Here is a 56,057-nt window from a genome sequence, read left to right on the forward strand (position 1 = left end):
GTCTCAGCAACAGCCGGCAGACTCATGGAAGGAGCCCGAGTTTCCGGCTGGAAACAAGCCATTAACCAAATGGCCGTCGCCTACCCCGACCGCTTCGATAAGTACCTATAAACCTAACCTCACACACAAACAACTTGACACGCTCCGCCGGACTCGCCTAGGATTAGTAGGTTGTCGTCGGTGGGCGTGAAGTCGGCGCGATTGGAGTAGGTTCGTCCCTCCTCTTTTGGCTGTTGCTCGCCGCGTACCGTGTCGCCATGCTCTAAAAAGTGAGTCTGGCAGTAGCGCGGGTCGGTCGGATCCACCCACTTATACCCATATTTTCCTTGCTCAGTGGGGATTAGGGCTTGGTCTTTGTTGTACCACGTTAGCTCTAGACGCTGCTTCGTCATAGCCTGCGCACTCCTTTTGTGTACCGAGGATAGAACGGATCCAGTCTATCCAGTAGCCATGCTTTTCGGGGCCGCAGTGCCTCTGTTTTGGTGACACGTCCCCTTACTAACCTCAGCTACAGCCGTTCGATGTCTACCTTGCCGTCGAGAACCCTCGGCTCGATGTCCATGTGGATCCCGCGGTAGGGAAGTAGCGCGCGGATAATGTCGTGGGTGATGCCGATGCCTGGGGCTGGTTCGTCTCGCAGCAGGTGGTGCAGGCTAGGGCAGTAGTCCACGCCGGGAAACTCGTCTTTGGCTGCGGGAACGCACCCGTGCGGGTCAAAAGTGGTGCAACGAATGATCAGGTCGTCGTGGGCATCATTAGGCAGGTTGAGGGTAAGTCCTGGTGTGGTGGCGGACATGTCTGCAACCGTGGCCTCGTTGACAGACCGGGTAAGTGGGATGGGGCCGCGGGCAGTGTCACCGCCCCGGATTCGGGTGAGTCCCGCGCGGTGTCCACCAGCGTCGGCAAGGGAGACAAAGGTGCCCCGATCGCAGGGTGGCGGTGATAAGTGGCAGGCGTCAGCGGTGGCTTCGCGGATACGCAACCGCGCCCGACGGTGGTCACGCTAGACCGTTAAGGCCGCGTATGTGGCCCGCGAAGGTCGCGGCGAGGCTGCATAAGACCAACTGAGTTTGCTGTCCACAACGACTAAACCCACCGCGACGACGCGGTGGGTTTATCTGTCGGAGACGGTGTCACAAGTGATTGAAGCTAGACTCGCAAAACCGTCGCCGAATTTTGTCGGACTAACAGGATTTGAACCTGCGACCCCTACACCCCCAGTGTAGTGCGCTACCAAACTGCGCCATAGTCCGCCGTTGCTTGTTGCAACGTTGACTAAGGTTACAACAGTGTCATTGCGCTCGTCGAATCGCCTGCACATCCGGGGTGAGGGCGGGCGGGAGCTTTGGGGCTAAGGGCCTTGGGGTTTAAGCGCCGGTGGTGTAGATCCACCGGCCGTCGGTGCGGCTGAAACTGGAGCGCTCGCGCTGACTTCCGGTCGCCGCGCCTTTGTAGAAGGCCTCGAACTCAACGATGCCCTTGTCATCCAGGGGTCCCCCAGCCACGGTGTCGAGGATGTCGAGCCGATAGAAGCGGACGGAATCATCGGCGAGGTTAAGCTCGCTGGGCCGGGTGAAGGGATCCCAGGTCGCCAGCAGGTAGTCCTCGTTGCCCGTGACGAAGGCGCTAAACCGCGAGCGCATGAGGGTCTCCGCGGTCGGCGCCGGTTTGCCGGCGTGGTACTGGCCGCAGCATTCGCCGAAGGTCAACCCGGTGGCGCAGGGGCAGCGGGCATCATCGGCTAAGGGGCGGTGGGTGCTCACTTATCCTCATCCACCAATCGGGCGTTGCTGATGAGCTCGAGAATGTCGGCCTGGCGGGCCGCGGCGAGCAGGGCCTTTTCCTGGCCGGCGTCCAAATCTCCGAAGAGTTTGATGGAACGGGTGAAGTTGGCGCCCTCGCCCTGGGTGACGGTGACGTGGACATCGTCGAGCTTCATGCCGCGGGCGGCGGCCTTAATAGCCTGGGCCGTGCCGGCGGCAACCGCGGACATCAACAGGCCCTCCGGGGTAAAGCCCTGGCCCTTGCCGCCGTCGGCCTTGAGGCGATCGGAGGTCACGGAGCGCTCGTTGTGGCGCACGACCACGCCCATCTTGGTGCCGTAGGCCAGGTGGGCCTCGGCGGTATCCGCCGCCACCGCCGGCGGTTGGTTATCGGGGACGATAAACTGCTCGGCCCAGGCGCCGATGAGATCGGCGGCGCGCTGGGCGGCGCCCTGCTTGGTGATGAGGTGGTCGGCCTTGTCTAGGGCGACCAGCGACTTCGGGTAGCGGGTCACGCGGAAGATGTTCTGGGCGTTGTCAATGCCGACGGTCTGGTCGATGGGCGAGTGCAGCACCATCAGCGGCTTGCGCAGCTTGCTCAGGTAATCGACAGGGTTGGTCTCCGCGAGGTCCTCCAGGAAGCCGCGCGAAATAGTCAGCGTGCGCCCGCCCAGCACGACGTCGACGGCCCCGTTGGCATCAACCTCGCCGATCTTGTCGGCGTAGTGGAGAACGGAGTGGGCCGGGTCAAAGGGCGCGCCGATAGTGGCGACGGCGCGCAGGGACGGGATGCCGGTGGCGGCAGCCGCCAGGGAGGCCGCCCCGCCCAGGGAGTGACCCATGAGCAGCTGCGGGGCGTGGTAGTTGTCCGCCAGCCACTCCGCCGCGGCCTGGATATCGGCGACGTTGTGGTGGAAGGTGGTGTCCGCAAACGCGCCTTCCGACTGGCCCAGGCCGGGGAAATCGAAGCGCAGAGTGGCGATCCCGAAGTCGGTGAGCTTCTTCGAGGTACGGGATGCACCCGGGGTGTGGCGGGAGCCGGCGAAGCAATGGGCAAAGATGGCGAAGGCTTCCGGCGGGGTATCGGGGAAGTCTATGGTCCCGGCCATCTTCAGGCCGGTGGACGACGGTAAGGTGACGTTCACTGATTGCATGCCTATAAGGATAACGAGGCGGCTGCGCACGAGCTACTGCGGGTTTATTAGAGTTGAAGAGACCGATGTTCGAGGAGGATGCCACACAACCATGGGCGCATTTGATTGGTTCTGGAAAGCGATGGGCGCGCAGTCTGAGCGCAACGATAAAAAGTCGAAGGCGGTAGTAACGAGCGCGGAAGATTCCGTGGCCCAGCTCCGCGAGCTCGACGACGCGGCGGTGGCCCAGGCCGGCCACGACGCCATCCGAAACGGGGAGGTAGCCGACAAGCCGGCCTTCCTGGCCGCGCTCGCCGTGGCTGCGGAGCGCCGCCTAGACATGTCTCCCTTCAACGTCCAATCCCAAGCCGTGCTGCGTCTGCTGGAGGGCGACGTGATCCAGATGGCCACCGGCGAGGGCAAGACCCTGGTGGGAGCTATGGCCGCCACCGGCTTCGCCCTAACCGGCAAGCGTGTCCACGTGGTCACCGTCAACAACTACCTGGCCGGCCGCGACGCCGAGTGGATGCGCCCGCTCGTCGAGTTCTTCGGCCTGTCCGTCGCCCCGGTGACAGAGAAGATGACCTCCGCCGAGCGCCGCGCCGCCTACCGCAGCGACGTTATCTACGCCCCGGTCAACGAGCTGGGCTTCGACGTCCTACGGGACAACCAAATCACCGCCCGCGAGCAGACCGTGCAGGCCCGTCCCGACGTCGCTCTGGTAGATGAGGCGGACTCCGTGCTCGTCGATGAGGCCTTGGTCCCGCTGGTGCTGGCCGGCTCCGAGCCGGGGCAGGCGCCGACCGGGCAAATCACCGATGTGGTCGGGCACCTGACCGAGAACAAGGACTACATCGTCGCCGAGGACGGCCGCACGGTCTCCCTGACCGACGAGGGCGCCCAGCGCGTGGAGAAGGCGCTGGGGATCGACTCGCTGTACTCGGAAGACAACATCGGCACCATCCTGGTCAAAGTCAACCTGGCGCTGCACGCCAAGGCGCTGCTCATCCGCGACATCCACTACCTGGTGGCCGACGGGCAGCTGCAGCTTATCGATGCTTCCCGCGGCCGCGTCGCAGACCTCCAGCGGTGGCCCGACGGCCTGCAGGCCGCGGTCGAGGCGAAGGAGGGCCTCGAGGTCTCCGAGGGCGGGCGCATTCTCGACACCATCACGCTGCAGGAGCTGATGCGCCGGTACCCGACGGTCTGCGGCATGACCGGCACGGCGGTCGAGGCCACCGATCAGCTGCGGCAGTTCTACAACTTGCGGGTCTCGGTCATCGACCGGAACAAGCCTCTGGTCCGCGAGGATGAGCCCGATCGCATCTACTCGACCATCGCGGAAAAGAACCGGGCCATCGTCGGCGAGGTCCAGCGGTTGCACGCCGCCGGTCAGCCGATCTTGGTGGGCACGCACGACGTCGCCGAGTCGGAGGCACTTGCCGCCGCCCTCGAGGAGTTGGGCATTCAGGTCAACGTTCTCAACGCGAAAAACGACGCGGAGGAGGCCCGGATCATCGCCGAGGCCGGCGAACGTGGGCGCGTGACCGTGTCCACCCAGATGGCCGGCCGCGGCACGGACATCCGCCTGGGCGGGGCGGATGAGGCCGACCACGACGCGGTCAGTCAGCTGGGCGGCCTAGCCGTCATCGGCACCTCGCGGCACCGCAGCTCCCGGCTGGACAACCAGCTGCGCGGTCGCGCCGGCCGCCAGGGGGACCCGGGCCGCAGCGTCATCTTCGTCTCGCTGGAGGACGACGTGGTCCGCCAGGGAGGCGAGGACGAGCCCCTGTCGGTCCGGCCGGATGCGGACGGCCGGGTCGAATCCAAGCGCGTGCGCGATTTCGTGGCCCACTGCCAGCGCGTAACCGAGGCGCAGCTGCTGGAGATCCACGCCCAGACGTGGAAGTACAACCAGCTGCTGGCCGACCAGCGCGTTATTATCGACGAGCGCCGCGCCAAGCTGCTCGACACCCAGCAGGCGTGGGAGGAGCTCGCCGAGCGGGCACCGCAGCGGGCCACGGAGCTGACCGAGGCCGGCGTGAGCGAGGACGCGCGGGTGCGCGCTGCCCGGGAGATCATGCTCTACCACCTGGATTTGGGCTGGGCCGACCACCTAGAGCACCTCGACGACGTGCGCGAGTCGATCCACCTGCGGGCAATCGCCCGCGAAACTCCCATAGACGAGTACCACCGCATCGCCGTGCGCGAGTTCAAGGACCTGGCGCAGCGCGCGGTCGAGCAGGCGGCGGAGACATTCCGCACAGTGCCGATCGACGAGTCCGGGGCGCACCTGGCGGACGCCGGCCTGGCGCGCCCGAGCGCCACCTGGACATATATGGTCTCGGATAACCCTCTCGCGGGGGCAGGCAACTCCGCCTTGAGCAGCATAGGTAATCTGTTTAAGTAGATGGCCGCCCGCGCGTCGCGCGAAGTCGCTATTATTGGAATAGTTAATTGAGAGCCACCAACCGGAGGTAAAACAATGAGTGAGAACAACGGCACCTCGGAGCCGCAGGTCGAGACTACCTCGGTCTTCCGCGCTGACCTGCTGAAGGAAATGGAAAACGGCGCGGCGGCAACCTCGGAGTCCGGCGCCACCGGCGCGGACCAGCTGCCGGAGGGCCAGGCCTTGTTGGTGGTTAAGCGCGGCCCGAACGCTGGTGCCCGCTTCCTGCTGGACCAGGACACCACCACCGCCGGTCGCCACCCGGAGGCCGACATCTTCCTGGACGACGTGACGGTTTCCCGCAAGCACGCCGAGTTCCGCAAGCAGGACGGCCAGTTCGAGGTCGTCGACGTGGGATCGCTCAACGGCACCTACGTCAACCGTGAGCCGCGCAACAGCCAGGTTCTTGAGGTGGGCGACGAAATCCAGATCGGCAAGTTCCGTCTGGTATTCATTGCTAACCAGGACTAGGGTCCGTAGCACATTTAGGACTAAGTCCGCACCGCGCGGAAGTTTTGGATCCCGGGGTCCCGACCCCGGGGACATCCCGCAGCGCCGGCGCGTTGTGGCACGCAGGGTTTAGCTCTGTCTGCCCGGCGGGTTGCTGCGACCGCGCGTTAACAACCGTTCGTTTTAGGGAATTGGCGAGTAAGGCACAGTGAGCGCAGTACCAAAGAAGACCCAAGCAGCAGGGCAAGCTGCCAAGAAGGCGAAGACCATGTCCATCGGCGTGGTCCTGGGGAAGCTGAATCAGGAATTCCCCGAGGTCACCGTATCCAAGATTCGCTTCTTGGAGGCCGAGGGGCTTATCACGCCGCAGCGTACCGCCTCCGGCTACCGCCGCTTCACCAATGACGACGTGGAGCGCCTGCGCTACATCCTGACCACCCAGCGGGACAACTACACCCCGCTGAAGATCATCCGCCAGCAGCTCGAGGCCATGGACTCGGGCGAGGTGACCGCGATTGTCAGCGCGGGCCAGACCGAAACCCTGGTCAGCCCGGACAAGTTCCGTGCCCCGGTTGTAACCCGTCTGACCGACGGGGACATTGCCGAGCAGGCCAACTCCGACCAGAAGACGGTGGCTCACCTGGTCAAGCTGGGCCTGCTCGCGCCGGACGAATCCGGCTACTTCACGGCTGACGATGTCGCCGTGGTCCAGTCGGTTGAGGCGCTGCGCGCCTTCGGCTTGGACGACCGCCAGTTCAAGAGCCTGCGCAACAACGCTCGCCGGCAGGCGGATCTGATCTCCCAGGTCACCAGCCCGGTAGCAAACTCGAAGTCGGATACCGCTAAGCTGCGGGCGGAAGAAATGTCGCAGCAGATGACCGCGCTGGTGGTTTCCCTGCACGCCACCTTGGTCAAAACGGATCTGCGCAAAGAGTTTTAGTCGATTGGCGTCGCTTCAATGGCGGCGCGGAGACAAGGAGGTCGCGTGGCCCGGATAGCCCTAGAGTTTTTGGGCATTCACATGCTCGAGCCGGAGGAATTCCTCTGTGCGCTGTTCCGCTGGAATGCGGGGGAGCGGGTCGTGCCGGTGTGGATGTCGCCCATCGACGGTGCCCGCGTGGTTGCGCACCTGGGTGGCGCGCAGAGCCGCCGGCCGGACACCCATGAACTGCTCATCGACGTCCTGGCCGAGCAGGGCGGGCTGGAATCCGCGGTCGTGACCAGCTACCACGAGGGCGTTTTCATTCTCGAGCTGACCACCGGCGATGGCGCGGTCCTGGACGCGCGCATGTCGGACGCGCTAATCCTGGCCGATCACTTCGACGTCCCCATTGAGATCGAAGAGGAAGAACTCAACCAGGTAGCGGTCTTTGTGTCTCCGGAGGATCTGCACCACTACGTGGGGGTGGAAGGCGCTACCCCCGCCGGTGAAGCGGGCGAAGACCTCGGTGGCGCCGCAGAGCAGCCGGATTCGGCCTCCGGCGACGCCCAGGCCGACGCGGATTTTTCCGCGATGATGCAGGAGCTTGGGATGACGGAGGAGGATTTCCAGGCGCTGGACCCGGACGATTTCCGCGAGTCCGGGCGGGATTCCGCCGGTGAGCGGCCCGAAAACACTGAGGCTCCTGGTTCGGATGAGTCAGAAGACACTGATGTGACACCTGATGAAGATGGAGACGAGGGGACTGAAGGTTCCTAAGCAACAGGTGTGAACTGCGGTGCTCTCGAGTTGAGGGAAAGTCTAAAGTTAAACTCGAGGTTTAAGTTTCGGCGTGTTACGCCAGATAACGCTTGACTCTTGCCTAGGCTTGACTTTAAATAAAGCATTAGGGCTTCCCCCAAACTTCAATGGAGTAATTACGTGAGCATCGAAGAAGACATCTACGCACACGAGGACAACGGGACTTACGTTCAGGAGTCCCTGTTTGATCTCGGCCCGGACGAGCAGGTCGGCTACCGTGTTCCAATTGCCTGCCAGGTCGCCGGCATCACCTACCGTCAGCTGGACTACTGGGCGCGCACAAACCTGGTCAACCCGTCCATCCGCACCGCCCGCGGTTCCGGCTCCCAGCGCCTTTACTCCTTCCGCGACGTGCTGGTTCTCAAGATCGTCAAGCGCCTGCTGGACACTGGTATCTCGCTGCAGAACATCCGCCTGGCCGTGGATTCGCTGCGCGACCGTGGCGTCAACGACCTGGCTGAGCTGACCTTGGTCTCCGACGGCAAGACAGTCTACGAGTGCCGCTCTAACGACGAGGTCATCGACCTGCTCTCCGGTGGTCAGGGCGTGTTCGGTATCGCCGTCCCGGGCATCATGAAGGAGCTGTCCGGCACCATCTCCTCCTTCCCGTCCGAGCGCATCGACAACGATTCCAACGTCGTCGGCCTCGACGAGCTGGCCGCCCGCCGGCAGCGCAAGTCCTCCTAGCACGCTCGCTCAAGGCCCGAGACTCCCGGGCTAGTACACAGGCTCCCCAGCCGTCGCTCACGCGGCCGGGGGAGCCTTTTGCTGTGCCTTTTACGGGTGCGGCTGGCACCGCGCACTCCTAGCCGCGTATGACGAAACCGGGAGATCTGCCGTCGGCAACGTAAACGGCGGCTACCTAGACGAAAACCTCCGCCCGCCGCTTCGGAAGAGGGGGTTCTGAAGCCCGAAACCACTGGAGGAAACGAGGAAGTCGCAGTGGGAATAACTCCGGTGTATAGCGTTCTCTAGCTAACTACTTAACGCCGGCGGCAGTGCTAACGGCCTTGGTGACGGCGGCACCGTCGGCGGGACGGTCGACCTTGTCGAAGTAGTCCGCGGCGTCCTCCAGGGCCTTGTCCACCTCGCCGTCGCCCAGGTGAACGACGGAGATTTCCACGTTGCGGTCCTTGGCGTCGGCCAGCTGGGCGACGAAGTCGCCGTCAGACAGCGAGTCGTCGGTGCCGGTGGTCACCAACACGACGCGGGCGGGGGCGTTGGATTCGCGGGCATAGTCCGCAGCGTTGTTGGCCGCGGCGACGATGGCGGAGCGAGTCTGCGGGACGCCGCCGGTGCCGAAGTTGTTGACCACACCGGCGGTCTCGCCGCCGTCGGTGAAGCCGAGGTTCTGGCGGTAGCCGACGGTAGCCGTCGCGGAGATCGGGGAGGAGTAGTTCCACAGGGACACGGCTTTATCCTCGCCGCCGACCCCGTTAGCGGCCGCGGCCACCCCGCCGGCCGCCGCGTCGAAGTACGGCGCCATCTGGTCCGAGGTATCCAGCAGGAAGAGCGTGGACTCCGCAGCACCCGGGGTGGCAGCGCCGGCAGCCGCGGCGGTGGAGGAGGCCGCGCTTTCCGAAGCGGGGGCCGAGGACTCCGCGGAGCTCGGCGCTTGGCTGGCGTCCTTGTCCTCGCTGGCGACTGGCTCGTCGGTAGCGGTCTCTTCCGCCGCCTGGGTGGTTTCCTGGGCAGCCGTGTCCGCGCCGTCGTTGTCGTCGTTGCCAGTAAACAAGTAAAGAAGCAGGCCGAGCAGCACGAAGATGGCTATGACAATGACGGCGATGAGCCATCCGGCGATAGCGAAGTTGTTCTTGTCGTTGGCGTGGCGGGCCATATCGTCTTCCTCACTTGTGGTGCTTGCGGGGCCGGGACGCTCGGTAGGCAAGACCGAGCCTCCTTAGCTGCCCAGTCTAGTGGCTTGGGCCTGTTCAATGAGTTCGACAAGCCGCTGGCGGATGGGTTCGGCCCGCTGGGCCAGCGCGCGTTGCCGGTGCACGTACTCCGCCTTCCCCTGCGGCGTTTCGATAGCGACGACGCCAAAACCCCAGGCGCGGCAGTCATACGGGGAGGCTTCCATGTCCAGCACCCGGGCATCGACGGCCAGATCCAACGCGTCCAGGAAGAGCTCCCCGGGGACCAGGGGGCCAAGCTTCCACGCCCACTTGTAGAGGTCCATCGTCACGTGCACGCAGCCGGCCTGGTCATTGTTCGGCTGCTGTTGGCGGTTCAGAGGGCGGATATTGAGCGGCCGGGCCGGGGGAGTAAAGAAGCGGAAAGCGTCGTAATGGCTACATTTGAGCCGGTGCGACTCCACCACGGCGTTCGTGCCGTCGGCGCCTAGGCGCAGGGGCAGATCGTGGCGCGGGGTATCGGTGCGGTAGACCATCGCCCACTCGTGCAGGCCGAAGCAGTCGAAGTTAACCGGGTTGCGGGCGGACTGCGCGAGCAGTCGGTGGATATAGTCCACGGACTCGCCGCGGCGGGCCCAGAACGCCTCCAGATCGAGCCCGACTGTTCCGTCCTCGTTGCGATGGTAGTCCCGCCACTCGGCGTGCGGCGGGTCGCCGGCCAGGCGGGTGCCGATACCGGGGTGCCAGGCGCGCAGGTGGCTGGGGCGGACCGGATAGTACTGGAAGAGGAAGTCGTAGACTGGGTGGTAGCTGCCCGGGTGGCGGAATCGCGCCATCCTGTCGTCGGCCCGCGCCTCGTGGGCGGCGAGTAGTTCCCGCCACTGTTCCGGGGCAAGGACTGTGGACATGGTCTACTTCCTCCTTGGGTTCTTCCTATCGGCGCCCGCGCGCTTGTTCGTCCGGTTCGATCCGGTGGCCTTCTTCCGGCCCCGGTTACCGCCATTATTACTGCCACCGTGTTTGCTACCGCCGCGGCGTTGGCGGGGCTTCTTGGCTCCGGGCTGGCGCTCGGAGCTTGCCTTGCGGGACTTGGCCGAACCGGCCGGCGGCTGCCGTCCTGGAGCAGGGAGGGGAATGCCCGGCGGGGCGGTGGCGCCGGTGACCTTGATGAGGCGCGGGTCGTGGGCCGGATCCGCGGAGTCGGAGAGTTCGACGACCGTGGCATCCACCCCGGCCTTGCGGAGCAGCTGGGTGATTTCGTCGCGCTGCTGCTCCATGCCCAGGGTGACCACGGTGCCGGACTCGCCGCCGCGGGCGGTGCGCCCGGCCCGGTGGAGGTAGGCCTTGTGCTCGGTCGGCGGGTCGACGTGGACGACCAAGGACACACCGCTGATGTCGATACCGCGGGCGGCGATGTCGGTAGCCACCAGCACCGGTACACTGCCGTCGCGGAAGCCCTCGATGGCGCGCGTGCGCGCGCCCTGGCCCTTGTCGCCGTGCAGCGGCAGGGCGTTGATCCCATTGCGTCGCAGCTTCTTGGTCTGCCGGTCCACGCCGTGCTTGGTGCGCATGAACATGATGGTCTTGCCGGCCCGCGCTGCGATGGTCAGCACCACGTCGTTGCGCTGCGGGCGCTCGCCCACGTTGAACACGTAGTGCTCCATGGTCTCTACGGCGGCCTCCACCGGTGCAGTGGAGTGCTCGACCGGGGAGTGCAGGTAGGCGTTCACGACCTCCTCGACGGCGGCATCCAGGGTGGCCGAAAACAGCAGGCGCTGCCCGCGGGCCGGGGTGAGCGCGAGGAGCTTTTTCACCTGCGGCAAAAAGCCCATATCGGCCATCTGGTCGGCCTCGTCCAGCGTGGTGATTTCCACCTGGGACAGATCCAGGTAGCCCTGGTTGATCAGATCCTGGGCGCGGCCCGGGGTGGCGACCAGGATGTCGACCGGGCGGGCCAGCTGCCGGATGTGATTGTTGATGTTGACGCCGCCGACCACTGTGAGGGTGCGCAGGTTGAGGCTAGCGGCCAGGTCGTCGAGGCGCTCCTGGATCTGGGTGGCCAGTTCGCGGGTGGGCGCCAAGATGAGACCGCGGGGCTTGCCCGGCCGCGAGACGCCCTTATCGCCCAGGCGGGCGAGCATCGGCAGCCCGAAGCCCAAGGTCTTGCCGGAGCCGGTCGGGGCGCGGCCCAGCAGGTCCTTGCCCGCGAGTACGTCGGGGATGGTGGCCGACTGGATGGGGAAGGGGCTGTCCATTCCCTGCTGAGCCAGGGTGTCGACGAGGGCGCGGGGTAAGCCGAGATCGGCGAAAGTAGTCATAAGGTGCTTTAGTCTAGCACCGCAGGACTACCAGACGACTAGTCCCACTGGCTCAGGCTGCGATCACCGGACCACTCGAGGTGGTAGGTGCCCTCCTTGTCGGTGCGCCGGAAGGTGTGGGCACCGAAGAAGTCGCGCTGACCCTGGATCAGCGCGGCCGGAAGGCGCTCGGCCCGCAGGGAGTCGTAGTAAGACAGGGAGGAGGCGAAGACCGGCACCGGCAGCCCCAGCTGGGTAGCGGCGACCACCACGCGGCGCCAGGCGGAGATGAGCTTGCCCAGCTCGCCCTGGAAATACGGCGCCAGGATAAGGGCCGGCAGCTGCGGGTCGGCGTCGTAGGCCTCGCGGATGCGGTCCAGGAACTTCGCCCGGATGATGCAGCCGCCGCGCCAGATGGTGGCCAGGTCCCGCGGGTCGACGTCCCAATTGTGCTCGGCGGAGCCGGCCTTGATCTCGTCGAAGCCCTGGGAGTAGGCGATGAGTTTCGAGGCATAGAGCGCGCGGCGCACGTCCTCGATGAACTCGGCGCGGTCAAGGCCCAGCGACTCGAAGGTGGTCTCGGTCCCGGCCGGCAGGCCCGCCTGTTGTGCGGCGGCGCGCTGCGCGGTGGAGGAGGACAGTGCGCGGGCGAAGACGGCCTCGGCGATGCCGGTGATCGGCACACCCAGCTCCAAGCCGTTGATGGCGGTCCAGCGGCCCGTGCCCTTTTGGCCGGCGGCGTCCACGATGACGTCGACCAGGGGCTTGCCGGTTTCCGGATCGTCCTGGGCCAGGACCTCGGCGGTGATCTCAATCAGGTAGGAGTCCAGGTCGCCGGAGTTCCACTCGCGGAAAGTCTCGGCGATTTCGTGCGGGTTCAGGCCGGCGCCGTAGCGCAGCAGCTGGTAGGCCTCGCCGATGACCTGCATGTCGGCGTACTCGATGCCGTTGTGCACCATCTTGACGAAGTGGCCGGCGCCGTCCGGACCAATGTGGGTCACGCACGGGGTGCCGTCGACGTTGGCGGCGATGGACTCCAGGATGGGGCCCAAGGTCTCCCAGGACTCGGCCGGGCCGCCCGGCATGATGGACGGGCCGTTGAGGGCGCCTTCCTCGCCGCCGGAGATGCCGGCGCCGACGAAGTGTCGGCCGCGGGCAGCTACCTCCTGCTCGCGGCGGATGGTGTCGGTGTAGTTGGCGTTGCCGCCATCGATGATGATGTCGCCGTCGTCCATGGCGCTGGCCAGCTGGTCGATGACGGCGTCGGTAGCGGCGCCGGCCTTGACCATGATGATGGCCTTGCGGGGGCGCTCCAAGGAGGCCACGAAGTCTTCGATGGTCTCGGAGGCGATGAAGCTGCCCTCACCCGCGTGCTCGTCCATGAAGGCGCGAGTCTTTTCCGGGCTGCGGTTGTACACGGCCACGGTGTTGCCATTGTGGGCGAAGTTGCGGGCGAGGTTAGACCCCATCACGGCGAGGCCAACGACACCAATCTGGGCGAGATCCTTAGGTTCAGTCATGCCGCCTAGATTACCGCATAGGCCATCGGCACAGCCGAAAGACTAGATTGGGAAAGCATGAGTGCTAGCGGAGAACCCCTAAACCCGACCCACGAGCTAGAACAGTTGCTCTATTCGGCCCACGAGACCGCCCTGGACGGCGTCCAGCTTGCGACCATCAACCAGCAGCTGACCGGCCTCGACGCCACCCTGGGGATCACCTACACGGCCATCAGGAACGGCGAAGTGCGCGCCAGGATGTCCATCGACGCCCGCCACCACCAGCCGTGGGGCGTGGCCAACGGGGGCGTGTACGCCTGCCTGACCGAGTCGGTCGCCTCCGTTGCCGGCGTGGTCGCCGCGCGTCGGCCCGTCGTCGGCGTCAACAACAACACCGACTTCCTTCGCCCGGCCAGTTCCGGCGCGCTTGATGCCACGGCCACCCCGCTGCACCTGGGCCGGCGGACCCAGCTGTGGGGCGTGGACATCCGCGACGAGCAGGGTCGGCTGATGGCCCGCTCCCAGCTGCGGACCATGCCGCTGGGCGGCTAGAGCCAGTTATTGCGGCGGAACCACCAGAACATTAGCGCCACGATGCCGACCATGACCAGCAGCGCGATGGGGTAGCCGTACTCGGTGTGCAGCTCCGGCATGTGGTCGAAGTTCATGCCGTAGATACCGGCGACCATCGTGGGGGCGGCGGCCATGCCGACCACGGCGGAGATGGTGCGCATGTCGGAGTTCTGCTGCATGGAAACCTTCGCCACCGAGGCATCGATTAGCGAAGTAAGGCGCTCATCGAAGGAGGCAACCTCGTCGCGGACCACCAGCTCGTGGTCGTTGACGTCGCGCAGGTAGGAACGGATCTTTTTGGGGATCAGATCCTTGTGGTCGTTGACCATGGCCTGCAGCGCCGTGGACAGGGGCGCCACGGCGTGCTTCATCTCCAGAATCTCACGCTTGAACATGTAGATGCGGTCGATGTTGAACTGCGCGCCCGGGGTGAAGACCTCTTCCTCGACCTCGTCGACCTCGGTCTCCAGGAGGGTGGTGATCTCCTTGTAGCGGTCCACCATCATATCCAGGACTTTCCAGGCCAGCGCGATGGGGCCGAGCTCGACCAGGTCCTGCTCGTCATTGATGCAGTGGGCCAGGTTCGGCAGCTTGGCGCTGTGGCGGACAGTGATGAGGAAGTCGTAGGCCACGATCATCTGGATCTCGCCGGTGGTAATGATCTGGCGCTTGTCCTTGACCTCATCGTGGTCGCGGTAGTTGACCGAGCGGGCCACCACGAAGAGCTGATCGTCGTAGCGCTCCAGCTTGGGGCGCTGGTGGGCCTGGACCGTGTCCTCCACGATCAGTTCGTGGATGTTGAACTCGCTGGCCACCTGGGTCATCTGGCTCTCGTACGGTTCGTGCATGCCGACCCAGATGAAGCCGCGACCGTATTCGCGGAGGGCCTCCTGCGCGGTCCGCGGGGTGTATTCGCCGGGCAGGGCCTCGCCATCGACGAAGACGCGACAATGCTCGATTGCCTCTTCCACGGGAACCTTGAACTGGGTGACCTCAGGTTGCGTGAGCTTCTTCTTGCGGGGCCGAAGCGGGTTGGGCACATTTGCCATGGCGGCCTCCTCTTCGTGGTCGGGCAGTGGTAGCCGCAGAGTGCGGCGGATAAAGTGTAGCGCGAAACCGCGCCCTATAATGAAACCTATGCCTACGTGGAAAGAACTGACGACAGCCAACCCCGCCCACTCCCACAATTACGCGCGGCGTTGGAAGCTCATGCAGGCCCAGGGCAAGGACATCAACGGCGAGGCACGCCTCATTGATGCCATGGCCGAGCGCGAGTCCCACATCCTGGACGCCGGCTGCGGCACCGGGCGCGTCGGCAGCGAACTGGTCCGCCGCGGCCACGACGTCCTGGGGGTCGACGTTGACCCCGTGCTCATCGAGCACGCCGAGCACGATTTCCCGGAGGGGCGCTGGGTGGTAGGGGATCTCTCCGCCGAGGAGATTCCCGAGACCGGCTTCGACCTGGCCGTCTCCGCGGGCAACGTGATGGGTTTTCTGGCGCCGGAGGGCCGCGAGCCGGCCCTGCGCCACATCTTCGAGGCCCTGCGCCCCGGCGGCCGCCTGGTGACCGGCTTCGGCGCCGGCCGCGGCTGGGAATTCGCCGATTTCATCGCCCAAGCCGAACAGGTCGGCTACCGCGTGGACAACCAGTTCAGCTCCTGGGACCTTAAGCCTTTCGGCCCGAACTCCGCCTTCCTGGTTGCCGTCCTGACCCGGCCGGGCGCCGACCTCATCCAGTAGCGGATATCAAGCGACTGTCGACGGCCGGCTAGAAGCGGCGATCCGCCTGGTCGAAGAAGGCCAGCTCGGCCAGGCTGGCGCGGTAGAAGGCGTCGAAGGCGCGCTGGCGCTGGGTATCGGTGGCTTCCTCCAGCGCGTCCTCAACCATCTGAAGAGCCCGCTGGGTCCCTTCCACGAAGTCGGGGCCCGAGTACATCTGCAGCCACGCGTGGAACGGGTGGTCCTCGCGGTCCTGGGCGAGCAGGTGCCGGCCGACCTCGGCATAGAGCCAGTAGCACGGCAGCACGGCCGCGGCGGCTACCGCGTAATCCTCGGTATAGGCCGTGGCCACCAGGAAGTCCGTATACGCGCTGGTGACCTGGGAGGGCCGCGCTGCGGTCTCGCCGCCCAGCCAGTCGCGGTGCAGGTCGGATTCGGCAACTAGGACCTCGGCCGCGCCGGCGGCCCAAAACTGGCGGTCCTGTGGATCGCGGGCCAGCGCGCCGAGGCGCCCCAGCGCGGTGGAATAGTGGCGCAGGTAAATCGCGTCCTGGGCCACGTAGAAGCTGAAATCGTCCGCGTTCAGGGTGCCGTCGCCCAGGCGGCCTATGAACGGCAGGGCGAGCAGATCCTTCCACAGCCCCAGGGTTGCCGCCCACAGCGCCGCGGTGTGCGGCCCGGCTGCCGGGATAGCTGGTTGCGGGGCAGGCTGGGACTGGGCCGCGGTATAGGCGGTGGCAACGTCCACGGCAAGCACCGGCTCAGCGCTGGCCGCCCGTGCCAGGCGGCGCTGCCGGTGCCCGTGGTCCACCGGCCCGTGCCCACGGCCGACGGCGAGGGCGTCCGCGTTGGCAATCGCCTCGTGCAGCCAGCGGGTCGACCATTCCAGGGCCGCGGCAAGGCCTTCGCCTTGACCCAGGCGCGTTGCCAGCGCCGAGGACAGCGAGCAGCCGGTACCGTGCGTGTTCTTGGTCGCCACCCGCGGGCAGGCAACGCGGTGGATAAGCCCGGTCCCGTCGACCACGGCGTTATCCGCCCAGTCGTCGCGCAGGTGGCCGCCCTTGACAATCACGGTGTTCCCGGTCTGCTTGGCCCAGTCCTGTGCCATGGCCACGGCCTGATCCACGTTGGTGGCTTCCTCCTTGGGGCTGAGCCCGCAGAGGACCGCCAGTTCCTTCAGGTTGGGCGTGACGCAATCGACCCGGCCTGCCAGCTCCAGGATGGCGGACTCGGCGTCCTTGTCCAAAAGGCGATCCCCGGAGGTAGCCACCATGACGGGATCCAGCACCACCGGCGTCGCGTCTAGCGTGGCGATGAATTCGCGCACGATATCGATGGTCTTCGGGTTGCCGAGCATGCCAATCTTCACCGCGTCGATGTCCACGTCCTCGGCCACGGAGGCCAGCTGGTCGCGCAGCACGTGTGCCGGCGGGGTGAAGATGGAGTCCACGCCCCGGGTGTTCTGCGAGACGATCGCGGTGGTCACAGCCATGCCATAGCCACCGGCGGCGCTGATGGCCTTGAGATCGGCGTGCAGGCCCGCACCGCCGGTCGGGTCGGTCCCGGCGATGGACAAGACACGGGCGACGGGCAGCGGCTGGGCAGGCTTAGTTCCAAGAGGGTAGACGTGAGTCATAGTGACATTCCTTTCGAGCATAGAATTGGCGCACCGTCGAGCGCGGGGTCGTGCTGCAACCCGTGCGCAGGGAGGTAGAGGGCGGAAAGACTAACCGCGGAAGGCGGCAAGGAGCTCGGCCGCGGTAGTGGCGGGGTCCTCGGCAGCCATGATGGCGGAGACCACGCAAACGCCGGCAAAGTCGCTGCCTTTCAGTTCACCGACGTTGTGGGTCTTCAGGCCTCCGATGGCCACGGCGGGCATGCCGGCTTCGGCGGCGCGGCTGGCCAGGGTTGCAGCGGCCTCGACCCCGATGCCTTCCGGAGCGTTGGCCTTGGTGGCGGTGCTGAAAACGGGCCCGATGCCGATGACGTCCGGCCGGGCAGCCCCAGTAGCATTCAGCGCGGCGTCGAGCTCCTCCTCGGAGCCGACGGACAGGCCCACCAGTGCACCTTCGGCCAAGCGCGGGCGGGCCTCGGCGACGCTGAGATCGTCCTGACCGACATGCAGGTGGCAGCCGAGTTCGGCGGCGAGCTCAACCCGGTCGTTGATAAACAGCGGGATCTGACCCAACTGTTCCTTTAGGCTGCGGGCGTAGGGGAGGAGCTCGGCACTGGTTGCGTCCTTGTCGCGCAGCTGCACCACGGTGGCGCCGCCACGGCAGGCCGCCACGGCGATCTCGGCGACGCGCTCCCGCCCGCCGGCCAGATCCGGATCGGTGACCAGGTAGAGGCTCCAGTCGGTCGCGGTCATGCCAGCTCCACCGGCTGGAGGGCGCTGTAGGTGATCAGATCGTCGGTACCGAGCTCGTAGAGCGCGTCGATCCAGGCTACGGCGAAGCTGCCGGGCGACTGGGCGTGCTTGTAGGCCAGGGAACCGGCCACGGAGACGTGGGCGTGGGCGGCGATGACCGCGGCGAGCGGCGGCTGTCCGGTGCCCAGGTAGGCAGCCGTGATAGCGCCCAGGCTGCAGCCGGTGCCGATGACCCGCTGGAGCAGCGGCACGCCGCCGGCCAGCTCCCAGGCGGAGTCCTGGGTGACGAAGATGTCCTTCTCGCCGGAGATAGCCACCACGCCCCCGGTGCGCTGCGCCAGCGCCTGGGCGGCGGGCAGGGCGGCGCTTGCCGTGTCGGTGGCATCGACGCCGCGGCCGCCCTCGCCGAGCTGCGCCAGGGCGATGATTTCGGAGGCGTTACCGCGGATGGCCGCGGGCTTTGAGTCGACCACTGAGCGGGCGAATTCCGTGCGGGGGGACAGCCCGCCGGCGGCGACCGGGTCGAGCACCCACGGGTTGCCGGCCTCGTTGGCACCGGCGATTGCCTCGCGCATGCCCTCGTACTGGGCCGCGGACGGGGTGCCGATGTTGATGAGGACGCCGTTGGCCACGCGCGCGAACTCGCGGGATTCCTCCGGGGTATCGCACATGGCAGGGCTGGCGCCGATAGCCAGCAGGGCGTTGGCGGTCACGTTCGTGACGACGGTATTGGTCAGGCACTGGACCAGGGGATTGCGCTCGCGCACGGCGGCGAGAGCAGCGCATACTGCTTCTTTCACAACACTTTCCTTCGCTAGTTCTAACTAAGAGCAGGTTCCATGGGTATGTTCTCAGCCGGAAGCTCTACGTCCGGCACCCCAATGTTGTGCCGTCCACCCTAACAGAGCCGAGCTCGCAAGTTGCCCGGTTTGAAAGAAAACACCCCCAACGGGCAACGCGACAAACACCAGTGCCAGCCCCAAAGACACGGCTAGGATCCGCTAGGGACAAAAAGAATCCCGCCGTGGGGCGCGCGGGTTCTAAACCGGCGCGCCCCACGGCGGGGAAGAGGTGCGGGTGCTCGGCGGCACCGCGCGGGGCTGTCTAGCCCCCTCTCGGGTCTCTTAGGCCTCGGAATCCTTCGACTTCTTGGCCAGCGCGTTGCGGGCAGTGCGCATCTGCTCGGTGATGGCGAGGTTACCGCGGTCGCGGGTGAACGCGTTGGAAATCCAGTTGATGAAGGTGACGAAACGGTTGCGCATGCCGACCAGGTAGGTCGCGTGCAGCGCCAGCCAGCCCAACCAGGCGAAGATGCCGGTGAATTCGACCTTGCCCATCTTCACCACAGCGTTGAAGCGGGAGATGATCGCCATGGAGCCCTTGTCGAAGTAGTCGAAGGGTTCCTTCTCGTTGGCGGTGGACTCCTCGTCGACCTTGGCGTCGATGAGGCGGCCGACGTGGGTACCGCCCTGCATAGCGACCTGAGCCAGGCCCGGCAGCTTGTTCAGGTTGATCATGTCGCCAATGACGTAGACGTTGGAGTACTCGCCTACGGTCAGGTCCTCGTTGACGGAGACGCGACCGGCGCGGTCGGTCTCGACACCGGCCTGGTCGGCGACCATCTTGCCCAACGGGGAGGCGGATACACCCGCAGACCAAATTTTAGTCGCACCGGTCAGGGTGGTCTCGGAGTCATCCTTGGTGTTCTTGTAGGTGACGGTGTCCTGGTCAACGTTGGTGACCATGGCGTTCAGCCGGACATCGACGCCCAGCTTTTCCAGGGTGCGCTGCGCCTTGCGGCCCAGACGCTTGCCGAACGGCGGCAGGACCTGGGGAGCGCCGTCCAGCAGGTAAATCTTGGCCGCGGACGGGCCGTAGGTGGAAAAGGCGTCGGTGAAGGTACGGTTAGCCAGCTCAGCGATCTGGCCGGTCAGCTCCACACCGGTCGGGCCAGCGCCGACGATGATGAAGGTCAGCAGGCGCTCGCGCTCAGCCGGATCCTCGGTGAGCTCGGCCTGCTCGAACGCGGAGACGATCCGGGAGCGCAGCTCCAGAGCGTCATCGATGGTCTTCATGCCCGGGGCGAACTCGGCGAAGTGATCGTTGCCGAAGTAGGACTGGCTGGAACCAGCTGCAACCACCAGGGAGTCGAAACCGTAGGTGCGGTGGAAATTATCGTTTTCCGCGGTTACTGTCTGGTCTTCCAGGTTGATGTCGGTGACGGTGGCGTTGACAAAGTTCGCGTTCTGCTGACCGCGCAGCATCTGGCGGGTCGACGGGGCGATCTCGGAAGCGGAGATCATGCCGGTAGCCACCTGGTAGAGCATCGGCTGGAACAGGTGGTGGTTCTTCTTGTCGATGATGGTGATATCGACTTCCGTGCCTTTAAGCTGCTTTACGGCGTTGATGCCGCCGAATCCAGCACCAATAACGACGACGTGGTGGCGTCCTCCATTGGGGCGGTATGGGGTTGCTGACATGTAGATGACTACCTTCCTAAATGCTTGAACTAAGTACCTACCGTTTAGCCATTGTAAACGCTACTCCCCGGAACAGATAGTTTCACCCCGATATAAACCAGGCCCCTCGGCATGGCACCCGGGTTGCGGACTTAATCGGCATTAGTCTAGGAACGATTGGACTAAAACGCGAGGCCGCCGACACAGCGTTTTCCTTTTCGGACTAGGTGTAAAGCCCCTGGCCGGGCCGGCTAATCCACGGTAGGGATAGGTGCTGTGCGGGCGGCGTCAGGATGGGACTTTTGAAGGAAATGGCCTTGGAGCATACTGCGGCTATCGATGCCGAGCAATGGCCAGGCGTTGCCCGCGTGCCCAGCGGCCGCCTGCTGGGCTTGCGGGCACGCCACGCGGAAGCTGACTTCGCCCGAGCCTGCGACCGCGCGGGCCTGGTCCTCGACGCCGAGGATCCGGAAGACCTGGACCTCAAGGTCGAATACGACTCCTTGTTCGCGCGCATCGCGAGCTCCGGCTGGCTGGGTGTGGCCGAGTCTTACCTGGCCGGGGAGTGGACCACGCCGAGCACGGACAAGCTGGTCCACGTGCTCACCCGGCTGGTGCAGTGCGGTTATTCCCCGAAAACGCCCACCGCGCCGGTTGCCGCGTATGAGGGGGGAGAGATCCCCCAAGAGCTGCTGGCGCTTTATGCCGGCGATAGCGTGAGCCACCAGGGCGGCATCTTTGCCACCGGGGTGCCGACGACGACTAGGCAGACCATCGACCGTCAGGGCAGGCTCGTGGACACCGAGCAGCACAACCGCCGCGGGTTACCGGCCGGCGCCCACTTCGTTGACGTCACCACGATGACGGAGCCGCAGGCGGTCGACCGCGAGGATCTCAAGTCTGCCCAGACGCGGGCGGCGAACTGGCTGCTCGATGCCACCGGTGTTCGCGCCGGCTCGCATTGTCTAGTTTTTCCTTCCTCCGGCGCCCGCGCCGCGGTGGAGGCGGCCGGGCGGAAAGCGACCGTGGACTTGCTTTCTGCCGATCCGGCCAGCCTGCTGCCGCTGGAGGAGTTCTTCTTGCTAGAGGGCGCGGACGACTCCGTGCACTGCCAGCTCATCGATGCCCCGATCCCAGGTCCGCGTCAGTGGCGCGGGCGTTATGACTCGATTATCAGCGTGGAACTTTTCGAAGCGCTGACCCCGCGGCAGCGCGCCGACTACATCGACACCCTGGCCAGGTTGCTCATCAGTGGGGGAAAGGCGGCCATCCAATCGCTGGTGGCCACCGAACACATGACGCCGGCTGCCCGCTCGGCATGCCAGGTGCTGCGCGCCTATATCTGGCCGGGCCTCAAATGCCCGACGGTCGCCGACGTCCACAAGGCCTTTGAGAAGAACGGCCACCTACGGATCATCGGGGAGACCCACACCGGATCGCATTACCGCGAATCCATCGCGCAGCAGCGCTCGTTCTTCTCCGGGCGCCTGCGGGAGGCGGCCGCCGCCGGCTTCGACCCCGTCTACCGCCGGCTGTGGATGTTCCAGTTCGCCCTCCGGGAAGCCCTCCTGCAGGCCGGGATGCTGGACTCGGTCCAGTTCGTCGCCACGCACCGCAGCCGCGGCGGGCAGCGCTAGGCCACGGCCATCGATTGTTTACCCTTTAACGGGGTAGGCTTTTCGCAGCTAGTTGCGCGCCGGCATTGATGGGCAGCTAGGCTGAGATAAATGAGTCAAGAACCGGATTTTTACGACCCGACAGGGGAGTTCGAGGACGCCGAGGGCGGCCCGAAACTAGTGATTGAGCGGGAATTTCACCAGGGCGCGTCCGTCATCTGGGGCTACCTGACGGATACCAAAGATCTGGGTCGTTGGCACGGGGAGTGGTCGAAGGAGGCCGACAGCCCCGAAGGCCACCCGTGCTACCTGGTCGACCACGTCGGCCGAACCAAGGACGTCCACATCGAGGTGACCGAGAAGGTAAAGCCGGAATACCTGCGTTTTAAGGTCAGCTTTGCCAAACGCCCGGACGCCTTTATGGATCTGCGCTTGACGGACACCCCGGAAGGCTCCGAGCTCGAGCTCCGCCACGGCCTAGCCGGCCTCGAGGACTGCGCCGAATTCATCGGCCCGCTGTGGGAATTCCTCTTGGATCGCCTCATGGCCGCTGTCTCCGGCGACGACCCGGACATCCTGGATTGGGAAAGCTATTACCCAAACCAGGCCGAGTACTACACGCTAGAGAGCAACCAGTAAACCAACTGCTCGGGGAATGCCTGCCGCAATCCGCCGGCGCGCGTTCCCGCCGTTCCGCTAGAAATAGCGGGGAGCGACCTCGGATCTAAAATGACATAATGTACATTATCGGACATAAACGTATATCGGGCGATTACCAGGCTAGCCCGGTTCAGTTCTGCAGGCCGTCAAAGACGTTACTCCACGGCAAACACAGCTCAACACGCGCTGACTCACGCAATATCCCTGAGCGCCACTACGCCGAAGGCCTCTTCGTGCGGCTCGGTACCGCCGATGCTCCAGTGGTACACGCTGGCCCGGCTAAGCCGAGTACATCGCTCGAATTGCGACGCTGGGCTCTCGAGCACTCCTGTGCCAAACAGGCCCTAATCGGCATCTCCTTTAGCGCCTAGGCTCCTTAATCGACGATCTCGGTCCGGGTATGGGTTGCGCAGCAGATCCGCGGATCACGACCGCTTCGCCCCTAGGGGGGGGAAGTTTGCACTATTAACGTCACTGTGACTTTAATAGAAGGAAGTAGCCGGACTACTTTTCCTTCTTATTCTGGTAGGCCTGCTGAAGCTGCCAGCCCGTGAGCCCGGCCAGCGCGATGGCGATGACCATAACGAGCCACATCTTCTGCGTGGCCACGAAGATGGCGAAGCCGATGACCACGACGAGACGGAACCATAGCATCGGAATCATGCGTTCGGTCAACATCGTGGGTCCTCCCGTTCTCGTGTCGTGTTCGCGCCATGAGTGGCGAGACCTTGCTTCGGCCGTTTTCTTGGGTTTAGGTGGCCAAGGGTGGATTCTCCCCCTCCGCCACATTAGTTAGTTTGTAAAAGGAACTACTCCTGCTTCTCGAAGGAGATGAGGATGTTCACGTCGCCCTCCTCAGCCACCTTGGCGGCCAGGAACTCCGGGGTCTTCACGTTGTAGTCAAGGCGGTTGATCGGGATGGTCCCGCCGATGACTAGGCGCTCGCCGTCGCGGAGAACGTCGAAGTCCTGCTTAATCTCCTGGGTGGCGTCCTTGATGGTCAGCTCCCCTTCCATGGTGACCTTCCCCTTAGTGCCATCCTCCGGCAGGTCGGACAGGTCTACCGGCGCCGTCAGGTTAAAGAACGCCTCGGGGAACTTGTCGGTCTCGAAGAGCTTGGACTTCATGTTCTGGTCCCGCACCGTCTTGTCAGTAGTGAGATCCTCCATGAGAACCTTGATGGACCCCTCGGTAACCTCCTGGTCGGTGATCTCGATTTCGCCGTCCACGGCGGTGGTCGAGCCCGAGGTCAGGCGGCGTTCCGCCGGAAGCACCTCGTTGAAACTAAAGCCCACGGAGGTAAAGTTTGGGGCCGTACCATCGCCCACGCGCCACTGGCCGTTGACGTCGGTGCTCGCCTCCTTTGCCCGCGAGTCATCGAGCGGCTCAGTGGTCACCCCGGGGCCGGCGATCATCGAGTAGATCAGCGGGCCCAGCCCCACGACGGTCAGCGCGATGATGAGGACTACGAAGACGCTGATGACCAGAGTCCGGTTGTAGAAAAGCTTCTTTAGCATGGCGTTTTACCTTAACTCCTCTAGGTGGCGGGCCAAGGCCACCATTTCTTCGCATAGCTGGTTGATTTCGCTGGCTTCGGCGCCCTCATGGACGGCGGTCTGAATATCCTGCGCCCCGCAGCGTAACTCGAACAAGCCGTCCGCAAGCTCGGCCGCGCTCTTGGGCGACATGATAATCGCGTCCTCCGGGATTGTGGTCCCCGAGACCGCGTTACGCTGCTCGTATGCGCGCTGCTTGCAGGCCGCGCTACAAAACTTCCGGGGTCGCCCCCGCCCGTTTTGGACCATTTCCCTATTGCACCACTGACAGGTGATTTTTTCGCGGGAATGAGCCGAAGTACGCATCACGGTAAACTACCTTAGCCCATTAACCCCTACCTGGGAACAATCACACTGGGTTCTTCGTTATACTGTTAGGACTGGGCGCGGGAATAGTAATCGCCCCGCACCTTCATAGGTAAATTTAGTAAAGGATGATGTTGCATGGCAGATCGCGTACTCCGTGGCAGCCGAATGGGCGCCGTTAGCTACGAAACAGATCGCGACCACGACCTTGCGCCCCGCCAGATGGTGAAGTACCGCACCGAAGACGGCGATATCTACGAGGTGCCCTTTGCCGATGACGCAGAAATCCCCGAAGAGTGGATGTGCAAGAACGGCAAGGTAGGCATCTTGGTCGAGGGCGAAGGCGTGGAGTCCAAGCCGGCCAAGCCGCCGCGCACCCACTGGGACATGCTATGCGAACGCCGCTCCTTGGACGAGCTCGACGAGCTCCTCGAGGAGCGCATTCAGCAGCTGCGCAAGCGCCGTCGTTCCGCTGCCCGCCTGCTGCGCGAGCAGCAGGAAAAGAAGGATAAAAAATAAGTCTTTGCGCGGGGCACGTCTCCCCGAGCTATGAAACAACCGCCAGCACTTAGCGCTTACGGCTTAAGTGGCTGGCGGTTTTTCTTGCTACTGAACAGTTGCGGCGCTGTTGATGCGCTTTCCGGTAGTCACACTGAAGCAGTGCACGTGGTTGGGGTCCACAGTGGCCACGACCCGGCTGCCCTTGGCTGGCGCGGTCCGCGGCTTAGCGCGCATGACCAGTTCGTTGCCGGTAGGCGAGGCGGCTTCCTCCGTCGTCGCCCCTGAGCTGAGCTCGCTGCCGCCCGGGATCTGTCCGTAGAGGTAGGAGTCCGCGCCGAGCTCCTCGACCAGCTCCAGATCGAACGGGATAGAGGCGCTGCCGGAGGCCCGCTCCTCGCCCTCCGCGACCAACTGCAGGGCCTCGGGGCGCACGCCCAGGATGACCTGTTTCTCGCCGGCATCGGCTAGGGCCTGGACGGCATCGTCAGGCAGCTGGATCCAGGCTTCGCCGGAGGACGCGCGGCCTTGGTCGTCGACGGTGAACCGGCCCAGGTTCATGGCCGGAGAGCCAATAAACCCGGCCACGAAGGTGGTCTGCGGGGCTTCGTAGAGCTCACGCGGGGTGCCGACCTGCTCAAGCACGCCGCCGTTGAGGACCGCGATGCGGTCGCCCATGGTCAGCGCCTCCGTCTGATCGTGGGTCACGTACACTGTCGTCACGCCGAGGCGGCGCTGCAGGGCCGCGATCTGGGTGCGGGTCTGCACGCGCAGCTTGGCGTCCAGGTTGGACAGCGGCTCGTCCATGAGGAAGACCTGCGGATTGCGCACGATGGCGCGCCCCATGGCCACGCGCTGGCGCTGGCCGCCGGAGAGGGCCTTCGGCTTCCGGTCGAGCAGATCGACGAGGCCCAAGGTCTGGGCCGCCTCATCGACGCGCCGGTTGATCTCTTCCTTCGACTCCCCGGCCAGCTTCAGGGCGAAGCCCATATTCTCGCGCACGCTCATGTGCGGGTAGAGCGCATAGTTCTGGAAAACCATGGCGATATCCCGTTCGCGCGGGTCGAGGCTGGTGACGTCCTTGTCACCGATAAAAATGCTGCCCGAGGTGACCTCTTCGAGGCCCGCCAGCATTCGCAGCGTGGTCGATTTGCCGCAGCCCGACGGGCCGACCAAGACGAGGAACTCGCCGTCGGCAATCTCCAAGTCGAAGTCGTCGACGGACGGCGCTTGCGCCCCCGGGTAGGTCAAACTGGCGTGGTTAAAGCTCACGGTAGCCATGGTGTCTCCTCCATCGGCAGGTACGTGCCGAACGATCCGAGTGGAAAATAACTTCTCACTAGACTACCGCGCCCGCTAACTATTGCATGCTAGCCGCGCCGCATGGACTTCCACTGGTGCTTGGCCAGGTTGCCCAGCTCCTCGCCAAAGTCGCCGAGCCAGCGCAGCTTCTTGCCCGCCTTGTGCGGCAGGTCGTGGGCACCAATCTCCTTGAGGGTCTGCTGGGCAATGCGGCCCGTCTCATGCGCGACCTCGCTGGCCTGCTCGGCGCGGTGCTGCACGCCCCACTTGGTGACCTCGAACAGCGAGTCCTTGACAAACGAGCCATCGAGCTTGGACTCGCCGTACTCGCGCTCGGTGAAGGTGATCGGCACCTCGCGGACGTCGAAGCCCTTCTTGACGGCGCGAAAGGCGACGTCCACCTGGAAGATATAACCGGCATTCGACAGCTCGTCGAAGTCGAGTGCCTCCAGCAGCTCACGGCGGAAGGCACGGTAGCCGGCGGTCATGTCCGACAGGCCGGCGCCGAGGGCCACCGAGATGTAGATGTTGCCCAGGCGGGACAGGTACTCGCGGGAGGCCGGCCAGTTGACGGTCTCCCCGCCCGGGATGTAGCGGGAGCCGATCACCAGGTCGGCGCCGTCATCGATGGCTTCCAGCAGCAGGTGCAGCTGTTCCGGGGCGTGGGAGCCGTCCGCGTCCATCTCGCACAGGACGTGGTAGTCGCGCTCCAGGCCCCACTCGAAGCCGGCGAGGTAGGCGCCCAGCAAGCCGCCCTTGCCCTCTCGGTGCAGCACGTGGAGCTTCTCATCCTTCGCGGCCAGCTCATCGGCCAAGTCGCCGGTGCCGTCCGGGGAGTTATCGTCCACGACCAAGACGTGGACGTCCGGGGTGGCGGAGCGCACGCGGCCGGTAATGAGCGGGAGGTTTTCCAGCTCGTTGAAGGTGGGGATGATGACCAGCGTCGACGCTGAGTTAGCGGTCACGAGTGGGAGACTCCTTCTACTTCTTGGCCCGCGTGGAGCGGGTGTTCTTCTTCGCCCTTGCGGCCGTGGGGCTTGCGGCGGCCGACCGCCGGGATCCGGCAGAGATCAGGACAGCCAGCGTTAATACTCCACCAATAATAACCATGGCCAGTTCTAGGATCGAACCAAAGCGTACCGCAAGCGTCTCGCCGCTGCGCAGTGGCAGATCCTCAACCAGGTATTTGGCCTCGAAGATATTGGACTCCTGGCTGATCTTCCCGTCCGGGTGCACGATGGCGGAGACACCGGAGGTCGCCGGGACCACCACCGCACGGTCGGTTTCCAGCGCCCGCATGCGGCTCATGGCCAGCTGCTGGTAGGTCATGTCAGAAAAGCCGAAGGTGGCGTTGTTGGTCGGGGTGGTCAGGATCTGCGCGCCAGACTGCACCGCGGTGCGGAAAGCCTGGTCGAAGATGACCTCGTAGCAGGTGGCAACGCCAACCGCGACGCCGGCCATGTTCACCACGCCGTTGCCGTCGCCGGGTTTGAAGTCGCCGGCCAGCTCCACGTAGTCGGACAACTTGGCGAAAAAATCCCGCATGGGCATGGTCTCACCGAAAGGCTGCAGGTACTTCTTGTAGTGGCGATCGCCCGGGTGCCCGCCCAGCTCGAAGACCTGCATGGTGTTGCGCGCGCCGACCTCATCGTAAGTCAAGGTACCGACCAGGATCGGCACGCCGACGGCCTCGACGGCGCTCTCGATGGAGGCGCGGGCCTCCTCGTCCGTGAAGGGGTTGACGTCCGAGGAATTCTCCGGCCAGATGACCAGGTCCGGCTCGTGGCCGTCTTCCGCTAGCTGCTTGGTCACCCTCACGTGGTTGTTGAGGACCGCGCGGCGCTGGGCGTTGAAGTCCAGGCCCATGCGCGGGACGTTGCCCTGCACGGCTGCGACGGTCACCCGCCCGGTCTCGTGGCCGGTCATGCCGCGGATCCAGCCAGCGACGAAGCTGGCGGCAAAGACCGCCACGATAACGCCAATGGCCGTGAAGCGAACGACGTGGCGCCGCGACCAGACCGCCACCAGGCTCGTGCCCAGCAGGCTGGCCGCCACCGTCACCAGCGCGGGCCCGCCCCACTGGACCAGCTGTGCCAGGGGCCCGTTGACCTGGCCCCACGCCAGGCGCACCCAGGCGAAGCCGCCAAAAGGTACCGACGAGCGCACAAACTCGACGGCAAGATAGATAAGTGGGAAGGCGAGGAAGCCAAAGCGCCAGCGCGCTACCGCTGCCCCGCACAGCCCGGTCAGGATGGCGTAGAGGCTCAGCGCCACCGCCAGGGCCAGGTAGGGCGTGTTACCGACCAGCTCCCCGATCCATGGCAGCAACAGCGCGTAGGTAGCAAAACCGTGGACAAACCCCAGCCCCGCGCCCAGGCGCAGCGAGACGCGCTCCCCGCGCCATGGGGACAGGCTGAAATAGAACAGGGCGATGCCCACACACGCCATAGGCCACCAATTCAGCGGGGCGTAGCCGGTATAGACCACCGCCCCCGACCCGGCCGCCAGTAGCCACCGGGCAAGTAGTCGCCACACTAGCGCTTATCCCCCGGGGTCTCGCCGTCGTCGCCATCTCTATCGCCCGTGTCCGGCTCACCGAAGTCGGACGGGTTAGCGTTTTCGGACCAGCGGCGGATCTCTTCTTCCTCGAGCACGGTCGGCTCGTGCGCCGCGTCTGCGCCGCCAGCAGAACCGCTAAAGCTGCCGTAGCTGTCGTGCTGCTGCGACATCGGGCTGCGGTCGTAGAGGCGCACGCCGAAGTTTTCCACGGAACGTACCAGGCGGAAGGCGATGAAGCCGCGCAGCAGCGCCCGGGTCGGCGGGAAGAGAAAGAGCAGGCCCACCAGCGTGGTGAAAAATCCCGGCAGTGTGAGCAGGATGCCGCCGACCATGGTCAGGCCGACGTTACCGGCGGTCTTGCCCGGGGTATCGTCCTGCATAACGGCGGTGCCGTCTTCTTGGCGCACAACCTTGGAGCTCATGATCCGGCGCGCCTCCCAGCCGGCGATGGACATCCCGAAGAACATCGTGGCGAACAAGGCGACTAGCGCCCAGGCCACACCAATGAGGGAGACCACAGCCCAAAAAGTCAGGGTTTCCAGAACCAAGTAGGCAACAAACAGCAGAAACGGCATAATTCCCTAGCCTACCTGCCTGACTGGACAATGTGGAACAGGCGCGAAGGCGTCGGTGAGACTTGCACACGGCGACGGCAATTAGACTACTGCCCATGGCATTGCTGAATTTCTCTCACTCTGATTCCGCGCTGGCAGCTGATACCTTCATCCCCGGCGGGCTTACCCGCCCGGACGACTGGTTCGCGCTCGGGAAAACGGCCTACGACTATGCCGACGGCAAGGTTTATCTGGGTGCGTGGAGCCGAGTCGCCCTGCGCGGCATCCAGGACGAGGAGGCCGTAGCACACGGCCTGGGCCAGCTGTCGTGGCCGGGCAGCGGTCACCAGATTCTTGCCTCTCCCCTGTCTGCTACCGCCCGCGAATTCGCCCGCGGCCTCGCCGATCGCTTAGGCGACGAGGAGTCCGCCAGCCCGGCCGGCGCGCCCCGCGTGGCTATCAGCACCGAGGACGAGCAGCTGCGCGCGGTGCTCGCCCGAGTCCGAGTAGTCCTGGCCGAGTCCTCCTTTACTGTCTTCCGCGGGGCTGAGGAGCTGGCCCACCACCCCGAGCCGGAGGAGGCCTGGGAGCACGTCCGGGAGCTTCTCCAACAGGAAGCTGCCGACGCCGCCTATGGGGCTGGTGCGGCTGGCACGGGTGATCTCCCTGCGAACACCGGCTCGGTCGGGCCCATCGGGTGGCTGGCGGATCACTGCGACGACGGGCGCGTGGACCTGGGCACTGCCCTGCCCGACGGCGTCCTGCCGGCCGAATACGCCACGCTGCTGGGGCATTTGGGCGTGCCAATTACCGTCACGCCCTTCGGCGGGCTCGTCCTGCACGGCCTCGCCGAGGGCGACGCCGACGTCGTGCTGCGCGTGTTGGCACCCCGCGGCTTCATCTTCGACGCTAGCGCGGTGAGCCCGGAAGGCATGGTCAGCCCCATGGGCTAGCGCGGCATGTGCCGCCAGATGGGGCGCGGCACGAGCGCCATCACCCACGCTAGGAACCGGAGCGTGCCGGGGATCCACAGCGTGCGGCTGGCCAAGGCGCCGCCGGCAGCGGCCTTGTCCACTTCCCTACCGATGGCGTCGACGACGTAGCGTGCCACCACCTCAGGTGTCACGGACAGCGGCGCGGGCTTCATGCCCTCGGTCATGGAGCCGATGACGAAGCCGGGACGGGCCGTGATCAGCGCCAGGGGCCCGCCGTGCAGTCGGTCCGCCAGCCCCTGGCAGAAGGCGTCCAAACCGGCCTTCGTGGAACCGTAGACGTAGTTGGCGCGGCGGGCGCGCCACCCGGCGATGGAGGAAAACGCGACGATGTGCCCGCGCTCCATCTCATCGGCGAGCACGGTCAGCATGGAAACCTGCGCGGTGTAATCCAGCTGGGCTATATGCGCTGCGTGGGACTCGTCGGCCTCGGCGCGCTCCTGGTCGCCCAGGATCCCGAAGGCCACGACGGCCGTGGTGACCTCGCCGGCGAGCTCGCGGGCCCGACTCACCACGGCGCGGTGGTTGTCCATGTCCAGCGCGTCGAAGTCGAGGAAGTCGACCTCCCGCGCGCCAGCTGCCCGCAGTCGGGCGCGTTGGTCATCGATGCCTTCTTCGCCGCGGGCGGCGAGGACCACGCGCCGCCCGGGCGCGAGCAGCGCGGCGATCTCCGTGCCGATATCCGAGCGCCCGCCCAGCACCAGGACAGCGCCTGGGACCCGGGGCGCGGAGCCAGCGTGATCGGCGGTGGTGTTCTGCGCGCTCATCGCAGGTCGCGCTCGCCCTCGTTCAGGCTCTCGGCCACGCCGTCGCCGTTGATGGTGGCGATGTCTTCTAGGCGCATGCCCCACTCGCCTTCCTTGTAGATGCCGGGCTCGATGGAAAAAGTCATCGACTCGGCCAGCTCCAAGTCGTTGCCGGCGGCGATGAACGGCTCCTCATGCGTGGACAGACCGATACCGTGCCCGGTCCGGTGGGTGAAGTACTCGCCCCAGCCGGCGTCCGTGATGACCGTGCGGCAGGCATCGTCAACGCTGCCCGCGGTGGCCCCGCGGCGGGCCTGCTCCATGCCGGCGGCGTGGGCTTGGCGCAGCACCTCGTAGGCGGCCTGGAAGTCCTCCGGCGCACGGGAGGCGTCGCCGCCGACCACGTAGGTGCGGGTACAGTCCGAGTGGTAGCCGGCGCCGAAGGTGCCTCCGATGTCCACGACCACCGGATCTCCGTCGCTCAGGACGCGCTCGGAGAAGCTGTGGTGCGGGTTCGCACCGTTGGGGCCGGAGCCGACGATGACGAAGTCGACCGCGTCGTGCTCCTGCAGAATAAGCTCCTCAAGCTGGTCCGCCACCTGCTGCTCGGTCACGCCGGGCTGCAGCAGCGAGGGCACGCGGGCGTGGACGGCATCGATAGCCAGCGCGGCCGCGCGCAGCTGCGCGATCTCCTCGCCGTCCTTACGGGAGAACAACGCGCCGATGACCTGATCGGCGGCCACCCACTGCGCGGACGGGAACTGGGCCTGCAGGCCCAACAGGTGCGCGGCGTCCATCATGCCAGAGACCGCCAGGCGTGCGCCGTCTTCGGCCGCCGCGCCGTGGGCTTCGCGCAGCTTCTCCGCCGCCAGCGCGTGGGCGTTGGTGCCGTCCTGCCAGCCGTGGAAGGCCAGGTTGAGCTCCGCGACCGGAGCGGCGGCCAGCTCCGCACCATCGGTGGCCGGCGCTAGCAGGAAGGCCTCCCCCTCGGCCGGGATGGCCAGGGCGCTGAAACGCTCATGCGAGCTCATCCAGGAACCGGTGAAATAGGCGAACTCGGCGCCCGGGCTAATCACCAGCGCGGCCACGTCGTTGGTGCGCGCTTGCTGCTGCGCCGCGGCGATCCGGTTTCGATAGACTTCGGAAGGGAAAGCAGAAGAATTTTCACTCATAGGACAACAGTGTAACCGCCCATGGATGACTCCTTCGACCATTTGGAAGAAATTGCCAGCTCCACCACCGTGCGCCTCAACGAGCGCAACCGGGTCTGCTCCGGCGTTCTCATCGCCGAGCCGCACAGCGGCACCGGCCATGCTGCCGAGGGCCCACGAAGCACCCGCCTGGTGCTTACCTGCGCCCACTTCTTCCGCACCGCGGGGCGGTGCGGCTACCAAGTCACCGGGTTTACCGGCGGCAAGAAGTGGCGCCGCCGGATCCTGGCGGTGCGCACCATCGACGGCACCGACTGCGCCCTCGCCCTCCTACACCACCCAGTAGAGGCGCCGGCCCTGCTCGGGCTATCCGCGGCCCGGCCCGAGTGGGACCAGGAGGTCATCACCTACGGATTCGGCGGGCTCGACGGGGCCACCGGGCGCCAGGCGGCCCAACCCCGCTGGGGTCGGGTCCTCTTCGGACTTCCCCTAGCGTTCGGGCGCAACCTGCGCACCGTCGTGCGGCCCGCGGCCCTGGTGCGCAACGCTCCCCCGACGGTCAAGGGCGACTCCGGCGGACCGGTCATTGCGGACGGCACAATCGTCGCCACGCAGTCACTTATCGCGGATCCTTTCGGGACCAACCTCGGGGTGGCCACGGTCAGCGTGCTCGCACCGCACCTGCCGGCCATCCGCGCCGCCGCCGCGGCGTTGTGCACTGAGCCCTACTAAATAGCGGCTGGGCCGTGTGGGGGCCTTAAGCGCCGATGGCGACGACGCCGCGCTGGATAGCGTCCATCGCCCGGCGGGCGTTGGCCCGGATTCCGTCCTCGTAGCCGGTCTTGGCGACCTGCTGGAGCAGGTCCACCACCTGGCGGCACCAGCGTACGAAGTCGCCGGGGGTCAGCTCCGCGCCGCACTCGGCGGCCGCGGCCAGGCAGTAGCCCAACGGGGCTCCTGCGGCCCACTGGTGCATGGCCAGGGCAAAGCCGGGCTCCGGCTCACGGGTGACCGGCAGGTGGTGGCGCTGCTCGTCAGCGACCAGCTCGGTGTAGATGCGCCAGGTGTCGTTCATGGCATCGGCCATGGCGTCGGTGGCGGCTTCCGGCTCGCCGCGGGTGGCCTTGCGGTTTTCGAAGGTGCACAGGGAGACCACCCCGGCCAGCTCCGCCGGGTCCAGGTCGTTCCAGATCCCGCGCTTGAGGCACTGCGCGACCAAGAGATCCGACTCGTTGTGGATCTTGGCCAGGCGCTCGCCCTCGTCGGTGATCTCCGGGTGCCGGTCCTCGCCCGCCCCGACGAACTCGACGTAGTCCATCTCGGACAGCAGGTCAACGATCCGCTCGAAGGTGCGGCCCAGGGTGTCGGTGGCCTGGGTGATCTTGGCGCGCAGCTTCTCCGCGTCCTTCTCGCGCCGGGCCAGCTTATGCGCCATGCTGGCCAACTGTTCCCGGTCCGTGGCCGGCCAGGCATGGACCGGGTGCTGCCGGATGGCATCGCGCAGCTCGCCCACCTTCTTGTTGGGCCGGTGGCGCGGGGCCAGGCGCATCTTCTTCGGCCGCGGGTACTTCTTGCGCTGGAAAAGCTTTTGCACGTAGCCCGCGGACTTGCGCGGCGCCTTGGTCACCCGCCGGGGCAGCTTCATGTGGCCGACCACGATGGGCGGGTTGGCGATGCCGGCGGCATCGATGCGGCCCGACCAGCCGCCCTCTGTGGTCACCCACGGGCGCGGATCCTTGGTCTGGTTAGCCGGGGTGTTGACCACTGCCAGCAGCGGCTGCTTCTTGGTGGCCAGCGCGATGACGTCGCCGACCTGCAGCTTGGCCAGCACCGTGGCGACCTCCTTGGAGCGCTCCTCCTTGCCGCTGACCTGGGAGGAACGCTCCTCCGCGGTCAGCTCTTGGCGCAGCTGGATATAGTCCAGCAGCTCCTGGCGGGCGGTGGCGGCATCGCTAGCCGGCGGGGCCAGCGCAGTAATCAGCTCGTCGAGCTGCTCGCGCAGCTGGCGGGCGCGGTGCTCGGCCTTTTCGACCTGCCGGGTCTCCTCGACTACGGAGCCGTCGGCCTGGAACTGCGCGAAGGACTTCTCCATCAGTCGCAACGAATCCTCGAAGCCGAGCATGCCCAGCAGGTTGATGGCCATGTTGTAGCCGGGCTGGAAGGTGGAGACCAGCGGGTAGGTGCGCGTGGAGGCCAGACCTGCGACGTAGTGCGGGTCCATCGCCGGGGCCCACTGGACCACCGCATTGCCCAGCGTGTCGATGCCGCGGCGGCCGGCGCGGCCGGTCAGCTGCGTGTACTGGCCCGGGGTAAGATCCACGTGGGCCTCGCCGTTGAACTTGATGAGCTTTTCCAGCACGACCGTGCGGGCCGGCATGTTAATGCCCAGCGCCAGGGTCTCCGTGGCGAAGACCGCGCGCACCAGCCCGCGGACGAAGAGGTCTTCGACGATGTGACGGAAGGCCGGCAGCATCCCGGCGTGGTGGGCGGCGAAACCCCGGCTTAACGCCGTGCGCCAGGACTTAAAGTTCAGCACCTCCAGGTCTTCTTCCGGGATCCCCTCGACCCCGGCGTTGACCGTCTCGAGGATCTCCGCGGCCTCCTCCGGCGTGGTCAGGCTCATCCGGGAACGCAGGCACTGGTAGAGAGCGCCGTCGCAGCCAGCGCGGGAAAAGATGAAGGTAATGGCCGGTAGCATGTCCTTGCTCTGCAGGGCCTTGAGGACTTCCGGGCGGCCCAGCGGGCGGTAGCGATCCTGCGGACGGCGCGCGCCGCTGCGGCCGCCGACCGAGCGCGCCCGGAAGCCTTTACCCGACTGGTAGTCCGCGCGGCCCTCGTCCGTATCGCCTGCCTCCAGGCGGCGCACGCGGCGGATGAGCTCGCGGTTGACTTCTCCGTCGGTGCCGGGTTCGAAAAGCGAATAGACCTGGTGGCCGATCATCATCCACTGGTCCAGCGGCACCGGGCGGTGCTCGGAGACGATGATCTCCGTCTCGCCGCGCACGGCGCGCAGCCAGCGGCCGAACTCCTCCGAGTTCGACACTGTGGCGGACAGCCCGATGATAGCGACGTACTCGTCCAGGTTGAGAATCACCTCTTCCCAGACCGCGCCGCGGGAGGCGTCGGCCAGGAAGTGGATCTCGTCCATGACCACGTGGCTTAGGCGCTCCAGCGCGGGCGACTTCGCGTAGATCATGTTGCGCAGCACCTCGGTGGTCATCACGACGATCTCGGCGTCGCCGTTGATGGAGACGTCACCGGTGAGCAGGCCGACGGCGTCCTCGCCGTGCTGGTCGACCAGGTCGTGGTACTTCTGGTTGCTCAGCGCCTTAATCGGGGTGGTGTAAAAGCACTTAGTCCCCCGGGACAGCGCCAGGGAGACCGCGAATTCGCCGACGACGGTCTTGCCGGCGCCGGTCGGCGCGCAGACCAGCACGCCGCTTCCGCGCTCTACCGCCTGGCAGCCGAGTAGCTGGAACTCATCGAGCGAATAGGACAGGTTGTGCGAGAAGTATTCCAGGTGCGACTGCGTCATAGCCGCCCAGCTTACCCGGCGCTAGAGGACGTCGTCGAAGAAGCCGCTCTCCGGTTGCTGCGGGCGGGCCGGGCGGCTGTTCTGCTGCGGCTGCGGCTGGGCCTGCGCGCTCGCCGGACGCGCGGGTGCCGGGGCGTGCGGGTGGCTGCTCGGCGGGTTGACCGGGGTCGGTGCGGGAACCGGCTCGGCTAGGCCCACGGCACCCGGGCCGGAGCCCAGTGGCGAGGCCTGCTCGTCGTCCAGGTCCATCCAGTCGGGGCGCTCGCGGTTGCGGCGCTTGTCATTGATGCGGCAGAACTGGAAGGCCGACTCGATGAGGATCCACAGGGCGCCCGACAAGGCGATGAGCGAATAAGGATCGGCCGGGGTGATGAAGGCGGAGATGATCATCACGATGATGAACAGGATGCGGCGCTTGCCCTTGACGTGCTCGTACTCGAGCACCCCCACCAGGTTCAGCGCGATGATGATCAGCGGGACCTCAAAGGCGATGCCGAAGAGGATGAGCATGGTCAGCATCAGGCCGAAATACTCCTTACCGGTCAGCGCGGCGGTCTGGTACTCCGCGCCGACGGACATCAGGAACTCCAGGCCCTCGGAGAGGACGAAGTACGCCAGCGCCGCGCCGGCGACGAAGAGAACGCCGGCGACGCTAACGAACATGAAGGTGTAGCGCTTTTCCTTCTTGTGCAGGCCCGGCACGATGAACGCCCAGACCTGGTAGAGCCAGACGGGCGAAGAGATCACCGCGCCGGCCAAGGCACCGACCTTGATGCGCAGCATGAGCATCTCGAACGGGGTGGTGGCAAGCAGGCGGCAGGTGCCGTCGTTGGTGAAGTCGGCGCGCTTGTCCGCCGGCAGCGCACAATACGGCTCGCGCAGGATCTCGCCCAGCGTGGACCAGCCGAACGGGGCGTGCTGGTACCAGAAAAATCCGATGAGCGTGCCCACAACCAGGGCCAGCAGCGCATAGACAATGCGCCGGCGCAGCTCCTGGAGGTGCTCAATAAGCGTCATCTCCCCCGTCGGGTTCTTTTTGGCCCGGCGGGCCTCCTGCGCCTGCTTCAGGCGTGACCACGCGCCGCCGCGGGGCCGCTGACGGCGCGCCGGCGCACCGGCGCGAGCACTCGGTTGCGGCAGAGACCGCGAGCCTTCAGAACCCTTCGGGCTAGGTGACATCGCTTCTAGAACACTTCCTGGTTAACACGACACAAATTGAGCAGGTCCCGCGAACGGGGGCTTTAAGCCTTAGTGGTTATCGGGGCGCGGTGCCTGCTGGTTGTTCTGGTCGTAACGCGGCTGCATCTGCGGGCTGTTCCAGAAATCCTCGTCCGACTGCTGCTGGCTAGCCGGGGTCTGGCTGATCTGGCCCTGCTGTTGCTGGCGCTGCTGCTGCTCGTCCTGGTAGCGCTGGTCGTCGTTGCCCATCTCGTGGACCTCCGACTTGAAAATGCGCATGGAACGACCCATCGAGCGGGCCAGGTCCGGCAGCTTCTTCGCGCCGAAAAGCAGCACGATCAGCAGGATGATAATGGCAATTTGGGCGGGTCCGACCGTCATAGTATTTCTCTCTTTCTCCTCCACAGGCGCCGCGGAGCGGCTGTTTTGCCCCTAAGAGCCTAACGCATTCGCTGGTGGCTTGCTAAAGGTTGCCAGCGGATAGTTAGTCAGTATATCTGCGCAGGCCCGCCTCGCTGGCGTGCGCAATAGCATTCTTAACCGAATCTGGGCCAATCACCCGGAACCTGTCAGTATGCCCGATGGCAAAGCGGGCGAACCACTCCACCGATCCGATGGGCATAGAGGCTGCTACGTAGCCGTTTCCGAGGTCCTCACCCAGCCGGATGTCGTAGTCATCGGCCAACCAGGTGGCCTCCTTCTTAAGCTCTATATGGGCTCTGTCACTGTCGGCCAATCCGAAGGGATCGCGCGGGTCGAAGTCAAGCTGACGCAGATGGGGCTGGGCCTCGTCGTCCAGGACTGTGGCCCGGCGGATCCGGTCCATGCGGAAGCGCCGGTGCTCGCTCTTGTCTTCCTCCCAGGCCACCAGGTAGACCTGCGAGTCGAAGATGAAGATACGGGCCGGGTGGACGGTACGGGTGCGTTCCTCGTTTGAGCTGGCTGACCAGTAGCGCAACCGCAGTTGCCGCTTGGTCTCAATGGCGCGGGCGGCCGCCACCTGGGCGGCCGACTCGGCCTCCTCCGGCTGGGCGATGGAGTCGTAGATGGCCCGCGTCTTATCGTCCATGATCCCGCGGACTTTCTCCGCCGCGCTTTGGACCGCCGCCGTGTCGATGAGCCCCGGCATGGACTCTAGCGACTCCAGGGTCAGCAGCAGCGCGCCGGCCTCCGTGGGCGTGAGGCGCAGCGCCTGGTTGAGCCCCTGGTCGTCCACGATGGTCACGCCCTCGCGGTAACCGAAGCTGATGTCGATCAGATCTTCGGTGCGCTGCCCCACCCCGGAGCAAAACAGGCGGTTGAGCGCGCTGTTGAGCTCAGCCACGTCCATCCCGAGGTCCTGGGCGGCTTCCATGAGGGTGGCCTTCGGGTGGCTGCGGAAATACGGAATCAAGTTCAGGGACTGGACCAGGGCGTGCAGTTTCTGGGGTGCGTCGGCCATTAGTCGCGGGCCTCCTTGTCCTGTTTGTCCTGCTGGTCCTGGGAAGCGGTGGCGGCAGCCGCGCGTAGCAGCGCGACGATGTCGTCGCGCACGCTCGTCGGCTCGAGCACCTCCACGTCCGCGGCGTATCCGGCGGCCGTGCGCACGAGGAAGTCGCGCGAGATGTCTTCTAGCACCACGGTGCCGTCGGCCCCTGGCGTCCCGAGAGCTTCCAGCTCGCCGGCGCGGCCGGCGGGGATGCGCAGCACGGCGCGGTCCACGACGTCCCGGTTGAGGGAGGCTTCCACGACCTCCTGCAGGGACTGCGTAGGGTGGTCGTGCTCCGGGGCCTGGCGGGTCGCCCGGATCTCGGTGACCCGCAGCAGCCGGAAGGCACGCGGCGCGCCACGGTCGTTGTCCCAGCCCACCAGGTAGACGCGGTTGCGCAGAGTCACTAGCCCCCACGGGTCCATGGAGCGGGACTGGGCACTTTGCTGCGGGCCCGGCACATAGGTGAAATTAATCCGCAGCCCCTTGCGCACGGTGGTCAGAATGTCGCGGACGATGTTCGGATCCAGGCGGGTCAGGTCATTGTCCGCGGTGTAGACGGGCGCGCCGCTTAGGTCGCGGGAGGCCCCGGAGGCCGCGACCTTCGTCCACGCGGACGAGGAGAACGAACTCAGCCCGCCCGGCTGCCCCATCCCGGCAGCAACGCCCAGGACCATGGCCTCTTCCGGGGTGAACTCGACCTCAGCCAGCTGGTAGTCGGCCTGCTGCATGCGGTAGACCGACAGGCTGCGGTCCTCGCCTGGCTCTGCGCTGGCTTTGGACGCTGACTGCGTGACCGGAACGCCGGCGCGCTGCAGGCTGCGGATGTCCCGGCTGAGCTGTTTCTGGAAGGCCTCGTCGCCCAAGTCTTGGTAGCCCGCAACGTGGGAGCGGATCCAGGCGGCGGAGCGGTCCGGGCTGCCGCCGTTCGAGGCTGCGCCGTGGAGGGCGAAGCAGAGATTGGTCAAACGCTCGACGGCCTTGTCGCGGCGCGAGCCCTGCGAGACGGTAGCACCAGCCAAGTTCTCTCCGCTCTCCTTCCCCGCGGCACGCGCTCGCCTGTCGGTCTCGCCGGCTGGGCAGCGCCTGCCTAGTGTCCTTGATTTTCCTGCATGTAGTCTAGCAGCGGTTGCAGGCGGGCATCGTCCGCAACAAAGGGATCCAGGAACTGCTCGACGCGGGGCTCGGGCCGGTTGACCTTGAGCTTGGTCCAGTCCACCGTCACGTTGGCGCCGGTCTGACGCGCGGCGGCCAGGAACTTCCCGCGCAGCGCGGCCCGGGTAGTGGCCGGGGCCTGCTCTCGGGCGGCCGCGATGGCCTGGTCCGTGGTCCACCGCCGGACCAGCCCGCGGCGGCTCAGCACGCTGTAGAGACCCCGGCCGTCCCGGATGTCGTGGTAGGTCAGATCGACCTGCGCCAGCTTGGGGTGCGACCAATCGCAGTCCAGTTTCGCCCGAAAGCTGTCCAGGAGTTTCTTCTTGATCACCCAGTCGATTTCCTGATCGACTTGGCTGAAGTCCTGCGTCTCCACGGCCGTGACGGTCCGCTCCCACAGGTCGACGACCCGGCGCATCTCGCTGTTAGGGGTGCCCGCGTCGGGGCGCTCGTCCAGCCAGCGCGCTGCGGCGCTTGCCAGCTGGCGCTGCACCTCGATGGCCGGAATGGTGCTATCGTCCGCCAGGGTCAACGGGGTCTGGCCGGTCTGATCGCCGGCGATGGCTCGCATCTGGGCGATGGGCTCAGCGATAGCGAAGCTGGGTACCTCGAAGCCGGCCTCGAGCATCTCCAGCATCAGCAGGGCCGACCCCACCTTCAGCGCGAAGGTCGGCTCCGCCATGTTCGAGTCGCCCACGATGACGTGCATGCGGCGGAAGCGGGAGGAATCCCCGTGCGGCTCGTCGCGGGTGTTGATGATGGGCCGGGAGCGCGTCGTGGCCGAGGAAATGCCCTCCCAGACCTGGTCGGCGCGCTGGGAGAGCACGAACTGGGCCGGCGCCTGCCCCGCCGCCGGCTTGATGCGGCCGGCCCCGCAGACGAGCTGCCGGGTGATGAAAAACGGCAGCAGCGCGGTGCTGAGCTCTTTGAGCACGAGGTGGCGTGAGACCAAATAGTTCTCGTGGCAGCCGTAGGAGTTGCCAGCCGAGTCGACGTTGTTTTTAAACAGGTAGACCGCGCTGGCCTCGCCGCTGGCAACCAGCTCGTCCTCCGTGGCGCGCGCGAGTTGATCGACCACAAGGTCGCCGGCGCGCTCGTGGTTGAGCAGCTGGGTCAGGCTGTCGCACTCGGCTGTGGCCACCTCAGGGTGCGAGCCGACGTCCAAGTACAGGCGCGAGGAGTTGCGGGTAAAGATATTCGACGAGGAATACTTTTCCACCACCGGGCGGAAGAGCTTGCGCGCCAGCTCATCCGGGTCCAGCCCGCGCCGGTCCGCCGGGGACGAGGAAAACAGCCCGTATTCGGTCTCAATGCCCATGATCCGGCGCGCGAAAGGCCCGGGGGCTTGCTGCAGGCCCTTAGACGACAGCGGGTTCACCGTCTACTGACCGCCCTTCTGCACGTAGTGGCTGACGAATTCCTCGGCGTTGTTTTCCAGCAGGCCGTCGATCTCATCGAGTAGGTCGTCGGTACCGCTGGTGGAAATCTGCGCCTGGCCGGAGCCCACGGCGCCGTCTTCGGCGGCACCGTCCTGGCAGTCGCCGCCACCGGAGTGAATCTGTTGGTTCTGCTGTGACATGGTGTTGTCTTCTCCCTTCCCAGGCTCAGCGCCTGTTAGGTACGTCTGGCTAAAGCTTGGCTCGTGCTACTAGTTCTAACGGTACTCCGGGCTTATTCCCTCGGTCTTAAGCCGGGAGATGAGCTGGTCTAGATCCAGCTCGCCGTGGATTATCGCCTCGCGGGTCTCCGGCGCGGCCGTTAAAAGCTCGTCCAGCTCGAAAAGCGTGGTCAGATCGCCCCGGCGAAGCGCCACGTACTGCCAGTTCGCCGAAACCAGATCCGCGGCGTAGTGCTGCATGAAGGCACCGCGTAGGCCGGCCCGAGAGCCCGGCGGGGCAACTTCGGCGGCGCGCTCGATCTCTTCCTCGCTGACCAGCGTGCGCATCTGCCCGCGGCGCACCAGCGCGTGATAGAGAGACCGGGCCGGGTCGATATCGGCGTACTGCAGGTCGATAAGCGCCAGCTTAGGGTCGTCCGCCGCCACGCCGCGGTCGAGGTAGCCCTTGATGAGGCGGTACTTGGCCACCCAGTCCAGCAGGTGCGCGGCCTGCAGCGGATCGGTACTCAAAAGCTCGACGACCTCGTCGAAGCGGCGCAGGACGTCGCGCTCAGCGTCGGTGTCCGCGCTAACCCGCGATCGGTAAACGGCCAGGATTTCCAGCGCAGTCATCTGCCCGCCGTCACGCAGCGGCAGCTTCTCCTTGAGATCGAGATCCCGGCTGACGGTGCGCACGGCTTCGACCGGATCGGCCAGCCGCACGTCGCTGAAGTCCACGCCGGCCTCGATAGCGTCCATGACCAGGGAGGTCATCCCCAGCTTCAGCAGGTTGGAGGTCTGCGACAGGTTGGCGTCACCGATGATGACATGCAGGCGCCCGAACTGGTGGGCGTCGGCGTGCGGCTCGTCGCGAGTGTTGATGATGCCGCGGTTGAGCGTGGTCTCCAGGGAGATTTCCTGCTCGATATAGTCCGCGCGCTGCGAGATCTGGAAGCCGGGCTCCTCTCCCTCGGGGCCTAGGCCCACGCGCCCGGCGCCGGTGACCACCTGCCGGGTGACAAAGAACGGGATAAGCCCCTGGGCCAGGTAGTCGAAGTCGGTGCTGCGCGACCACTGGTAGTTTTCGTGGGAGCCGTAGGAGGCCCCCTTGCCGTCCACGTTGTTCTTGTAGAACTTCAGCGGCGGGCAGGGCTCGTGATCGCTTAGCACCGAGGTGTCCTGCGCCGTCAGCTGGGCCACGGCCGCGGCCGCCTTGCGCAGCACGACGTCGCCGGCGGCGTCGTAGAGCATGCCCTCCCAGGCGTTCCGGCACTCCGGCGAGGAGTACTCTGGGTGGGCGTGGTCGACGTAGAAGCGCGCGCCGGAGGCGGTGACCACGTTGGCCACGCCGATGGCGTGCGGGTCCACCACCGGGACAGTCTGGTAGCGCTTGAGATCGAAGCCGCGGCTGTCGCGCAGCGGGTGCTCCTCCGCGAAGTCCCAGCGCGTACGGGCGTCGGTGTGCAGCGCCGCGTAGGCGACCACCGCGTGGGTCGAGGAGACGATCGGCGAAAAGTCCGGCCGATCCGGCGTCACGATGGCGTATTCGGTCTCGGTTCCTAGAAGACGTGCCACGTGGGGCTCCTAAATCCAATCAATTCGACGTGCGTGATGGGCTGCCTGGTGGCGTTGCCGCCGACGATCTTGGCCCACTCCTGCGGGTTGGTGGAGGTCGGCACGTGCTCGCTTTCGGACTGCTCGGCCGCGATCGCCTGGGACAGGTGGCGCATGTCGATGGCCGCTTCCTTGCCCGTCGCCAGCGACTCCTTGATGGCCAGCTTCTTGGCGCGGGCGACGATGTTGGCAATCATCGCGCCGGAGACGAAGTCGCGGTAATGCAGGGTGGTCACCGAGTCGTCGGCGTGGTGCAGGTTCACGAACGGGCGCGGGGCGAAAAGCTCCGCGATGCTCGACGAGATCAGCGCCTCGCGGTCGCCCGAATGCGGGATGGACTCTGGGAAGTGGCGCTGCATGATTTCGCGCGCGCCCTGCTTGTTGGGGCGGCTCACGCGGATCTTAATGTCGAGGCGGCCCGGGCGCATGATCGCCGGATCGATGAGCTCCTCGCGGTTGGTCGCGCCAATGACGATGACGTTGCGTAGGTCTTCCACGCCGTCGAGCTCTGCCAGCAGCTGCGGGACCACCGTGGTTTCCATGTCGGAGGAGACGCCTGAGCCGCGGGTGCGGAAGATGGACTCCATCTCGTCGAAAAAGATGATGACTGGACGGTTGGTGGACTTGCTGGCCAGCTCGCGGGCGCGCTCGAAGATCAGGCGGATCTTGCGCTCGGTCTCGCCCACGAACTTGTTGAGCAGCTCTGGGCCCTTGACGTTGAGGAAGTAGCTCGGCTCGCCCGCCCCCATCTTTTGGGCGAGCGAATGGGCCACCGCCTTCGCGATGAGCGTCTTGCCACAGCCCGGCGGGCCGTAGAGCAGCACGCCCTTGGGCGGGTGCAGCCGGAAGGAGCGGTAGAGCTCCGAGTGCAGGAAGGGCAGCTCCACCGAGTCGCGGATCTGGGTGATCTGCGCGTCCAGGCCGCCGATGTCGGAAAACTCGACCTCGGGGACCTCCTCCAGGGATAGCTGGGAGACCTCCGCCTTGGCGATGACTTCCAGGCCAATGCCGGCCTTCGTATCCGCCAGCACGGTGTCGCCGGCGCGCAGGTTCTCGCGCAGCGACTCCGCCAGGGTGATGACCTCCTCGTCGGCTGGGCCGTTGGTGACTAGGGCGCGGTCGGTCCCCAGGCGCTCCAGCACGGTGGCCAGGTGCCCGGTGCGTTGGGCCGCCGCGCCCTCTACCACGACGATGCCGTCGCCGATGCGCACCTGCTGGCCCACCCGCAGCGAGCCCTGCTTCACCTCGGGGGAGATCTTCAGGCGCATGGTCCGGCCGTTGGTAAAGACCTCGGCCTCCTCGCGGCCGCCGGAAGGCGTCTGGCTATACCCCAGGAAGGTGCCGTAGGTCGAGGCCGGCTCGGCCAAGGCGTTGACATCGGCGGCGAGCTGACCGAGCTTGTCGCGCGAATCCTTCAGCAGCTCCGCGAGCTTCGCGTTGCGGTCGGCCAGCTGTGAAATCTGGCGACGCAACTCTTTCGTGTCATCCATGTCACTACCCTAACGTTCTTGGCGACGATCGGACTATCCGCCCCACCATTGTGCGGGGTTGCCTATCCCCCACGGCAATTTCTCCTATCGGCGGGCGCGGCGCTGCGGGCGCGGAGGCGTCACCCCGTCGGCCAGGCGGCGGGTCCAGATGAGGAAGGCGGTATGCGCGTTCATGCGGTGCTCCGGGCGCGTGGCCAGGCCCTCGACCTTCCACTCGCGGACCAGGGACTCCCAGGCGCGCGGCTCAGTAAAGCACTTGAGCTGGCGGATGCCCTCCATTACCTTCATCAGTTGTGGCACGGTGGCCACATACGTCATGAAGACCCCGCCCGGGATCAGCAGGTCGCGGACCTTCTCCAGGTGCTCCCAGGGCTCCAGCATGTCCAGGATGATCCGGTCGACCGGGCCGCCCAGGTCTTCGACCTGCACGTCCGCCAGATCGCCCAGGCGCGGGGTCCACCACTCCGGCGTCTGACCAAAATATTCCTTGACGTTGTCCACGGCGTATTCCAGGTGGTCGTCGCGCACCTCGTAGGAAAAGACCTTGCCCTCCGGGCCGACCGCGCGAAGCAGGGTCATCGACAGCGCGCCCGAGCCGGCGCCGGCCTCGAGCACGCGCGCGCCCATGAAGATATCTCCCTCGACCAGGATCTGGGCCGAGTCCTTGGGGTAGATAACGGCGGCGCCGCGGGGCATGGACAGCACGTGGTCCACCATCAGGTGGCGGAAAAGCAGGAAGTCCGAGCCCAAGCTGGAGGTGACCACCGAGCCCTCGTCGAGGCCTACGATCTGGCTGTGCTCGATGATGCCCTTGTGGGAGTGGAACTGACCGCCTTCGGCCAGGACGATGGTGTAGTGCCGGCGCTTGGCATCGGTGAGCTGGACTCGGTCGCCGTACTGGAAGGGGCCGGAATAGGCCATGTGCTTGTTGCTCCTTGCATCTCATTGGGCCAGAAAGGCTGGCCCGCCGGTTTTAACATTGGGGACCAGTCAACTCGGCCATTTTAGCCGACCAAGTATTCCAGCAGGGCGCCGAACAGGGCGGCTTGGTCAGAAACGCCGACCATCTCGCGCGCCGAGTGCATGGACAGCATGGGCACGCCGATGTCCACGGTCTCGATTCCTAAGCGGGTAGCGGTAATCGGCCCGATGGTGCTGCCGCAGGGCACGTCGTTGTTGGCCACGAAACGCTGGAAGGGCACTCCCGCGCGCCGGCAGGCGTTTTCCCAACGGGTAATGGATTCGGAGTCAGAGGCGTAGCGCTGCTTACCGTTGATCTTGGTCACCGGGCCGTGGCCGATGAGCGGCTGGTGGTGCGGATCGTGCTTCTGAGCGTAGTTGGGGTGCACCGAGTGCGCCGCATCCGCCGACACGCAGTGCGAGTGGGCGAAGACGCGGAAGAGATCGTCGCCGGTCGAGCCCAGGGCGACGGCGGTGCGCTGCAGGATGTCGGCCAGGATGGGACCGGCCGCGCCGTACCGCGAGTTGGAACCGATCTCCTCGTGGTCGAAGGCGGCCATAACCAACACGTCCGGGCCGTCGTAGTCCTGGGCTGCGGCCTTGAAGGCCTCCAGACTGGCGTGTACGGAGCTTAAATTATCCATCCGGCCCGCGGCGATAAACTCGTCTGCCGGTCCGAACAGTCCGGCCGGCTGCGCGGCGGCGGTAATTAGGTTGAACGCGGCGATGTCGGTGGCCTGCACGCCCAGCTGCTCGGCGACGTACTCGCCCAGCGAGGCGTACTTGCCGTTAGCGCTGAGCTGCCAGACTGGCTGCAGGTGGAACTGGCGGTCCGGGGTGAAATCGTCCTTGCGCACCATGTGGATTGCCAGGTTCGGGATCCGCAGGATGGGGCCGGTGTTGACCAGATGGGTGCTCTGATCCCGCAGGGTCACCTGGCCGGCCAGGGTCAGCTCCCGGTCAAACCAGGAGTGCAAGATCGGCCCGCCGTAGACCTCCACCCCGATCTGATCCCAGCCGGCCTGCTGGAAATCCGGCTCGGGCTTGACGGTGAACCCGGGCGAGTCCGTGTGGGAGCCGACAATCCGAAAGCCCCGCAGCTTCTCGCCCGCGCCCTCGGCCAGCCGCGGCGGGACGATATAGGCCATCACGGCGCCGCCGCGGACCACCACGTGGCCGCCCGGGCTCACGTCCCAGGCGTCTTCTTCACGTTGGCGTTGGAACCCGGCTGCCACCAGCTCGCGCTCCACGTTGCCCGCGGCGTGGTAGGAACTCGGGGAAGCGTCAATGAAGTCGAGGAATTCCTGCGTGCTAGTCATACCCTCTACCTTGCCACGACAGCGCGCGCGATAGGGTAAAAACACCATGACTCAATCTTCCCAACCCGCTACCCCGGCCCAGCCCCGCAAACCTCGGCCGTTGGCTCTTTCCCCCTCCCGCGCCTCCGATTACCAGCAGTGCCCCCTGCTCTACCGCTTCCGCGCGATCGACCGCCTCCCCGAGCCCAAGACCCTGGCGCAGGTCAAGGGCACCCTGGTCCACGCCGTCTTGGAGGAGATGCACGAGCTGCCAAGGCAGGAGCGCACCTACCCGGCCGCGGTCAAGATGATTAAGCCGGCGTGGGAGAAGATGCGCGCCGGGGATGACGAGTTGGACGAGCTGGTCCCCGAAGACCAGACCCTCGACTTCTTCGTCCAGGCACGCGCGCTGGTCAAGGGCTATTTCGAGATGGAAAACCCCCAGGGCTTCGACTGCCAAGAAGTCGAGATGTACGTCAACACGGTCCTGCCCAACGGCGTGCCCGTGCGCGGGTTCATCGACCGCGTCGACGTCGCCCCCACCGGGGAGGTCCGCGTGGTCGACTACAAGACCGGCAAGAAGCCGGCGCCTAGGTTTAGCCACTCGGCGCAGTTCCAGATGCGCTTCTACGCGCTGGTCTACTGGCGCCTGCTGGGCACCATCCCCACTCAGCTGCGCCTAATGTACCTCAAGGTCATCGACTCAATGTTCCTGGCCCCCAGCCGCGAGGAGCTCGAGTACTTTGAGCGCGATCTCGGCGAGCTGTGGGCGCGCATCGAGGGCGACGGCAAGGCCGGCACCTTCCACCCGAAGACCTCGAAGCTGTGCGGCTGGTGTTCCTTCCAGGACCTGTGCCCGGCCTTCGGCGGCACTCCCCCGGCCTACCCGGGCTGGCCCGGTTCTGCGGCCGATCCCGCCTCCAAAAACTAGCCAGACTGCCGCAGCGCCCACTATTCTGCCCCGGTCCGACCGCGGCACGACCTGCAGAAAAACCTACGTAACGCGTTAAACCCCACGGCCCGAAACGCGGAGGTTCGGGGGCCGTGGGGTCTAGCAGTCTTTAGAGCTATGTGGAGCCTAGAACAGGCCAGAGATGAGGCCGTCGGCGTCCACGTCGATGTTGTTGGCCGCCGGCTTCTTCGGCAGGCCCGGCATGGTCATGACGTTGCCGGTCAGCGCGACCACGAAACCGGCGCCGGTGCGCGGCAGAAGCTCGCGCACGTGCAGGGCGTGCCCCTCCGGGGCGCCCAAGGCCTGCGCGTCGTCCGAGAAGGAGTACTGGGTCTTCGAGATCACCACCGGGAGGGCGTCCCAGCCGTTGTCCTTCAAGTACTTCAGGTCCTTCAGCGCCTTGGAGCCGTACTCGACCTTGTCCGCACGGTAGATTTCCGTGGCGATCTTCTCGATGGAGGCCTCGATGCCCTCGCTCGGGTCGTACAGCGGCGCAGAGTTGCCACCCAGGTTGTCCAGGACGATCTGGCCCAGCTCGAGGGCGCCGTCGCCGCCCTTGGTGAAGACCTCGACCTCGGCCAGCTGCACGCCGACCTTCTCGGCCCAGTCGCGCATGAAGTCGCGCTCGGCCTGGGTATCCGAGGGGAAGAGGTTGAGCGCAACCACCGGGGTGACGCCGAACTTGCGTACGTTTTCGACGTGGCGTTGCAGGTTGACCACGCCCTTTTCGAGGGCCTCTACGTTTTCGTTGGTCAGCTCGTCCTTGGCCACGCCGCCGTTGTACTTCTGGGAACGGATGGTGGCCACCACCACGGCGGCATCCACATTCAGCTCGCCGAAGCGGGACTTGATGTCCACGAACTTCTCGCCGCCCAGGTCGGCGCCGAAGCCGGCCTCGCTGAGCACGACCTCGCCGTATTCCAGGGCGGTCTGCGTGGCCAGCAGGGTGTTGCAGCCGTGCGCGATGTTGGCGAACGGGCCGCCGTGCACGAACGCGGGGGTCCCGCCCAGAGTCTGGACCAGGTTCGGGTTAAGGGCATCGCGCATCAGGGCGGTCAGGGCGCCCTCGGCCTCCAGGTCCCGGGCGGTGACCGGGGCCTGGTCGTAGGTGTAGCCCACGGTGATGTCGCCCAAGCGCTTCTTGAGATCCTCCAGGCTGGTGGCCAGGCCGAGGATCGCCATGATCTCGGAGGCGGCCGTGATGGTGAACCCGGTCTCCGCCGGCACGCCGTGGGCCGGGCCACCCAGGCCGGTGACGACGCCGCGCAGGGCGCGGTCGTTGACGTCCAGGCAGCGCTGCCAGGTCACCCGCCGCGGGTCGATGTTCAGCTGGTTGCCCTGGTGGATGTGGTTGTCGATGATGGCGGCCAGCGTATTGGTCGCCGCGGCGATGGCGTGCAGGTCGCCGGTGAAGTGCAGGTTGATGTCCTCCATGGGGACGATCTGGGAGTAGCCGCCGCCGGCGGCGCCGCCCTTGATGCCCATGACCGGGCCCTGGGAGGGCTCGCGCAGAGCTACGATGGCCTTCTTGCCCAGCTTCGCGATGGCGTCGGTGAGACCGATCAGGACGGTGGACTTGCCCTCCCCGGCCGGCGTCGGGGACACGCCGGTGACCAGCACGAGCTTGCCGTGCTCGCGGGAGTGGTCCAGCTTGGTGATATCCACCTTGGCCTTGGTGGTGCCGTACGGGATGAGGGCGTCGGCCGGCAGGCCGGCCTTCTCCGCAATATCGGCGATGGGCTGCAACTGGTGGGACTGAGCGATTTCTACATCGGAAGGCTGAGTAGTCATAGCCCCTATCGTACCGACGCTCACGCCTCCTGTGGCCGGTTTAACTCAAAGACCCGGAAGCAAAGAAAACCACCCCGGTCCCGCGCTAAGGCGGGCCGAGGTGACGACGATGGGGATGGCCTCCTCTCCTCGGTGGCTTAGACCACCACTGCCCCGATGGCGTAGCACAGCACGATGGACAGCACGATGCTGACCACGCCGGGGACCAGGAACGGGTGATTGAAGACGGCCTTGCCGATCCGGGTCGAGCCGGTGTCGTCCATCTCCACCGCGGCGAGCAGCGTCGGGTAGGTCGGCAGGACGAACAGGGCGGAGACCGCCGGGAACGCGGCGAGCGCGGTCAGCGGGCTAACGCCTAGCGCCAGCGCGGCCGGCATGAGGGCCTTGGTGGTAGCGGCCTGGGAGTACAACAGGGCGGCGGCCAGGAAGAGCACGACGGCCAGCAGCCACGGGGTGGCCTGGATGACGTCACCGGCCAGGACCTGGATGTCCTCGATGTAGTGGTTAATCAGCGTGGTGCCCAGCCAAGCCACGCCCAGCACACAGACGCACGCGGACATGCCGGACTTGAAGACCTGGGTGTTCAGGACATCGCCGGCCGGGATCTTGGTGGCCATGACGATGGCAGTGGCGGCGGTGAGCATGACGGCCATGATGGCCTCGTTGCGCGGGAGCGTCGGATCCGCAATCAGGCCGACCTGGTCCGAGGTGATGGTGGCCCAGAGCATGACGATGATGATGGCGACCAGGAAGATGAGGACCGACAGCTTCGCGCCCGGTGCCGGGCTGAAGGAGGATGCCCCGATGGGCTCCTTGACGCGGCCGGCGGCCTTGCGCTCGAGGTAGACCGGGTCATCGTCGAGTTCCTTGCCCATCTTGTTAGCCAGCCAGGCCGCGGGGAAAATCGACAGGAAGGTCGCCGGGATGAGGACGGCCAGCACCTGCAGGTAGCCCACGCCGGCGGGCTCTAGCAGGGAGGCCATCAGCACGACGGCGGCGGAAATCGGCGAGGCACAGATGGCCATCTGGGAGGCGACCACCGCGATGGACAGCGGGCGCGACGGGCGCACGCCGCCCTCCTTGGCGACCTCCACGATGACGGGCATGGTCGAAAACGCGGTGTGGCCGGTGCCGGCGAGCACCGTCATCAGCCAGGTGACGACCGGGGCGAAATAGGTGATCTGGCGGGGGTTCTTGCGCAGCAGGCGCTCGGCCAAGTGGACGAGGTAGTCCATGCCGCCGGCGCGCTGCATGGCGGCGATGGCGGCGATGACGCACATGATGATACCGATGACGTCGAACGGGATGTCTTCGCGGGTGACGGGCACGCCGGTCAGGCCCAAGGCGAGCACGCCCAAGCCGCCGGCGAAACCAATGGCGATAGACCCCAGCCGGGCGCCCAGGAAGATTGCCGCAAGGACAATCAAGATATGGATAACAACCATGGAGGTCTCCAAACGTTGTAAAAAATTATCACTACGTTACTATTGTGCCCTGCCGACGTGATTCATCCCAATCGAAATGCCCGGTTGTGTTGATTGCCACACCCGCTTCGGTGGATTGGCGTCCGTTAGGGCATAAACAACCCCTCCCGGCCGCGGGACTGACTCGCCTTCTCAGGGAACCAGCCTCCGCAGCGGGAGGGGATGCCTAGCGCTGAGCTCTACTTTTTAGGAATTAGTTCTCGTCCATGTAGAGCTTGCCGCGGAACTCCGGGTGCATGAGGTTTTCCACGGACAGCACGCGGTCCAGGGTGGCCTCGTCCAGCAGGCCCTTTTCCAGGACCAGGTCGCGCACGCCCTTGCCGGTCTCCAGGGACTCCTTGGCGATGAGGTCGCCGTTGTGGTGCCCGATGAAGGGGTTCAGGTAGGTGACGATGCCGATGGAGCTTTCCACGTAGTGGCGGCAGACGTCCGGGTTGGCGGTGATGCCCTCGACGCACTTCTCGCGCAGGGTATCGACCGCGTTGCCCATGATGCGGATGGACTGGAACAGGGCCTCGCCGATGACCGGCTCCATGACGTTGAGCTGCAGCTGGCCGGCCTCGGCAGCCATGTTGACGGTGATGTCGTTGCCGAAGACCTTGAAGCAGACCTGGTTGACGACCTCCGGGATAACCGGGTTGACCTTGCCCGGCATGATGGAGGAACCGGCCTGGCGGGCCGGCAGGTTGATCTCGTTCAGGCCGGCTCGCGGGCCGGAGGACAGCAGGCGCAGGTCGTTGGAGATCTTGGACAGCTTCATGGCCGCGCGCTTGATGGCCGAGTGCAGCAGCACGTAGGCGCCGCAGTCGGAGGTGGCCTCGATGAGGTCGCGGGCGGTCTTCATCTCCAGGCCGGTAACCTCGGACAGCGCCGCGGTGACCTGGTGGCGGTAGCCGGCCGGGGTGTTCACGCCGGTGCCGATGGCGGTAGCACCCATGTTGATTTCCAGCAGGCGGGCCTGGGCGTCGCGCAGGACGGACTGCTCTTCCTGCAGGTTGTGGGCAAAGGCCTTGAACTCGTCACCCAGGGTCATCGGTACCGCGTCCTGCAGCTGGGTGCGGCCCATCTTCAGGATGTCCTGGAACTCGTTGGCCTTGACGCTAAACGCGTTCTGAAGGGCGTCCATGCGCTCGATCAGCTGGTTGATGGAGGCGTACAGGCCCAGGCGGAAGCCGGTCGGGTAAGCGTCGTTGGTGGACTGGGACATGTTGACATCATCGTTCGGGTTGATGATGTCGTATGCGCCCTTTTCCTCGCCGAGGTATTCCAGCGCCAGGTTGGCGATGACCTCGTTGGTGTTCATGTTGACCGAGGTGCCAGCGCCGCCCTGGAAGACGTCCAGCGGGAACTGGTCCATGCAGCGGCCCTCTTCCAGGATCTGGTCGCAGGCCCACATGATGGCCTCGGCCTTCTTCTTCGGCAGGGTGTGCAGGCGGCGGTTAGCCATGGCGGCGGCCTTCTTGACCTGGGCCATGCCGCGGATGAACTCCGGGATGGAGTTGATGGTCACGTACGAGATCTGGAAGTTGTCCATGGCGCGCATGGTGTGCACGCCGTAGTAGGCGGAGTTAGGAACTTCCATCTCACCGATGAGGTCCTGCTCGACGCGGGACTTCTTCGCCTTGGCAGCGGTCTGCTGCGACTGCTTGGTCTCCTGGGTGGACTTAGCAGAATCGGGGGCGTTTGCGGCAGCGGTGGTTTCCTTGTCCTGGACGTCCTCAGAAGGCTTCTTAGTATCCTTCTTGGCATTCTTTGCCATCTCGGCGACGCTCCTTTGCGTTAATTGGGGGTTGAATTTAAGTACTTCAAATACTTGACCCCCATGGTAGCTAGCAAAGGAATTTTAGAATCCTCGCGCCGAAGGTGTACCCCTAAATGCGGGCAATGCGTAGTTCGGAACCCAGAATCGCCTCCGCACCGAGGCCGGAAAGATCATCCATCAGCTGGTTCGCCTGCTTCTTCGGTACCAAAGCGCGCACCGCTACCCAGCCCTCGCGGGCCAGCGGGGAGACCGTCGGGCCGGTAAGCCCCGGGGTGATCTCCGAGGCAGCCGCCAGATTCTCCTCGGCGATGTTGTAGTCAATCATCAGGTAGCGGCGGGCGTTCAAGATGCCGCGCAGGCGGCCCAGGAGGATTTCTTCCTCGCGGCTCACGGTCGCACCCTGGCGCTTGATGACCACGGCCTCGGAGCTAATCAGCGGTTCGCCGAAGGGCTCCAGCCCCTGCTCGCGCAACGTGCGACCGGTGGAGACCACGTCGGCGATGACGTCGGCCACGCCCAGGCGAATGGAGACCTCCACTGCCCCATCCAGGCGGATGACCTCGGCGTCCAAGCCACGCTCGGCCAGATCCTTGCGAACCAGGTTCGGGTACGAGGTGGCAATGCGCTTGCCGCCCAGCTGGTCCACGCTCCAGCCCTCACCCTTGACCCCGGCATAGCGGAAGGTCGAACCACCAAATCCGAGATCGAGGATTTCCTGGACGTCGGCCTTGGCGTCGGCGGCCAGGTCGCGACCGGTCACGCCGATATCCAGCACGCCCTTGGCGACGTAGATGGCGATGTCTTTCGGCCGGAGGAAGAAGAACTCAACACCGTTGGCCTCGTCGACGACGTTGAGCGACTTGGAATTGCCGCGGGACTTGTACCCGGCTTCCGCGAAGATGGACATCGCGGCTTCGGACAGCGAGCCCTTATTGGGCACTGCAATAGTGATCATGCGTGTGTCTTTCTTCCCTGCTGGTATGTACTCGGGTGGGCTGGGAGCAGCGCCCGCGCTTAAGGAAGCGCAGCGGGTGCGCTAGAGGTACTTGTAGATGTCCTTGGGCTCGAGGCCACGGGCCAGCATCATCACTTGCGTCCAGTAAAGCAACTGTGAAATCTCCTCCGAGAGCTCCTCGTCGGACTCGTATTCGGCCGCCAACCAGACCTCGCCGGCTTCCTCGATGACCTTCTTGCCGATGTGGTGCACACCATGGTCCAGGGCGTCGACGGTGCCGGACCCCTCCTGCCGCTCGGTGGCCTTGGTTTTTAGCTCTGCAAATAAATCATCGAAGGTTTTCACGCCATCTATTGTTCCATAGAAATTAGCGCCGAGGCGCTCAGCGCGCGCCTACTACCCCCGATATGCGGTCATCTGGCGCCACCAGGCGTAGACATCCGCAACCCCAGCCGGGGCTACATGGCGGGTACCGTGCAGCTCGGATATCTGGACCACGCCGTCGGGCACGACCACGTGATCGTCTTCCGGCAGGCCGATGACCCGGCACCCCGCCTCGACCGCCGCGGTCATGCCGGCCGTGGAATCCTCAAAGACGAGGCAGTCCCCCGGGTCGGCGCCGACGCTGCGCGCGGCCTGGAGGTACATGTCCGGCGCGGGCTTTCCGGTGGGCACCTCGTCGCCGCAGATCGTGTCGAAGAAAAACTCCGGTCCAATGGCCGCGATGGCCCCGTCGGCGACGTAGCGCTCCGTGTTGGTGGTCACCAACATCGGAAGGCCGTCCGCGTGCAGCTCGCGCAGCAGGTCGCGGACGCCGGGAAAGACCTCCAGGTTTCCGGCGAAAAGTTCCCGGACCTTGGAAAGCATCAGCTTCCGGTACTTCGGGTAATCCTCCTCGGTCAGCGTCACCCCCGCCTTCGCCGCGCAGATTTCCAGCGTGGTGGCGAAGGTCGAGCCGACCGTGGCCAGCCGTTCCGTCGGCGTCAGGCGGTTGCCTAGGGTCTCCGAGAGGTAGAACGTCGCTTCCGCCCACAACGGCTCGGAATCAGTCAGCGTGCCATCCATATCCCAGAAGATGGCCTGGGGACGCTCCGGCGATCCGTGGTCGCTTAGGGTCTGGGCGGCGTCGCGCGGGTGGGACTCGCTAGGAAGCGGCATAAAATTCGTGACTACTTTCTTCTTGGGTCGGCACATTCGCGCCCAGGCGCGCGGGCGCACAGCTGCGCCAGTGATGGCGCCGGGGCGTGGCGGCGGGGACTAATCCAGCTCGGGGATCTGGGCCAGGGCCTCGTCGTCCGCACCGGTCGCGGCAGAAGCCGAATAGATAAGCTCGGCGAGCTCCTCCTTTTCCTCCGGCTCCAGCACCGCGTAGTCGTTGGCCTTGTTGAAGGCGGCCAACTCCACCTGCCGCTTGGCGATCACTGCGGCAAGGACGTCGCTGTTCGGATCATCCGGGACCGCGTCCAGGTCATCCAGCAGGCCTTCCAGGATCTCCTTGAGATCCGGCAGGACGGCTGGGTCGAAGGGCTGGTCCCAGAATTCTTTCTCGTCTTCCTTCAGGTAGTCGCCCGTGGCGAAAGACTTGAGGTTGGCAATGAACTCATCGACGGTGGGCTGGAAATCTGCGCGAATGCTCATGCGCTTAATTCTTACTCAATTCCGCTACGCTCGCACGCCGAGCAGGCTCCGGAGCGCGACCGTCACCAACTGCTGGGAGGCCGGGTCATCCTCGCCGCGCTCGCCGGCGGCCCACTCGTCGAGGGCTTCCAGAACACGCGGGGTATCCAAGTCGTTGGCCAAGGCGGCGCGGATGTCGTGGACTAGTTCCTCGGCCCGCTCGCGCGAGCCGGCGTGTTCTAGCGCCTCGCGCCAGGTAGCCAGGCGCTGCTGGGCGGCGGCCAGGACCTCGTCGGACCAGTCCCGGTCGCTGCGGTAGTGGCCGGCGTAGATGCCGATGCGGATGGCCGAGGGCTCCACGCCCTGCTCCACCAGCTTGTGCACGAAGACGAGGTTGCCCAAGGACTTGGACATCTTGGTCCCGTCCAGGCCGATCATGCCGGTGTGGACGTAAAAATCGGCCATGCGGTCTACCCCCAGGCCGGCCTCCGCGTGGGCGGCGGAGAACTCGTGGTGCGGGAACTTCAGGTCGCTACCGCCGCCTTGGATCTCGAAGGTCTTGCCCAGGCGGTTGGTCGCGATAGCCGAACACTCGACGTGCCAGCCCGGGCGGCCGGGCCCGAACGGGGATTCCCAGGCCGGCTCGCCGTCGCGGTGCGCGCGCCAGAGCAGCGCGTCCAGCGGGTTGCGCTTGCCGGCGCGGTCCGGATCCCCGCCGCGCTCGGCGAAGAATTTCTCCATCTCCTCGCGGCTGTAGTTGGACTCGTAGCCGAACTGCTCCGTGGCCTCGATGGAGGCGTAAACGTCCGGGTACTCCGGATCATCGACCACGTAGGCGGCGCCGCGGTCGAGCAGCTTCTGGACCAGCTCGATAATCTCGTCGACGGCTTCCATGGCGCCGACGTAGTCCCGCGGCGGGATGACCTCCAGCAGCTCCATGTCGGAGCGGAAGAGAT

At 65.7% G+C, this 56,057-nt stretch carries 53 protein-coding genes, 1 tRNA gene and 1 pseudogene (1 of these 55 running past the window's edge); 13 read left to right on the forward strand and 42 right to left on the reverse strand.

Translation table 11 applies throughout. The features are described 5' to 3' along the window. Nucleotides 1-128: 128 nt before the first annotated feature. The 5 genes and pseudogenes from QQS52_RS08400 to QQS52_RS08420 form a co-directional block, all read right to left on the reverse strand. Nucleotides 129-392: pseudogene (locus QQS52_RS08400) on the reverse strand (site-specific DNA-methyltransferase); the annotation flags it as partial. A gap of 116 nt (nt 393-508) precedes the next feature. Then, complete coding sequence (locus QQS52_RS08405; protein WP_472773437.1) at nt 509-796, reverse strand: hypothetical protein; 288 nt, start codon at nt 794-796, stop codon at nt 509-511. 383 nt (nt 797-1,179) lie between these two features. After that, a tRNA-Pro gene (locus tag QQS52_RS08410) sits at nt 1,180-1,253 on the reverse strand. A 114-nt stretch (nt 1,254-1,367) separates the two neighbouring features. Continuing rightward, on the reverse strand, nt 1,368-1,763 hold the full coding sequence (locus QQS52_RS08415; protein ID WP_472773438.1) for a YchJ family protein: 396 nt from the start codon (nt 1,761-1,763) through the stop codon (nt 1,368-1,370). Continuing rightward, nucleotides 1,760-2,917, reverse strand: a complete 1,158-nt coding sequence (locus tag QQS52_RS08420) for a bifunctional alpha/beta hydrolase/OsmC family protein (RefSeq protein ID WP_472773439.1) — start codon at nt 2,915-2,917, stop codon at nt 1,760-1,762. The genes QQS52_RS08415 and QQS52_RS08420 overlap by 4 nt, the downstream gene beginning before the upstream one ends. Nucleotides 2,918-3,008: 91 nt before the next feature. On the opposite strand from QQS52_RS08420, the gene secA2 reads away from it, so the two are divergent. The 5 genes from secA2 to QQS52_RS08445 all read left to right on the forward strand — a co-directional run bounded on the left by secA2 (nt 3,009) and on the right by QQS52_RS08445 (nt 8,223). Further along, nucleotides 3,009-5,306, forward strand: a complete 2,298-nt coding sequence (gene secA2, locus QQS52_RS08425; RefSeq protein WP_472773440.1) for an accessory Sec system translocase SecA2 — start codon at nt 3,009-3,011, stop codon at nt 5,304-5,306. A gap of 75 nt (nt 5,307-5,381) precedes the next feature. Then, nucleotides 5,382-5,816 carry an oxoglutarate dehydrogenase inhibitor Odhl gene (gene odhI, locus QQS52_RS08430; protein ID WP_290221697.1) on the forward strand — a complete coding sequence of 145 codons (435 nt, stop codon included), beginning with the start codon at nt 5,382-5,384 and terminating at the stop codon, nt 5,814-5,816. A gap of 187 nt (nt 5,817-6,003) precedes the next feature. Then, nucleotides 6,004-6,735 (forward strand): transcriptional regulator FtsR, encoded by a 732-nt coding sequence (ftsR, locus tag QQS52_RS08435; protein ID WP_472773441.1) that lies wholly within the window; start codon nt 6,004-6,006, stop codon nt 6,733-6,735. Nucleotides 6,736-6,804: 69 nt separating this feature from the next. Beyond that, nucleotides 6,805-7,494, forward strand: a complete 690-nt coding sequence (locus QQS52_RS08440; RefSeq protein ID WP_472773442.1) for a bifunctional nuclease family protein — start codon at nt 6,805-6,807, stop codon at nt 7,492-7,494. 168 nt (nt 7,495-7,662) lie between these two features. Then, entirely contained in the window at nt 7,663-8,223 is a 561-nt protein-coding gene (locus QQS52_RS08445; RefSeq protein WP_472773508.1) for a MerR family transcriptional regulator, read from the forward strand. A 292-nt stretch (nt 8,224-8,515) separates the two neighbouring features. Here the strand turns inward: QQS52_RS08445 and QQS52_RS08450 are convergent, their stop codons facing one another. The 4 genes from QQS52_RS08450 to gndA form a co-directional block, all read right to left on the reverse strand. Next, complete coding sequence (locus QQS52_RS08450) at nt 8,516-9,373, reverse strand: VWA domain-containing protein (RefSeq protein WP_472773443.1); 858 nt, start codon at nt 9,371-9,373, stop codon at nt 8,516-8,518. 63 nt (nt 9,374-9,436) lie between these two features. Continuing rightward, nucleotides 9,437-10,297 (reverse strand): 3-methyladenine DNA glycosylase, encoded by an 861-nt coding sequence (locus QQS52_RS08455; RefSeq protein ID WP_472773444.1) that lies wholly within the window; start codon nt 10,295-10,297, stop codon nt 9,437-9,439. Between the two features lie 3 nt (nt 10,298-10,300). Further along, entirely contained in the window at nt 10,301-11,707 is a 1,407-nt protein-coding gene (locus QQS52_RS08460) for a DEAD/DEAH box helicase (RefSeq protein WP_472773445.1), read from the reverse strand. A gap of 38 nt (nt 11,708-11,745) precedes the next feature. Next, nucleotides 11,746-13,206, reverse strand: coding sequence for an NADP-dependent phosphogluconate dehydrogenase (gene gndA, locus QQS52_RS08465; RefSeq protein ID WP_472773446.1), 1,461 nt, complete (start codon nt 13,204-13,206; stop codon nt 11,746-11,748). A gap of 57 nt (nt 13,207-13,263) precedes the next feature. Here gndA and QQS52_RS08470 point away from each other — a divergent pair, with 57 nt between their 5' ends. Further along, nucleotides 13,264-13,737: a PaaI family thioesterase gene (locus QQS52_RS08470; protein WP_472773447.1), complete on the forward strand. Its 474-nt coding sequence runs from the start codon at nt 13,264-13,266 to the stop codon at nt 13,735-13,737. On the opposite strand, the gene QQS52_RS08475 is transcribed toward QQS52_RS08470, so the two are convergent. After that, nucleotides 13,734-14,807, reverse strand: coding sequence for a magnesium and cobalt transport protein CorA (locus tag QQS52_RS08475; RefSeq protein WP_472773448.1), 1,074 nt, complete (start codon nt 14,805-14,807; stop codon nt 13,734-13,736). The two genes, QQS52_RS08470 and QQS52_RS08475, sit on opposite strands and share 4 nt — an antisense overlap. An 88-nt stretch (nt 14,808-14,895) precedes the next feature. Between QQS52_RS08475 and QQS52_RS08480 the strand changes: the two genes are divergently transcribed. Next, complete coding sequence (locus QQS52_RS08480) at nt 14,896-15,498, forward strand: class I SAM-dependent methyltransferase (RefSeq protein ID WP_472773449.1); 603 nt, start codon at nt 14,896-14,898, stop codon at nt 15,496-15,498. A 28-nt stretch (nt 15,499-15,526) separates the two neighbouring features. On the opposite strand, the gene QQS52_RS08485 is transcribed toward QQS52_RS08480, so the two are convergent. The 4 genes from QQS52_RS08485 to QQS52_RS08500 all read right to left on the reverse strand — a co-directional run bounded on the left by QQS52_RS08485 (nt 15,527) and on the right by QQS52_RS08500 (nt 20,325). After that, nucleotides 15,527-17,113 (reverse strand): bifunctional hydroxymethylpyrimidine kinase/phosphomethylpyrimidine kinase, encoded by a 1,587-nt coding sequence (locus QQS52_RS08485; RefSeq protein ID WP_472773450.1) that lies wholly within the window; start codon nt 17,111-17,113, stop codon nt 15,527-15,529. Between the two features lie 90 nt (nt 17,114-17,203). Beyond that, on the reverse strand, nt 17,204-17,845 hold the full coding sequence (gene thiE, locus QQS52_RS08490; protein ID WP_472773451.1) for a thiamine phosphate synthase: 642 nt from the start codon (nt 17,843-17,845) through the stop codon (nt 17,204-17,206). Next, nucleotides 17,842-18,645, reverse strand: a complete 804-nt coding sequence (gene thiM, locus QQS52_RS08495) for a hydroxyethylthiazole kinase (protein ID WP_472773452.1) — start codon at nt 18,643-18,645, stop codon at nt 17,842-17,844. The genes thiE and thiM overlap by 4 nt, the downstream gene beginning before the upstream one ends. A gap of 324 nt (nt 18,646-18,969) precedes the next feature. After that, nucleotides 18,970-20,325 carry an NAD(P)/FAD-dependent oxidoreductase gene (locus QQS52_RS08500; RefSeq protein ID WP_070768073.1) on the reverse strand — a complete coding sequence of 452 codons (1,356 nt, stop codon included), beginning with the start codon at nt 20,323-20,325 and terminating at the stop codon, nt 18,970-18,972. 290 nt (nt 20,326-20,615) lie between these two features. Here QQS52_RS08500 and QQS52_RS08505 point away from each other — a divergent pair, with 290 nt between their 5' ends. Together QQS52_RS08505 and QQS52_RS08510 are read left to right on the forward strand one after the other, a co-directional pair. Beyond that, complete coding sequence (locus tag QQS52_RS08505; protein ID WP_472773453.1) at nt 20,616-21,941, forward strand: class I SAM-dependent methyltransferase; 1,326 nt, start codon at nt 20,616-20,618, stop codon at nt 21,939-21,941. A 90-nt stretch (nt 21,942-22,031) separates the two neighbouring features. After that, the gene (locus QQS52_RS08510) at nt 22,032-22,559 is read left to right on the forward strand and encodes an SRPBCC family protein (protein ID WP_472773454.1); all 528 of its coding nucleotides are present in this window, start codon (nt 22,032-22,034) and stop codon (nt 22,557-22,559) included. Nucleotides 22,560-23,084: 525 nt separating this feature from the next. Here the strand turns inward: QQS52_RS08510 and QQS52_RS08515 are convergent. The 3 genes from QQS52_RS08515 to QQS52_RS08525 form a co-directional block, all read right to left on the reverse strand. Further along, nucleotides 23,085-23,258: a hypothetical protein gene (locus QQS52_RS08515; RefSeq protein ID WP_168166936.1), complete on the reverse strand. Its 174-nt coding sequence runs from the start codon at nt 23,256-23,258 to the stop codon at nt 23,085-23,087. Between the two features lie 131 nt (nt 23,259-23,389). Then, nucleotides 23,390-24,097: a YceI family protein gene (locus QQS52_RS08520; protein ID WP_472773455.1), complete on the reverse strand. Its 708-nt coding sequence runs from the start codon at nt 24,095-24,097 to the stop codon at nt 23,390-23,392. A gap of 6 nt (nt 24,098-24,103) precedes the next feature. After that, on the reverse strand, nt 24,104-24,268 hold the full coding sequence (locus tag QQS52_RS08525) for a hypothetical protein (protein WP_366015638.1): 165 nt from the start codon (nt 24,266-24,268) through the stop codon (nt 24,104-24,106). 312 nt (nt 24,269-24,580) lie between these two features. Between QQS52_RS08525 and QQS52_RS08530 the strand changes: the two genes are divergently transcribed. Then, nucleotides 24,581-24,961, forward strand: coding sequence for an RNA polymerase-binding protein RbpA (locus QQS52_RS08530; protein ID WP_472773456.1), 381 nt, complete (start codon nt 24,581-24,583; stop codon nt 24,959-24,961). An 87-nt stretch (nt 24,962-25,048) separates the two neighbouring features. On the opposite strand, the gene QQS52_RS08535 is transcribed toward QQS52_RS08530, so the two are convergent. The 4 genes from QQS52_RS08535 to QQS52_RS08550 all read right to left on the reverse strand — a co-directional run bounded on the left by QQS52_RS08535 (nt 25,049) and on the right by QQS52_RS08550 (nt 29,376). Further along, complete coding sequence (locus QQS52_RS08535; RefSeq protein ID WP_472773457.1) at nt 25,049-26,221, reverse strand: ABC transporter ATP-binding protein; 1,173 nt, start codon at nt 26,219-26,221, stop codon at nt 25,049-25,051. 89 nt (nt 26,222-26,310) lie between these two features. Next, nucleotides 26,311-27,207, reverse strand: coding sequence for a polyprenol monophosphomannose synthase (locus tag QQS52_RS08540; protein ID WP_472773458.1), 897 nt, complete (start codon nt 27,205-27,207; stop codon nt 26,311-26,313). A gap of 16 nt (nt 27,208-27,223) precedes the next feature. After that, nucleotides 27,224-28,777 (reverse strand): apolipoprotein N-acyltransferase, encoded by a 1,554-nt coding sequence (gene lnt, locus QQS52_RS08545; RefSeq protein ID WP_472773459.1) that lies wholly within the window; start codon nt 28,775-28,777, stop codon nt 27,224-27,226. Then, the gene (locus QQS52_RS08550; protein WP_472773460.1) at nt 28,777-29,376 is read right to left on the reverse strand and encodes an FxsA family protein; all 600 of its coding nucleotides are present in this window, start codon (nt 29,374-29,376) and stop codon (nt 28,777-28,779) included. The genes lnt and QQS52_RS08550 overlap by 1 nt, the downstream gene beginning before the upstream one ends. 95 nt (nt 29,377-29,471) lie before the next feature. Between QQS52_RS08550 and QQS52_RS08555 the strand changes: the two genes are divergently transcribed. After that, on the forward strand, nt 29,472-30,308 hold the full coding sequence (locus QQS52_RS08555) for a hypothetical protein (protein WP_472773461.1): 837 nt from the start codon (nt 29,472-29,474) through the stop codon (nt 30,306-30,308). Here the strand turns inward: QQS52_RS08555 and QQS52_RS08560 are convergent. Together QQS52_RS08560 and QQS52_RS08565 are read right to left on the reverse strand one after the other, a co-directional pair. Further along, nucleotides 30,305-31,114, reverse strand: a complete 810-nt coding sequence (locus QQS52_RS08560) for an SDR family oxidoreductase (protein WP_472773462.1) — start codon at nt 31,112-31,114, stop codon at nt 30,305-30,307. The genes QQS52_RS08555 and QQS52_RS08560 overlap by 4 nt on opposite strands. After that, on the reverse strand, nt 31,111-32,265 hold the full coding sequence (locus QQS52_RS08565) for a M24 family metallopeptidase (protein ID WP_472773463.1): 1,155 nt from the start codon (nt 32,263-32,265) through the stop codon (nt 31,111-31,113). Before QQS52_RS08565 ends, QQS52_RS08560 begins: the two co-directional genes overlap by 4 nt. Before the next feature lie 21 nt (nt 32,266-32,286). On the opposite strand from QQS52_RS08565, the gene QQS52_RS08570 reads away from it, so the two are divergent. Beyond that, nucleotides 32,287-32,976 (forward strand): serine protease family protein, encoded by a 690-nt coding sequence (locus QQS52_RS08570; RefSeq protein WP_472773464.1) that lies wholly within the window; start codon nt 32,287-32,289, stop codon nt 32,974-32,976. Nucleotides 32,977-33,001: 25 nt separating this feature from the next. On the opposite strand, the gene QQS52_RS08575 is transcribed toward QQS52_RS08570, so the two are convergent. From QQS52_RS08575 to QQS52_RS08625, 11 genes are all read right to left on the reverse strand, one after another. Next, nucleotides 33,002-35,779 carry a DEAD/DEAH box helicase gene (locus tag QQS52_RS08575; RefSeq protein ID WP_472773465.1) on the reverse strand — a complete coding sequence of 926 codons (2,778 nt, stop codon included), beginning with the start codon at nt 35,777-35,779 and terminating at the stop codon, nt 33,002-33,004. A 21-nt stretch (nt 35,780-35,800) separates the two neighbouring features. Continuing rightward, nucleotides 35,801-36,796: a twin-arginine translocase subunit TatC gene (tatC, locus tag QQS52_RS08580; protein ID WP_472773509.1), complete on the reverse strand. Its 996-nt coding sequence runs from the start codon at nt 36,794-36,796 to the stop codon at nt 35,801-35,803. Between the two features lie 231 nt (nt 36,797-37,027). After that, on the reverse strand, nt 37,028-37,339 hold the full coding sequence (gene tatA, locus QQS52_RS08585; RefSeq protein WP_472773466.1) for a Sec-independent protein translocase subunit TatA: 312 nt from the start codon (nt 37,337-37,339) through the stop codon (nt 37,028-37,030). A gap of 103 nt (nt 37,340-37,442) precedes the next feature. Continuing rightward, on the reverse strand, nt 37,443-38,399 hold the full coding sequence (locus tag QQS52_RS08590) for a WYL domain-containing transcriptional regulator (protein WP_472773467.1): 957 nt from the start codon (nt 38,397-38,399) through the stop codon (nt 37,443-37,445). Next, nucleotides 38,399-39,448 carry a helix-turn-helix transcriptional regulator gene (locus QQS52_RS08595; protein WP_472773468.1) on the reverse strand — a complete coding sequence of 350 codons (1,050 nt, stop codon included), beginning with the start codon at nt 39,446-39,448 and terminating at the stop codon, nt 38,399-38,401. The genes QQS52_RS08590 and QQS52_RS08595 overlap by 1 nt, the downstream gene beginning before the upstream one ends. Before the next feature lie 68 nt (nt 39,449-39,516). Beyond that, entirely contained in the window at nt 39,517-40,899 is a 1,383-nt protein-coding gene (gene pafA / locus QQS52_RS08600; RefSeq protein ID WP_472773510.1) for a Pup--protein ligase, read from the reverse strand. Nucleotides 40,900-40,962: 63 nt separating this feature from the next. Continuing rightward, nucleotides 40,963-41,160, reverse strand: a complete 198-nt coding sequence (locus QQS52_RS08605; RefSeq protein WP_472773469.1) for a ubiquitin-like protein Pup — start codon at nt 41,158-41,160, stop codon at nt 40,963-40,965. A 75-nt stretch (nt 41,161-41,235) separates the two neighbouring features. After that, nucleotides 41,236-42,753, reverse strand: a complete 1,518-nt coding sequence (gene dop, locus QQS52_RS08610) for a depupylase/deamidase Dop (RefSeq protein WP_472773470.1) — start codon at nt 42,751-42,753, stop codon at nt 41,236-41,238. Continuing rightward, entirely contained in the window at nt 42,738-44,282 is a 1,545-nt protein-coding gene (gene arc / locus QQS52_RS08615; protein WP_472773471.1) for a proteasome ATPase, read from the reverse strand. The genes dop and arc overlap by 16 nt, the downstream gene beginning before the upstream one ends. A gap of 84 nt (nt 44,283-44,366) precedes the next feature. Beyond that, nucleotides 44,367-45,203, reverse strand: a complete 837-nt coding sequence (locus QQS52_RS08620) for a tRNA (adenine-N1)-methyltransferase (protein WP_472773472.1) — start codon at nt 45,201-45,203, stop codon at nt 44,367-44,369. 83 nt (nt 45,204-45,286) lie between these two features. Continuing rightward, nucleotides 45,287-46,561, reverse strand: a complete 1,275-nt coding sequence (locus QQS52_RS08625) for a M18 family aminopeptidase (RefSeq protein WP_472773473.1) — start codon at nt 46,559-46,561, stop codon at nt 45,287-45,289. Nucleotides 46,562-46,607: 46 nt separating this feature from the next. Between QQS52_RS08625 and QQS52_RS08630 the strand changes: the two genes are divergently transcribed. Continuing rightward, nucleotides 46,608-47,471, forward strand: coding sequence for a RecB family exonuclease (locus tag QQS52_RS08630; protein WP_472773474.1), 864 nt, complete (start codon nt 46,608-46,610; stop codon nt 47,469-47,471). Between the two features lie 147 nt (nt 47,472-47,618). Here the strand turns inward: QQS52_RS08630 and QQS52_RS08635 are convergent, their stop codons facing one another. From QQS52_RS08635 to mshC, 8 genes are all read right to left on the reverse strand, one after another. Next, on the reverse strand, nt 47,619-49,283 hold the full coding sequence (locus QQS52_RS08635; protein ID WP_472773475.1) for a formate--tetrahydrofolate ligase: 1,665 nt from the start codon (nt 49,281-49,283) through the stop codon (nt 47,619-47,621). Between the two features lie 137 nt (nt 49,284-49,420). Beyond that, complete coding sequence (locus tag QQS52_RS08640; protein ID WP_472773476.1) at nt 49,421-50,728, reverse strand: anaerobic C4-dicarboxylate transporter; 1,308 nt, start codon at nt 50,726-50,728, stop codon at nt 49,421-49,423. Between the two features lie 232 nt (nt 50,729-50,960). After that, on the reverse strand, nt 50,961-52,526 hold the full coding sequence (aspA, locus tag QQS52_RS08645; RefSeq protein WP_472773477.1) for an aspartate ammonia-lyase: 1,566 nt from the start codon (nt 52,524-52,526) through the stop codon (nt 50,961-50,963). 112 nt (nt 52,527-52,638) lie between these two features. Then, a complete protein-coding gene (gene hisG / locus QQS52_RS08650; RefSeq protein WP_472773478.1) occupies nt 52,639-53,484 on the reverse strand; it encodes an ATP phosphoribosyltransferase in 846 nt (281 codons plus the stop codon). An 81-nt stretch (nt 53,485-53,565) separates the two neighbouring features. After that, nucleotides 53,566-53,829 carry a phosphoribosyl-ATP diphosphatase gene (locus QQS52_RS08655; RefSeq protein ID WP_472773479.1) on the reverse strand — a complete coding sequence of 88 codons (264 nt, stop codon included), beginning with the start codon at nt 53,827-53,829 and terminating at the stop codon, nt 53,566-53,568. A gap of 51 nt (nt 53,830-53,880) precedes the next feature. Beyond that, nucleotides 53,881-54,642, reverse strand: coding sequence for an HAD family hydrolase (locus tag QQS52_RS08660; RefSeq protein ID WP_472773480.1), 762 nt, complete (start codon nt 54,640-54,642; stop codon nt 53,881-53,883). A 99-nt stretch (nt 54,643-54,741) separates the two neighbouring features. Then, complete coding sequence (locus QQS52_RS08665) at nt 54,742-55,122, reverse strand: hypothetical protein (protein ID WP_472773481.1); 381 nt, start codon at nt 55,120-55,122, stop codon at nt 54,742-54,744. 24 nt (nt 55,123-55,146) lie between these two features. Next, nucleotides 55,147-56,057: the 3' portion of a cysteine--1-D-myo-inosityl 2-amino-2-deoxy-alpha-D-glucopyranoside ligase gene (gene mshC, locus QQS52_RS08670; protein ID WP_472773482.1), read on the reverse strand. The gene runs 328 nt beyond the window's last position; the window shows 911 of its 1,239 coding nt (coding positions 329-1,239); the start codon falls outside the window, past its right edge; it ends in the stop codon at nt 55,147-55,149.

It is taken from the genome of Corynebacterium sp. 1103A, assembly GCF_055700955.1.

Bases quoted from the DNA above. Each gene is read 5' to 3' on its own strand.
- QQS52_RS08405 (WP_472773437.1), bottom strand. From the start codon at position 796: ATGTCCGCCACCACACCAGGACTTACCCTCAACCTGCCTAATGATGCC.
- QQS52_RS08420 (WP_472773439.1), bottom strand. From the start codon at position 2,917: ATGCAATCAGTGAACGTCACCTTACCGTCGTCCACCGGCCTGAAGATG.
- secA2 (WP_472773440.1), top strand. From the start codon at position 3,009: ATGGGCGCATTTGATTGGTTCTGGAAAGCGATGGGCGCGCAGTCTGAG.
- odhI (WP_290221697.1), top strand. From the start codon at position 5,382: ATGAGTGAGAACAACGGCACCTCGGAGCCGCAGGTCGAGACTACCTCG.
- QQS52_RS08450 (WP_472773443.1), bottom strand. From the start codon at position 9,373: ATGGCCCGCCACGCCAACGACAAGAACAACTTCGCTATCGCCGGATGG.
- QQS52_RS08455 (WP_472773444.1), bottom strand. From the start codon at position 10,297: ATGTCCACAGTCCTTGCCCCGGAACAGTGGCGGGAACTACTCGCCGCC.
- QQS52_RS08460 (WP_472773445.1), bottom strand. From the start codon at position 11,707: ATGACTACTTTCGCCGATCTCGGCTTACCCCGCGCCCTCGTCGACACC.
- gndA (WP_472773446.1), bottom strand. From the start codon at position 13,206: ATGACTGAACCTAAGGATCTCGCCCAGATTGGTGTCGTTGGCCTCGCC.
- QQS52_RS08470 (WP_472773447.1), top strand. From the start codon at position 13,264: ATGAGTGCTAGCGGAGAACCCCTAAACCCGACCCACGAGCTAGAACAG.
- QQS52_RS08475 (WP_472773448.1), bottom strand. From the start codon at position 14,807: ATGGCAAATGTGCCCAACCCGCTTCGGCCCCGCAAGAAGAAGCTCACG.
- QQS52_RS08480 (WP_472773449.1), top strand. From the start codon at position 14,896: ATGCCTACGTGGAAAGAACTGACGACAGCCAACCCCGCCCACTCCCAC.
- QQS52_RS08485 (WP_472773450.1), bottom strand. From the start codon at position 17,113: ATGACTCACGTCTACCCTCTTGGAACTAAGCCTGCCCAGCCGCTGCCC.
- thiE (WP_472773451.1), bottom strand. From the start codon at position 17,845: ATGACCGCGACCGACTGGAGCCTCTACCTGGTCACCGATCCGGATCTG.
- QQS52_RS08500 (WP_070768073.1), bottom strand. From the start codon at position 20,325: ATGTCAGCAACCCCATACCGCCCCAATGGAGGACGCCACCACGTCGTC.
- QQS52_RS08505 (WP_472773453.1), top strand. From the start codon at position 20,616: ATGGCCTTGGAGCATACTGCGGCTATCGATGCCGAGCAATGGCCAGGC.
- QQS52_RS08510 (WP_472773454.1), top strand. From the start codon at position 22,032: ATGAGTCAAGAACCGGATTTTTACGACCCGACAGGGGAGTTCGAGGAC.
- QQS52_RS08515 (WP_168166936.1), bottom strand. From the start codon at position 23,258: ATGTTGACCGAACGCATGATTCCGATGCTATGGTTCCGTCTCGTCGTG.
- QQS52_RS08520 (WP_472773455.1), bottom strand. From the start codon at position 24,097: ATGCTAAAGAAGCTTTTCTACAACCGGACTCTGGTCATCAGCGTCTTC.
- QQS52_RS08525 (WP_366015638.1), bottom strand. From the start codon at position 24,268: ATGTCGCCCAAGAGCGCGGCCGAGCTTGCGGACGGCTTGTTCGAGTTA.
- QQS52_RS08530 (WP_472773456.1), top strand. From the start codon at position 24,581: ATGGCAGATCGCGTACTCCGTGGCAGCCGAATGGGCGCCGTTAGCTAC.
- QQS52_RS08535 (WP_472773457.1), bottom strand. From the start codon at position 26,221: ATGGCTACCGTGAGCTTTAACCACGCCAGTTTGACCTACCCGGGGGCG.
- QQS52_RS08550 (WP_472773460.1), bottom strand. From the start codon at position 29,376: ATGCCGTTTCTGCTGTTTGTTGCCTACTTGGTTCTGGAAACCCTGACT.
- QQS52_RS08555 (WP_472773461.1), top strand. From the start codon at position 29,472: ATGGCATTGCTGAATTTCTCTCACTCTGATTCCGCGCTGGCAGCTGAT.
- QQS52_RS08560 (WP_472773462.1), bottom strand. From the start codon at position 31,114: ATGAGCGCGCAGAACACCACCGCCGATCACGCTGGCTCCGCGCCCCGG.
- QQS52_RS08565 (WP_472773463.1), bottom strand. From the start codon at position 32,265: ATGAGTGAAAATTCTTCTGCTTTCCCTTCCGAAGTCTATCGAAACCGG.
- QQS52_RS08570 (WP_472773464.1), top strand. From the start codon at position 32,287: ATGGATGACTCCTTCGACCATTTGGAAGAAATTGCCAGCTCCACCACC.
- QQS52_RS08575 (WP_472773465.1), bottom strand. From the start codon at position 35,779: ATGACGCAGTCGCACCTGGAATACTTCTCGCACAACCTGTCCTATTCG.
- tatC (WP_472773509.1), bottom strand. From the start codon at position 36,796: ATGACGCTTATTGAGCACCTCCAGGAGCTGCGCCGGCGCATTGTCTAT.
- tatA (WP_472773466.1), bottom strand. From the start codon at position 37,339: ATGACGGTCGGACCCGCCCAAATTGCCATTATCATCCTGCTGATCGTG.
- QQS52_RS08590 (WP_472773467.1), bottom strand. From the start codon at position 38,399: ATGGCCGACGCACCCCAGAAACTGCACGCCCTGGTCCAGTCCCTGAAC.
- pafA (WP_472773510.1), bottom strand. From the start codon at position 40,899: ATGGGCATTGAGACCGAATACGGGCTGTTTTCCTCGTCCCCGGCGGAC.
- QQS52_RS08605 (WP_472773469.1), bottom strand. From the start codon at position 41,160: ATGTCACAGCAGAACCAACAGATTCACTCCGGTGGCGGCGACTGCCAG.
- arc (WP_472773471.1), bottom strand. From the start codon at position 44,282: ATGGATGACACGAAAGAGTTGCGTCGCCAGATTTCACAGCTGGCCGAC.
- QQS52_RS08620 (WP_472773472.1), bottom strand. From the start codon at position 45,203: ATGGCCTATTCCGGCCCCTTCCAGTACGGCGACCGAGTCCAGCTCACC.
- QQS52_RS08625 (WP_472773473.1), bottom strand. From the start codon at position 46,561: ATGACTAGCACGCAGGAATTCCTCGACTTCATTGACGCTTCCCCGAGT.
- QQS52_RS08630 (WP_472773474.1), top strand. From the start codon at position 46,608: ATGACTCAATCTTCCCAACCCGCTACCCCGGCCCAGCCCCGCAAACCT.
- QQS52_RS08635 (WP_472773475.1), bottom strand. From the start codon at position 49,283: ATGACTACTCAGCCTTCCGATGTAGAAATCGCTCAGTCCCACCAGTTG.
- QQS52_RS08640 (WP_472773476.1), bottom strand. From the start codon at position 50,728: ATGGTTGTTATCCATATCTTGATTGTCCTTGCGGCAATCTTCCTGGGC.
- aspA (WP_472773477.1), bottom strand. From the start codon at position 52,526: ATGGCAAAGAATGCCAAGAAGGATACTAAGAAGCCTTCTGAGGACGTC.
- hisG (WP_472773478.1), bottom strand. From the start codon at position 53,484: ATGATCACTATTGCAGTGCCCAATAAGGGCTCGCTGTCCGAAGCCGCG.
- QQS52_RS08660 (WP_472773480.1), bottom strand. From the start codon at position 54,642: ATGCCGCTTCCTAGCGAGTCCCACCCGCGCGACGCCGCCCAGACCCTA.
- QQS52_RS08665 (WP_472773481.1), bottom strand. From the start codon at position 55,122: ATGAGCATTCGCGCAGATTTCCAGCCCACCGTCGATGAGTTCATTGCC.